This window comes from Microbulbifer variabilis, from assembly GCF_052468405.1.
Genome location: NZ_CP174343.1, coordinates 4,705,837 through 4,762,330 on the forward strand (window position 1 = coordinate 4,705,837; position 56,494 = coordinate 4,762,330).

57 protein-coding genes, 1 tRNA gene and 1 pseudogene (2 of these 59 running past the window's edge) are annotated in these 56,494 nt (G+C 50.2%); 16 read left to right on the forward strand and 43 right to left on the reverse strand.

What is annotated here, in order from left to right; genetic code table 11:
• The 7 genes in view from ACJJJB_RS21170 to ACJJJB_RS21200 are tightly spaced (at most 58 nt apart) and all read right to left on the reverse strand, a layout consistent with a single transcriptional unit that may run on beyond the window.
• On the reverse strand, window positions 1-230 hold the 5' portion of the coding sequence (locus ACJJJB_RS21170; RefSeq protein WP_445365450.1) for a RidA family protein. The gene continues 136 nt to the left of window position 1, outside the view; 230 of the gene's 366 nt are visible here — the first part of the coding sequence; its start codon is at window positions 228-230; the stop codon falls past the left edge of the window.
• Complete coding sequence (locus tag ACJJJB_RS21175) at window positions 223-1,137, reverse strand: Rossmann-fold NAD(P)-binding domain-containing protein (RefSeq protein ID WP_445365451.1); 915 nt, start codon at window positions 1,135-1,137, stop codon at window positions 223-225. Before ACJJJB_RS21175 ends, ACJJJB_RS21170 begins: the two co-directional genes overlap by 8 nt.
• The gene (locus tag ACJJJB_RS21180) at window positions 1,134-2,345 is read right to left on the reverse strand and encodes a hypothetical protein (protein WP_445365452.1); all 1,212 of its coding nucleotides are present in this window, start codon (window positions 2,343-2,345) and stop codon (window positions 1,134-1,136) included. Before ACJJJB_RS21180 ends, ACJJJB_RS21175 begins: the two co-directional genes overlap by 4 nt.
• Window positions 2,346-2,349: 4 nt before the next feature.
• Window positions 2,350-3,147, reverse strand: coding sequence for an SDR family NAD(P)-dependent oxidoreductase (locus ACJJJB_RS21185; protein WP_445365453.1), 798 nt, complete (start codon window positions 3,145-3,147; stop codon window positions 2,350-2,352).
• Window positions 3,140-3,829 carry an RraA family protein gene (locus tag ACJJJB_RS21190; RefSeq protein ID WP_445365454.1) on the reverse strand — a complete coding sequence of 230 codons (690 nt, stop codon included), beginning with the start codon at window positions 3,827-3,829 and terminating at the stop codon, window positions 3,140-3,142. The genes ACJJJB_RS21185 and ACJJJB_RS21190 overlap by 8 nt, the downstream gene beginning before the upstream one ends.
• Window positions 3,826-4,575: a glycosyltransferase family A protein gene (locus tag ACJJJB_RS21195; protein WP_445365455.1), complete on the reverse strand. Its 750-nt coding sequence runs from the start codon at window positions 4,573-4,575 to the stop codon at window positions 3,826-3,828. Before ACJJJB_RS21195 ends, ACJJJB_RS21190 begins: the two co-directional genes overlap by 4 nt.
• A 58-nt stretch (window positions 4,576-4,633) precedes the next feature.
• Complete coding sequence (locus ACJJJB_RS21200) at window positions 4,634-4,867, reverse strand: hypothetical protein (protein ID WP_445365456.1); 234 nt, start codon at window positions 4,865-4,867, stop codon at window positions 4,634-4,636.
• Window positions 4,868-5,289: 422 nt separating this feature from the next.
• Between ACJJJB_RS21200 and ACJJJB_RS21205 the strand changes: the two genes are divergently transcribed.
• Window positions 5,290-5,523, forward strand: coding sequence for a hypothetical protein (locus tag ACJJJB_RS21205; RefSeq protein WP_445365457.1), 234 nt, complete (start codon window positions 5,290-5,292; stop codon window positions 5,521-5,523).
• Here the strand turns inward: ACJJJB_RS21205 and ACJJJB_RS21210 are convergent, their stop codons facing one another.
• From ACJJJB_RS21210 to rpsU, 10 genes are all read right to left on the reverse strand, one after another.
• Window positions 5,524-5,952 carry a hypothetical protein gene (locus tag ACJJJB_RS21210; protein ID WP_445365458.1) on the reverse strand — a complete coding sequence of 143 codons (429 nt, stop codon included), beginning with the start codon at window positions 5,950-5,952 and terminating at the stop codon, window positions 5,524-5,526.
• The gene (locus ACJJJB_RS21215) at window positions 5,949-6,359 is read right to left on the reverse strand and encodes a type IV secretion system DNA-binding domain-containing protein (protein ID WP_445365459.1); all 411 of its coding nucleotides are present in this window, start codon (window positions 6,357-6,359) and stop codon (window positions 5,949-5,951) included. The genes ACJJJB_RS21210 and ACJJJB_RS21215 overlap by 4 nt, the downstream gene beginning before the upstream one ends.
• On the reverse strand, window positions 6,328-6,585 hold the full coding sequence (locus ACJJJB_RS21220; RefSeq protein WP_445365460.1) for a phage integrase central domain-containing protein: 258 nt from the start codon (window positions 6,583-6,585) through the stop codon (window positions 6,328-6,330). Before ACJJJB_RS21220 ends, ACJJJB_RS21215 begins: the two co-directional genes overlap by 32 nt.
• The gene (locus tag ACJJJB_RS21225; RefSeq protein WP_445365461.1) at window positions 6,573-6,959 is read right to left on the reverse strand and encodes an integrase arm-type DNA-binding domain-containing protein; all 387 of its coding nucleotides are present in this window, start codon (window positions 6,957-6,959) and stop codon (window positions 6,573-6,575) included. The genes ACJJJB_RS21220 and ACJJJB_RS21225 overlap by 13 nt, the downstream gene beginning before the upstream one ends.
• Before the next feature lie 202 nt (window positions 6,960-7,161).
• A tRNA-Ile gene (locus ACJJJB_RS21230) sits at window positions 7,162-7,238 on the reverse strand.
• 307 nt (window positions 7,239-7,545) lie between these two features.
• Window positions 7,546-7,965: a diacylglycerol kinase gene (locus ACJJJB_RS21235; RefSeq protein ID WP_020411534.1), complete on the reverse strand. Its 420-nt coding sequence runs from the start codon at window positions 7,963-7,965 to the stop codon at window positions 7,546-7,548.
• 91 nt (window positions 7,966-8,056) lie between these two features.
• Window positions 8,057-9,919 (reverse strand): RNA polymerase sigma factor RpoD, encoded by a 1,863-nt coding sequence (gene rpoD / locus ACJJJB_RS21240; protein WP_020411533.1) that lies wholly within the window; start codon window positions 9,917-9,919, stop codon window positions 8,057-8,059.
• A 195-nt stretch (window positions 9,920-10,114) separates the two neighbouring features.
• On the reverse strand, window positions 10,115-12,091 hold the full coding sequence (gene dnaG, locus ACJJJB_RS21245) for a DNA primase (protein ID WP_445365462.1): 1,977 nt from the start codon (window positions 12,089-12,091) through the stop codon (window positions 10,115-10,117).
• Between the two features lie 19 nt (window positions 12,092-12,110).
• Window positions 12,111-12,557 (reverse strand): GatB/YqeY domain-containing protein, encoded by a 447-nt coding sequence (locus ACJJJB_RS21250; RefSeq protein ID WP_020411531.1) that lies wholly within the window; start codon window positions 12,555-12,557, stop codon window positions 12,111-12,113.
• A 199-nt stretch (window positions 12,558-12,756) separates the two neighbouring features.
• Window positions 12,757-12,972 carry a 30S ribosomal protein S21 gene (gene rpsU, locus ACJJJB_RS21255; RefSeq protein ID WP_020411530.1) on the reverse strand — a complete coding sequence of 72 codons (216 nt, stop codon included), beginning with the start codon at window positions 12,970-12,972 and terminating at the stop codon, window positions 12,757-12,759.
• A 173-nt stretch (window positions 12,973-13,145) separates the two neighbouring features.
• Between rpsU and tsaD the strand changes: the two genes are divergently transcribed.
• The 3 genes from tsaD to folK are packed head-to-tail and all read left to right on the forward strand — an operon-like array spanning window position 13,146 to window position 15,109.
• Entirely contained in the window at window positions 13,146-14,180 is a 1,035-nt protein-coding gene (gene tsaD / locus ACJJJB_RS21260; RefSeq protein ID WP_020411529.1) for a tRNA (adenosine(37)-N6)-threonylcarbamoyltransferase complex transferase subunit TsaD, read from the forward strand.
• 45 nt (window positions 14,181-14,225) lie between these two features.
• Window positions 14,226-14,615, forward strand: coding sequence for a dihydroneopterin aldolase (folB, locus tag ACJJJB_RS21265; RefSeq protein ID WP_020411528.1), 390 nt, complete (start codon window positions 14,226-14,228; stop codon window positions 14,613-14,615).
• 2 nt (window positions 14,616-14,617) lie between these two features.
• Window positions 14,618-15,109 carry a 2-amino-4-hydroxy-6-hydroxymethyldihydropteridine diphosphokinase gene (gene folK, locus ACJJJB_RS21270; protein ID WP_282951784.1) on the forward strand — a complete coding sequence of 164 codons (492 nt, stop codon included), beginning with the start codon at window positions 14,618-14,620 and terminating at the stop codon, window positions 15,107-15,109.
• Window positions 15,110-15,179: 70 nt separating this feature from the next.
• Here folK and ACJJJB_RS21275 read toward each other — a convergent pair whose 3' ends face one another.
• A complete protein-coding gene (locus tag ACJJJB_RS21275) occupies window positions 15,180-16,292 on the reverse strand; it encodes an NADH:flavin oxidoreductase (RefSeq protein WP_282951783.1) in 1,113 nt (370 codons plus the stop codon).
• 415 nt (window positions 16,293-16,707) lie between these two features.
• Between ACJJJB_RS21275 and ACJJJB_RS21280 the strand changes: the two genes are divergently transcribed.
• Window positions 16,708-17,169: a winged helix-turn-helix transcriptional regulator gene (locus tag ACJJJB_RS21280; RefSeq protein WP_026304897.1), complete on the forward strand. Its 462-nt coding sequence runs from the start codon at window positions 16,708-16,710 to the stop codon at window positions 17,167-17,169.
• Window positions 17,170-17,190: 21 nt separating this feature from the next.
• Here the strand turns inward: ACJJJB_RS21280 and ACJJJB_RS21285 are convergent, their stop codons facing one another.
• The 5 genes from ACJJJB_RS21285 to ACJJJB_RS21305 form a co-directional block, all read right to left on the reverse strand.
• Window positions 17,191-18,249 carry a type 1 glutamine amidotransferase domain-containing protein gene (locus ACJJJB_RS21285; RefSeq protein ID WP_445365463.1) on the reverse strand — a complete coding sequence of 353 codons (1,059 nt, stop codon included), beginning with the start codon at window positions 18,247-18,249 and terminating at the stop codon, window positions 17,191-17,193.
• 211 nt (window positions 18,250-18,460) lie between these two features.
• A complete protein-coding gene (locus ACJJJB_RS21290) occupies window positions 18,461-19,708 on the reverse strand; it encodes a sensor histidine kinase (protein ID WP_353377070.1) in 1,248 nt (415 codons plus the stop codon).
• A complete protein-coding gene (locus ACJJJB_RS21295) occupies window positions 19,692-20,387 on the reverse strand; it encodes a response regulator transcription factor (protein ID WP_444945770.1) in 696 nt (231 codons plus the stop codon). Before ACJJJB_RS21295 ends, ACJJJB_RS21290 begins: the two co-directional genes overlap by 17 nt.
• 76 nt (window positions 20,388-20,463) lie before the next feature.
• A complete protein-coding gene (locus ACJJJB_RS21300) occupies window positions 20,464-21,183 on the reverse strand; it encodes a pteridine reductase (protein WP_342664441.1) in 720 nt (239 codons plus the stop codon).
• A gap of 1 nt (window position 21,184) precedes the next feature.
• Window positions 21,185-22,405 (reverse strand): multifunctional CCA addition/repair protein, encoded by a 1,221-nt coding sequence (locus ACJJJB_RS21305; protein ID WP_026304896.1) that lies wholly within the window; start codon window positions 22,403-22,405, stop codon window positions 21,185-21,187.
• A gap of 536 nt (window positions 22,406-22,941) precedes the next feature.
• On the opposite strand from ACJJJB_RS21305, the gene ACJJJB_RS21310 reads away from it, so the two are divergent.
• Entirely contained in the window at window positions 22,942-23,514 is a 573-nt protein-coding gene (locus ACJJJB_RS21310; protein ID WP_020411519.1) for a helix-turn-helix domain-containing protein, read from the forward strand.
• A 79-nt stretch (window positions 23,515-23,593) separates the two neighbouring features.
• Here the strand turns inward: ACJJJB_RS21310 and ACJJJB_RS21315 are convergent, their stop codons facing one another.
• The 3 genes from ACJJJB_RS21315 to ACJJJB_RS21325 all read right to left on the reverse strand — a co-directional run bounded on the left by ACJJJB_RS21315 (window position 23,594) and on the right by ACJJJB_RS21325 (window position 28,562).
• Complete coding sequence (locus tag ACJJJB_RS21315; RefSeq protein ID WP_020411518.1) at window positions 23,594-25,183, reverse strand: SpoVR family protein; 1,590 nt, start codon at window positions 25,181-25,183, stop codon at window positions 23,594-23,596.
• Window positions 25,177-26,460, reverse strand: coding sequence for a YeaH/YhbH family protein (locus ACJJJB_RS21320; protein ID WP_020411517.1), 1,284 nt, complete (start codon window positions 26,458-26,460; stop codon window positions 25,177-25,179). The genes ACJJJB_RS21315 and ACJJJB_RS21320 overlap by 7 nt, the downstream gene beginning before the upstream one ends.
• A 179-nt stretch (window positions 26,461-26,639) precedes the next feature.
• A complete protein-coding gene (locus tag ACJJJB_RS21325) occupies window positions 26,640-28,562 on the reverse strand; it encodes a PrkA family serine protein kinase (RefSeq protein WP_026304895.1) in 1,923 nt (640 codons plus the stop codon).
• A gap of 350 nt (window positions 28,563-28,912) precedes the next feature.
• Between ACJJJB_RS21325 and galE the strand changes: the two are divergent.
• Window positions 28,913-29,875, forward strand: a pseudogene (galE, locus tag ACJJJB_RS21330) (UDP-glucose 4-epimerase GalE).
• A 130-nt stretch (window positions 29,876-30,005) separates the two neighbouring features.
• Here galE and ACJJJB_RS21335 read toward each other — a convergent pair.
• The 5 genes from ACJJJB_RS21335 to ACJJJB_RS21355 all read right to left on the reverse strand — a co-directional run bounded on the left by ACJJJB_RS21335 (window position 30,006) and on the right by ACJJJB_RS21355 (window position 36,734).
• Window positions 30,006-30,818, reverse strand: coding sequence for a symmetrical bis(5'-nucleosyl)-tetraphosphatase (locus ACJJJB_RS21335; protein WP_282951777.1), 813 nt, complete (start codon window positions 30,816-30,818; stop codon window positions 30,006-30,008).
• An 11-nt stretch (window positions 30,819-30,829) separates the two neighbouring features.
• Window positions 30,830-31,648: a 16S rRNA (adenine(1518)-N(6)/adenine(1519)-N(6))-dimethyltransferase RsmA gene (gene rsmA / locus ACJJJB_RS21340; protein ID WP_353377117.1), complete on the reverse strand. Its 819-nt coding sequence runs from the start codon at window positions 31,646-31,648 to the stop codon at window positions 30,830-30,832.
• A gap of 81 nt (window positions 31,649-31,729) precedes the next feature.
• Window positions 31,730-32,707, reverse strand: a complete 978-nt coding sequence (gene pdxA / locus ACJJJB_RS21345; protein ID WP_353377067.1) for a 4-hydroxythreonine-4-phosphate dehydrogenase PdxA — start codon at window positions 32,705-32,707, stop codon at window positions 31,730-31,732.
• 74 nt (window positions 32,708-32,781) lie between these two features.
• Window positions 32,782-34,125 (reverse strand): peptidylprolyl isomerase, encoded by a 1,344-nt coding sequence (locus tag ACJJJB_RS21350; RefSeq protein ID WP_040628036.1) that lies wholly within the window; start codon window positions 34,123-34,125, stop codon window positions 32,782-32,784.
• The gene (locus tag ACJJJB_RS21355; protein ID WP_445365464.1) at window positions 34,125-36,734 is read right to left on the reverse strand and encodes an LPS-assembly protein LptD; all 2,610 of its coding nucleotides are present in this window, start codon (window positions 36,732-36,734) and stop codon (window positions 34,125-34,127) included. Before ACJJJB_RS21355 ends, ACJJJB_RS21350 begins: the two co-directional genes overlap by 1 nt.
• A 260-nt stretch (window positions 36,735-36,994) precedes the next feature.
• Between ACJJJB_RS21355 and ACJJJB_RS21360 the strand changes: the two genes are divergently transcribed.
• The 8 genes from ACJJJB_RS21360 (at window position 36,995) to trpC (ending at window position 44,533) form a co-directional block, all read left to right on the forward strand.
• The gene (locus tag ACJJJB_RS21360) at window positions 36,995-38,035 is read left to right on the forward strand and encodes an aminoglycoside phosphotransferase family protein (RefSeq protein WP_445365465.1); all 1,041 of its coding nucleotides are present in this window, start codon (window positions 36,995-36,997) and stop codon (window positions 38,033-38,035) included.
• Window positions 38,036-38,062: 27 nt separating this feature from the next.
• Complete coding sequence (locus tag ACJJJB_RS21365) at window positions 38,063-38,770, forward strand: nucleotidyltransferase family protein (protein WP_157533302.1); 708 nt, start codon at window positions 38,063-38,065, stop codon at window positions 38,768-38,770.
• A gap of 19 nt (window positions 38,771-38,789) precedes the next feature.
• Window positions 38,790-39,452, forward strand: coding sequence for a ribulose-phosphate 3-epimerase (rpe, locus tag ACJJJB_RS21370; protein ID WP_020411506.1), 663 nt, complete (start codon window positions 38,790-38,792; stop codon window positions 39,450-39,452).
• A gap of 232 nt (window positions 39,453-39,684) precedes the next feature.
• Window positions 39,685-41,196, forward strand: coding sequence for an anthranilate synthase component I (trpE, locus tag ACJJJB_RS21375; protein ID WP_445365466.1), 1,512 nt, complete (start codon window positions 39,685-39,687; stop codon window positions 41,194-41,196).
• A complete protein-coding gene (locus tag ACJJJB_RS21380) occupies window positions 41,183-42,046 on the forward strand; it encodes an ion transporter (RefSeq protein WP_445365467.1) in 864 nt (287 codons plus the stop codon). The genes trpE and ACJJJB_RS21380 overlap by 14 nt, the downstream gene beginning before the upstream one ends.
• On the forward strand, window positions 42,043-42,621 hold the full coding sequence (locus ACJJJB_RS21385; protein ID WP_020411503.1) for an anthranilate synthase component II: 579 nt from the start codon (window positions 42,043-42,045) through the stop codon (window positions 42,619-42,621). Before ACJJJB_RS21380 ends, ACJJJB_RS21385 begins: the two co-directional genes overlap by 4 nt.
• A gap of 71 nt (window positions 42,622-42,692) precedes the next feature.
• Entirely contained in the window at window positions 42,693-43,742 is a 1,050-nt protein-coding gene (gene trpD / locus ACJJJB_RS21390) for an anthranilate phosphoribosyltransferase (protein WP_020411502.1), read from the forward strand.
• On the forward strand, window positions 43,739-44,533 hold the full coding sequence (trpC, locus tag ACJJJB_RS21395; RefSeq protein WP_282951770.1) for an indole-3-glycerol phosphate synthase TrpC: 795 nt from the start codon (window positions 43,739-43,741) through the stop codon (window positions 44,531-44,533). Before trpD ends, trpC begins: the two co-directional genes overlap by 4 nt.
• 80 nt (window positions 44,534-44,613) lie before the next feature.
• On the opposite strand, the gene crp is transcribed toward trpC, so the two are convergent.
• Window positions 44,614-45,264, reverse strand: coding sequence for a cAMP-activated global transcriptional regulator CRP (gene crp, locus ACJJJB_RS21400; RefSeq protein WP_051089460.1), 651 nt, complete (start codon window positions 45,262-45,264; stop codon window positions 44,614-44,616).
• Between the two features lie 300 nt (window positions 45,265-45,564).
• On the opposite strand from crp, the gene ACJJJB_RS21405 reads away from it, so the two are divergent.
• Complete coding sequence (locus ACJJJB_RS21405) at window positions 45,565-45,972, forward strand: OsmC family protein (protein ID WP_020411499.1); 408 nt, start codon at window positions 45,565-45,567, stop codon at window positions 45,970-45,972.
• Window positions 45,973-46,076: 104 nt separating this feature from the next.
• Here the strand turns inward: ACJJJB_RS21405 and coq7 are convergent, their stop codons facing one another.
• The 11 genes from coq7 to ACJJJB_RS21460 form a co-directional block, all read right to left on the reverse strand.
• Window positions 46,077-46,721, reverse strand: coding sequence for a 2-polyprenyl-3-methyl-6-methoxy-1,4-benzoquinone monooxygenase (gene coq7 / locus ACJJJB_RS21410; protein WP_445365468.1), 645 nt, complete (start codon window positions 46,719-46,721; stop codon window positions 46,077-46,079).
• A gap of 54 nt (window positions 46,722-46,775) precedes the next feature.
• Entirely contained in the window at window positions 46,776-48,080 is a 1,305-nt protein-coding gene (gene purD, locus ACJJJB_RS21415; RefSeq protein ID WP_020411497.1) for a phosphoribosylamine--glycine ligase, read from the reverse strand.
• A gap of 192 nt (window positions 48,081-48,272) precedes the next feature.
• Complete coding sequence (gene purH / locus ACJJJB_RS21420) at window positions 48,273-49,844, reverse strand: bifunctional phosphoribosylaminoimidazolecarboxamide formyltransferase/IMP cyclohydrolase (RefSeq protein ID WP_445366296.1); 1,572 nt, start codon at window positions 49,842-49,844, stop codon at window positions 48,273-48,275.
• A gap of 143 nt (window positions 49,845-49,987) precedes the next feature.
• Entirely contained in the window at window positions 49,988-50,296 is a 309-nt protein-coding gene (gene fis / locus ACJJJB_RS21425) for a DNA-binding transcriptional regulator Fis (RefSeq protein WP_020411495.1), read from the reverse strand.
• Complete coding sequence (gene dusB, locus ACJJJB_RS21430) at window positions 50,293-51,285, reverse strand: tRNA dihydrouridine synthase DusB (protein WP_445365469.1); 993 nt, start codon at window positions 51,283-51,285, stop codon at window positions 50,293-50,295. The genes fis and dusB overlap by 4 nt, the downstream gene beginning before the upstream one ends.
• A 195-nt stretch (window positions 51,286-51,480) precedes the next feature.
• The gene (locus ACJJJB_RS21435) at window positions 51,481-52,758 is read right to left on the reverse strand and encodes a DUF3426 domain-containing protein (protein ID WP_444945769.1); all 1,278 of its coding nucleotides are present in this window, start codon (window positions 52,756-52,758) and stop codon (window positions 51,481-51,483) included.
• Between the two features lie 75 nt (window positions 52,759-52,833).
• On the reverse strand, window positions 52,834-53,715 hold the full coding sequence (gene prmA, locus ACJJJB_RS21440) for a 50S ribosomal protein L11 methyltransferase (protein ID WP_020411492.1): 882 nt from the start codon (window positions 53,713-53,715) through the stop codon (window positions 52,834-52,836).
• Window positions 53,716-53,846: 131 nt separating this feature from the next.
• On the reverse strand, window positions 53,847-55,187 hold the full coding sequence (gene accC / locus ACJJJB_RS21445; RefSeq protein ID WP_020411491.1) for an acetyl-CoA carboxylase biotin carboxylase subunit: 1,341 nt from the start codon (window positions 55,185-55,187) through the stop codon (window positions 53,847-53,849).
• 14 nt (window positions 55,188-55,201) lie between these two features.
• Window positions 55,202-55,669, reverse strand: coding sequence for an acetyl-CoA carboxylase biotin carboxyl carrier protein (gene accB / locus ACJJJB_RS21450; RefSeq protein WP_445365470.1), 468 nt, complete (start codon window positions 55,667-55,669; stop codon window positions 55,202-55,204).
• Window positions 55,670-55,693: 24 nt separating this feature from the next.
• On the reverse strand, window positions 55,694-56,149 hold the full coding sequence (gene aroQ, locus ACJJJB_RS21455; protein ID WP_020411489.1) for a type II 3-dehydroquinate dehydratase: 456 nt from the start codon (window positions 56,147-56,149) through the stop codon (window positions 55,694-55,696).
• A 258-nt stretch (window positions 56,150-56,407) separates the two neighbouring features.
• Window positions 56,408-56,494 carry the end of a protein-disulfide reductase DsbD family protein gene (locus tag ACJJJB_RS21460; protein ID WP_445365471.1) on the reverse strand. It continues 1,710 nt past the right edge of the window, so 87 of the gene's 1,797 nt are visible here — the last part of the coding sequence; the start codon falls outside the window, past its right edge; its stop codon occupies window positions 56,408-56,410.

Genomic DNA, 56,494 nt, shown 5'->3' on the forward strand with positions numbered 1-56,494 from the left:
TTAGTTAAAAAACACTGCACTCTAGCTATATTATTCTTGTACAAATTTCTAGAAAGTAAAATTTCATCAACGCCTTTAAAAATGTCAAGTGTTTGCTGCTCTATAGTCCCTTTTATTTCTCCGTTATCTAGTAGATTCCATGCTTTAACACCAGATAATAAAAAGGTTCCATTTTTGCAATCATCAATGGGGGAGTAGTGACCAAGTCCATTTAAAAATAAATTACTCATTTTCAATTTCCTTTAACAGTAGGTAAGCCAGCATTATGTCAGTACTTGCAGCTCCTAATGACGCAAAGACTATTCTCTTCTTCCTCGTGTCTACAATGCTTTTAACTTGAGTGAAGTCTTTAATTTTTGATAAGTGATCCTTAAAGATAAAATTATTTTTTTTTGCTGTTAATTGAGCTATCGAATCTGTAATTATGAAGTCTGACTTTTCATATACGTCAGAAGATAACTCATTGTTATTCATATACTTAGGTCCAATGTTTATTAAAAAGTAACTTTTCTTAAGGTGCTTATTAAATATTATTGGGGTCGTGCTATTTGTTGCGGTAATAATAATGTCTGCATTTGATATTGTTTCGCCAATTGAAGAGCGGTACGTTGTTGGAATTTTATCTTGGTATTGAGCCTTATCTCTTGGTAATTCTCGGTACTTATGTTTAAGGATGTTAATGCTCTGAATATCAAAGAAATCACAAAAAGTTTCAAGACATCTACTTCCTATTGCGCCTTCCCCAATAAGTGCTATATGCTCTATGCTTTTCCCAAGCATTAAATGGCAAATTGTGATTGCAATGGCCGCAACTCTCCATTCTCTAATATACTTTGAAGAAACAATTTTCTGTCTGTTCTTTTGATGGTGGTCACAAATATAAAAAATATCATTGCCCACTCTCTCGCCTTTTTTTGTTTTATGGTAACTTCTATACCCGGATATGTGGTAGAGGTCATTTAATATTTCACCAGATGTAAAAGAAAATTGACTGCTATGAGTTTCAGCGATGACCCTAGCGGGATTATTTTTTTGATGTTGTTCTTTATCACACAAGATCGATTTATATATTGAAACTAGTTTATTAATATCAATAACACTTTTTATTTGATTTTCACCAATTTCTATAATGCTCATGACTTCATGACCTTCAATAGCTTGCGGTAATAATCTATTACATATTTTGCATCTTGACTTAATGAGCATGCATAAATATCCATCGCAGGCAAATGAATATAAAAACGCAGTAATTCATAAATTTGTTCTAAAGTTCCTTTTACATTGACCTCGTTTAATTTGGCAGTATTTTTAGAAAAGAATATTTGTAAAAGTTCTTCGATCAATGCACCTCCGCGTTTTTTTCTCACATTTAAGGTTTCCCTTTGTTCTTTGCCTAAAAAAATGTCTAAAGTAGATGTGACTAGGTTCCCTTTAATCATGTTAAATAAAATTCTACTGTTATTTCCAAACCTTGAGTTGACCTCAATAAAATAATGTTTATCATCAATGCTACACTTCTTTGTTTGGAGTACCCAAAATCCCGGGCCAGCTGTACCTTTTAAGAACTCTGCGCCGATTTTGTAAAGTGCATCTTTTTCCAAAATTTCACAGGCAGTTGACCACGAGGCCTTAAAGTGCCTTGGTTTATAGTTTTTAAATCCAAAAGCGACCTCATTATTATTATCAATTAAATAGTGATACGAGTACTCTTCTGTTCCTTCTATGTAGCTTTGTAAAACTACAGTTCTATCCAAGTAACGTAGCCTTTTAACATATAGACTATATTCTTCTTCTGATTTGGCCTTCCAGACATAGGTTGATGAGTGAGAGTATCTAGCTTTGACAATAATAGGGTCTCCCAGTTTCTCTCTGGCTTCGTCCCACGTTAGGCCGTCGCTATACAAAATTGTTTTAGGAGCATTGATGTTATGACTTCCTGCAAGCTTAGGTGAAATGTATTTGTCCAAAAAGTTCAAAAGGATCGAGTATTCGGTGCAACATAGAGATATACCGTTATTTATAAACTTTACTTTGGCTTTTGAAAAAACATATATATCTATATCGTTCGATGGAAATAAAATTTTTATCTCGTTTTCCTGACATATTCTGATAATTGAATTGATATAATCATTGTCTTCTGCTTGTGTTCTTTCAGTGTGCTTTGAAAGCAACCAAGATGTTTTAGGCTGTTTGATACCTTTAAATGAATATATCTTGTTCGTCTCTACAAATTCCTCATGTTGCTCGTCAACAGTAAAATAGACCTTGTAATTATCATTTAGAAGTTGGCACGCTAATGCGTAAGAAGGAGGCAATTGACCGTTTGGTATCAAAACCTTAAGCATATAATTAAATTAATTTATTTGGGCCAGACAAAGACTGACCGCCATCGATTATTAAGTTCTGACCTGTTATATATGATGATTCTTTAGATGAGAGAAACATTACAGCTGAGCTAACATCAAATGGAGTCGCAGGCCTACCTAGTGGGACATTTTTTTCACAGTATTTTACAATCGAATCACTTGTTCGCCGACCTCCTCTTTTAACTCGAGGCGTATCTATTTGAGAGGGGGTAATCATGTTAATATTAATACCGAATTGAGCCATTTCGAGTGCGAGTTGCTTGACCATGCCAGTCAAAGCGGATTTGCTTGCACTATAAGTAATTGCTCTACCCCAACTTCCTTTAATCGCAGAAGAGGATGAAATAAATATTATTTTTCCAAATTTGTTCCGCTTCATATGGGGAATAGCGTATTTGCAAGAATAAAAAGAGCCCATTAGGATGGTCGAAATATCTGTATCCCAGTCTTTTGATGAGATATTTTCAGCATATTTAAACGGTACTCCAGCGGCAGCATTGTTGACTAAAATGTCAATTGTTCCAAACCTTTCAACTACCGTATTCATCGCTTTTTGAGTACTAGATTCCGAACCTGCATTGCAAATAAATACTTCATAATATCCCGAAAATATTCGTAGCTCGTTATTTAAATAGTCTATTGAATCTTCACTTTTTACTGTCATTCCAACACTAGCGCCAGCTTTCAATAATTGTTTAACAATCTCAGTTCCAGTGCCTCCACCTCCAGCTCCTGTTACAAATGCGACTTTCCCTTTAAAGTCATATGAAAGATTACTCAAATATAAACCCTCTATTCTCTAATTCTTCTTCAACACCTTCAAATCTTTCGAAGCAGGTGATGTTTCTTTCTTTTTTTTCGGTTTCCAGAATTTTGATTGCTCGTAAAGATATTTCCTCTACTCGTGAAGCTGGGATTATTATCACTCCATCATCGTCACCCATAACTACATCGCCGGGTGCCACAATTTGCCCTCCACAAACAATAGGAACGTTAACGGCGCCAAAGTCTTGCTCAAATGGATAGTGGTAGTTTCTTGGCGTGATGCCGATGCAAAATGTGTTAAAGTTTAATTTTTTAATTCCTGCGGAGTCTCTAACAAAGCCATCAATTACAACTCCTTCTAAACCTTTAAGCTTCATTTTTAAAGCTGTGCCATCACCAAAACAAGCAATTTCTTGATAACCCTCGGAAGCTAAAACTAATATATCCCCAGGCCTTGAAAGGTTTATTGCAGCTCTTCGTACAGTAAGGTCTTTGCCAAATACCGTAATTGCAGGTCCGCACAGAGTCATTCCTTCAGATAACGGCTTGATTTTGTGATCGACGCATACATTTTTTCCGAGTAAGTCAGCGACCAGCGCCGTGTAGCATTTTTTCAACAGCTCTAGGTGTTCCTGTTTAGGGCGAACAACACTTCTGATAATGCGACCTTGATTAACATTTTTATCCACGATACTCATGTTGAACTACTCCAATACCCTGATAATATTCTATTTTTATACGATTCATTTGGATCATGACTTTCTTTAAGCTCATTGATTATTTTGTCTCCAATTCCTGATAAGTTTTTACTATGCATTCGATAATAAAAAAGAGGCTCAGCAATGTGTTTTCCGTGATATCCCATCGTACAGACTTTCTTCCATTTGTGATGTTTCGTTCCAACTTTTATAGAATGATCAAATGGTAAGCATTTATACAAAACTTTAGTCAAGGTGAGTGCAGTTTCTGGGATGTAACTCAAATTGAAGACCTCATCCATGTTAAATTCGCGTGAGAATCCCCCACAAATAACTTCTTCTGATTTGTTTATTAAAAGGCTGTCTGAATATACAAAAGCCAATTTATGGCTTTCTTTATATTCATTTTTGAAGACCTTCAGCTGAGTATCTAAGAAGTGTGTCGTTAAGAAATCATCCGAATCCAAAATTACAGTAAACTCACCTTTAGCTTGTGTAATTGCGTCATTTAAACAGGCTAGTTTCCCTCTGTTTTTAGAGTTAAATAAAAAATAACTATTTCTAAAGCGATTTTTATATTTAGAAAAGGAAGATATAATTTCTGAAATAGAGTCATCGGTGCTACCGTCATCGACTACAATCAAGTCAAATGATTTAGACTGATTTTTCTGAGCAAAAATTGAGTATATAGCTCTATTTATGAACTCAGAGTAATTGTAATTAATGATAATAAATGAAACTGACATGTCACATCCTATGTTAAGTTCCCTCCTTAAGGGAAACAGGAGGGAACTAATGAATAACCTAACCAAGTTTGAAAGGTTTACCCCCTTTTCTAATTTTATGTTGAATAGCTGCTAGTAGCTGAATTTCATCAAAGTTCATTGTTCTAAGTATTTCAATATCATCAACATTCACCTTTCCAAACGACACACCCGTTTTTGCTTCAAGAGCTTTAATTGCATCAAGTGGGTTTTTTGAAAATTGATCGAAAATATCTTTATGAGCAGAGATTGCGTTTATCAAATCAGCAGCCATCTAAATCTCCATTTAATGTTTGTTGGTAATTGACAACCAGTATGTTTGTATGAAAAAACTACTGCCCGATACCAATATAGGTTGTTCTTCTTTAAAGTCAATTATTAGACGTGTTCTATGCTTTCCTGTAATTCTTTGTGTGTAACTTCACTCGACTATTGAGTGGTTACATCAGTTTCCATTAATCTTCAGCTAGTGAGCTTCTGATTGACGGAGACCAACTAGGCTGAACATTCTAGCTCTGTGAAGTTTTCTAACTTTAATTTTTCTTGTTTTTCGATTAGGTATTCAATTGCCAGAGTTTTCTTCCTATTAACGCTCATGCAGCGAGCTAATGATTTTAGCCGTGTAGACATATCTGGTGCTTGCCCATTGTCTGCTTGACCGCTTTGGGCATCTAGTTCTTGGCTATTGACGAACCAATGGCATTTATCCTTGTGGCGGCTGCCCGCCACATAGCTTGCAGCCCTACCCATGGCGGTTGTGTAGAACACGAAGGTATCCTCATCAATGGTGGCACCTTGGCTGCTATAGACAGTACAGGCATAGGCTTGTACCAGTTGCAGCCTGCCTTGCTGGTCGGAATAATCCGACTGATAAAGGCTGACGGTACGACCGCTATCGAGCTTGACGGTAAAACGAATATCACTTCCTAGCTATAATAGTTGGGTAATGCTGCCTTGATCGCCATTGGTGAAACCCCTTTTGTAGCCGTTCTTTGTAAAGCGTACCCGCTCACCCTTTGAGAACGCAAAATACAGGCTCTGATTAGATGCCACACATTCGGTTAAAATGTTCTCCTTGCCGAGCTTGCCTTTGTCTTGGTAGACCTTGCGCACCAAGTCATTTAAGGATTTTACGTCTCTCCAACGTTGCGCCATGATCATCGTATTCTTGTCGGGATTCGCCTCAGTATAAGCTTGTTTGTGCTTGACGAGTTGCTCACGAGCACTTTGGCTGTCTTGCTCGATATGCAGTAACCTTTTACCTTGAAGGGTATCCAGTGCTGCTTCTTCGCTGCTAAGCATATCGGCAAGTTCTGACCAACCCCTACGAACTTGGGTGTGATTGAGTATCTCAATCATGCCGCAGAACAACATCCGTGCCCCGTTTGACCAGATTGGCTCACGGGCTTCGGAGTTAACCACTCGGCAATGAGCTGTGCTCGGCTGGCGTTGTGGGCATCAACCTGAATGTTCCACGCCATTCCGCGACTATCCCATGGCGCGAGCAACACACAAGACTCTGGCTTATAAATTAAGGCAATAAACTCGCGTTTTTCATGGTAAATTAATGCTCGTTCACCTCTATCAATCATTTGGTCAATCAAGGGAGCAATGAACACCGTTTTCTCTGTGCTTTGGTTGCCGGCCAGGAGGATATTGCCGGACTCACTGACTTTGCTGATTTGAAGCTTAGGGTGCAATTTTAAACCTTTAGCTTTGTTACTCTGCTTGGCTTCACGCTTGGCGGCTTGTTTGGCATGAATCAAGGCCGTGCGCCCTTGATGAAGACGAGGGCCGCTGATGTGGTGATAGCTTTGCCACCGGCATAGCGAAGCGGAATACCTGGCTTGCAGTCTGCTTGGCGCGCTTGGCGGTTTCTATTGCGCCTCTGGCCTCAATGCGTTTTAGGGTGGTTAATAATTCTGGTGGGGTTATTTTTCCTATTGGCCTTCGCCCTAAATAGGGAAAAAGGTCACGCTCTAATAAACGCATTGTGCGGCGGCGATGGCTTTCGGATTTATCCCTATTTTGGTTGCAAACCAGTCGAGAGCTAAAGCTTCAAAAGTATTAGTGGCGGCAGTGTGGTTTTCTATTTCGCGGGTTTTTCGGTGGTCACTTGGGTCGATGCCGTCGAGTATTAGGTTTCGGGGTTCATCACATTTTAGCCGCGCTTTTTTAAAACTAATTTCAGGGTACACCCCCAAGGCAAGTAAACGCTCCCGCTTTGTATGGGGGTGGCGGTATTTGAGTCGCGAATGCCGGGCACCGCTCTTGGTTACAAGCAGAAATGTTCCTTTTCCGTCGCTGAGTTTGTAATCCTTTTCTTTCGCTTTTGCCTGCTTCACCTGATGCTCTGTCAGTGCCATAGCGCAATCCCTTTAATAGCGGGGGCTTGAGCAATTTTTGAGGGTATATTTTTTAATTAAATCCATTCATACCCCCACATGTACCCCCAGATACCCCAAGCTTTGGGGGTATATATAAGATTAATCTAGACGCAAGAATAACCTGGAAAACTAGGTGTGTCGCGGGGTGTGAGGCTTTTTGAGATTGGGGGAGATTTAAAGGTGGTGGGCCCTCCGGGACTCGAACCCAGGACCTGCCGATTATGAGTCGGATGCTCTAACCAACTGAGCTAAGGGCCCACACTTTGCTTGCGGGGATCGTTGCAAGCGGTTGGGGAAAGTACAAGATTTTTCCTTTCAAATCAATGCCTTTGTGGCAGAGATTTCCTCTCGGCAGCCTTTGCCTGCCAACGTGAACTTTATCGTTTATTTTTTATACGAAATACTTGGCGGTGTATTTTAGTGTCAATGGTAAGGCAGTTGGAATTTACAGCTTTCTATATTAGTACGACCGTATGATTTTAGGGTTTTAACTGGTACTGCCGTTTAGATGGGGCGGGAAGTTAAGCTTCCCGCTTTTCTCTTCGAGCTTTTACACAGATCGCGGTTAGATTGGCAGCTTGGGAATTACTATGCAGCCCCAGACAATCAGCCATGAAATAAGAGCCACGGCTACGGCGGCGGAGCCTGTGTCCTTGGCAATCTTGGCCAAAGGGTGTTTTTCTGGGCTTATGCGGTCCACGGTAGCCTCAATGGCGCTGTTGATTAGCTCAAGGGGCAGTACCACCAAGCTTACGGCGATTAGTATGGCGCGCTCTGCCGGTGTATCTCCGACCCAGATGGCGAGAGGGATAATGAAGATTACGAGGATGATTTCCATACGGAAGGCTTCCTCATTACGCCAGGCGGCGGCGAGGCCTTCGCTCGAATATCTGGCGGCGGCGATCAGTCGAGCAAGGCCTTTTTTGCCCGGCTTATTGGCGACTCCTTCAGACTTTTCCGGTTTGCTGGCGACTTCTTTTTGCATATTACTCTCCTGCCATCCGTAGACCCTTGAGGGTGGTCTTTATTGTGTCACATAAAAAAGCCCGGTCGAAACCGGGCTTTTTAGTTGGCGCTTACTCGTCGAGGAAGCTCCGCAGGTGCTCCGATCGGGACGGGTGTCGCAGCTTACGCAGGGCCTTGGCCTCAATCTGTCGGATACGCTCACGGGTTACATCGAACTGCTTACCCACCTCTTCCAGAGTGTGGTCAGTGTTCATGTCAATACCAAAGCGCATACGCAGTACCTTGGCTTCACGCGCGGTCAGGCCGGAGAGCACGGAGCGGGTGGCATCGTGCAGGCCGGTCTGGGTGGCGGTGTCCACCGGGGAGGACTGGTTCTGGTCTTCGATAAAGTCACCCAGGTGTGAGTCTTCGTCATCGCCGATGGGAGTCTCCATGGAGATGGGCTCTTTAGCGATCTTGAGGACTTTGCGTACCTTGTCTTCCGGCATTTCCATACGCTCGCCCAACTCTTCAGGAGTGGGTTCACGCCCCATTTCCTGCAGCATCTGGCGGCTGATACGGTTGAGCTTATTAATAGTCTCAATCATATGCACTGGAATACGGATGGTACGTGCCTGGTCAGCAATGGAGCGGGTGATCGCCTGACGAATCCACCAGGTGGCGTAGGTGGAGAACTTATAACCGCGACGGTATTCGAACTTATCCACAGCCTTCATCAGGCCGATGTTGCCCTCCTGAATCAGGTCCAGGAACTGAAGGCCGCGGTTGGTGTACTTTTTGGCGATAGAAATCACCAGGCGAAGGTTGGCTTCCACCATTTCCTTCTTGGCGCGGCGAGAGCGGGCTTCACCAATGGACATACGGCGGTTGATCTCTTTGATCTGGCCTACGTCCAGTCCGGAGCGTTCCTGGCACTGGGCCAGTTTACGCTGGGCGCGTACTATATCGTCCACTACATGGCGCAGGGCGTCGGAGTAGTCGCGCTTCTTTTTGATGATCGCCGGGATCCAATCCTCATTGGTCTCGTTACCGGGGAACTCTTTGATAAAGGTCTTACGCGGCATGCGTGCACGCTTGATGCACAGGTTCATAGTGATGCGCTCTTGTCTGCGCACACTGTCGAGAATATCGCGCACTTCGCCGTAGAGCGGATCGAACTGGCGCGGTGCCAGTTTGAAGTAGCGGAAGACTTCAGCCACGGCTTCGAGGGCTTCGCCTGCTTCCTTGGAGTCGCGTCCGTGGGCGGTAATGGCTTCGTCTGCAACTTTCTGAGCAGTGATTAGCGCATTCATGCGCTCTGCCAGTTCCTCTGGGTCGAGGCCACCGGCGTTTTCCTCTTCTTCCTCTGAGGTACTGTCGTCATCCTCGTCGTCGGCAGATTCGTCATCGCTATCGCTGGTCTCACGGGATTCCGCGGCTTGGCCAGCTTGAGCACCAGGTGGTACATCTTCGGCGGGGTCGAGCCAGCCGGAAATGACATCAGGAACACGGCGCTCTTCTTTTTCGATTAGCGCGTACTCATCAATGATCTGTTGTACTGCACCTGGCCAATAGGCGAGAGCGGCCATCAGCTCACGCAGGCCCTCTTCGATACGCTTGGCAATGGCGATTTCGCCCTCGCGCGTGAGCAGCTCAACGGTGCCCATTTCGCGCATATACATGCGTACCGGATCGGTGGTGCGGCCTACATCGGATTCTACGGCGGCCAGTGCGGCTGCTGCTTCGGCTGCGGCGATCTCGTCAGCGGAGCTGTCGCCTTCAGCCATCAACAACTCTTCGGCATCTGGTGCGCTTTCGAACACCTTGATACCCATGTCGTTGATCATGCCAATAATGTCTTCCACCTGATCGGGGTCGGAAATATCTTCCGGAAGGTGGTCGTTTACCTCCGCGTAAGTGAGATAGCCCTGCTCTTTACCGCGGGCGATCAGTTCCTTAATGCGGGAGGTCTGTTGCTGGGTTTTGTCGGTCATGCACAACCCTGAATTCTGGGGATGAAAATACGGGACAAAGACGCGGGATTATAGCGTATTTGCAATAGCAATAACCACTCTAGCTGTCAAGTAACGGCGTTAGTGCGTAGTTTAGGGTGCTGGGGTTCCCGTTCCCGCCCGGCGGGGTGTGTGAATATAGTGTTGAGCCCACAGTTTTCAAGGGGTTAATGCAGATTAATTGTCTTTTCTGCGCCAGTTGGCCAAAAGCGCCAGCTGTTCTTCCTGGCTGAGCTGGGTGCCACTTTTCAGTTGGGCGAGTAAATCACGCTTACGCTGCTTGTCAGCGGTTTGTTTCAGGCGCTGCAGGCAGTCGCTGAATTCAGTTTGTGGATCGTATTCCAGGTTGCTATTGCCTTGTGCTAACTGGCGAATACTGGAGACCAGCTGGGATGCGGCGAGCTGGGCCAGGGTATCGCAGGATTCGGCACCATGATGGGCGCGCCAATAGCCGAGTAGCTGATTGAGGTTATATTCGGGGCGGTTCCTGAGTAGTTCTACCAGCTGTGCAAAGAGTGCCAGATCGGGATCACTACTTGTCCGGAAGTGCTCCAGGTCCTTTATTTGTGCAGAAAGTTGTGGATGGTGCAGCAGAAGGGCAATAAGCATACGTTCCGGTGGCAGGCGGTATTGCCCGCTGCGTCGCAGGTTACCAGGTTCCTGTGGGGAGGCTTCCGCCAGATAGGGGGCGCGATCTCGTGGCCAGGGCTCTGGCGGAGTGCGATGCTGGGAGTCCTGATTGGGCTCTAGCGGCACCCTATGTTCTTGTTCGGCTGTTGTTTGTTGAGGTTGGCTGCGCTGTACCTGGGTGTTGCGGGCTTTCTCCGCTTGGATAACCTCCTGCAAAGTCTCTTTGTCGAGACCTGTGCGTGAGGCGAGTTGTTGGAACATCAGTTGGCGGTAAACACCTTCTGGTAGCAAATCCAGTAGAGGAGCGGCGAGTTTGGACAGGCGCGCGCGGCCGTCCATGGTTTGTAGGTTGAGATCCTCGCTGAGCAAATCAAAGAGAAAATCTTCCAGTGGCAGGGCCTGTTCCTCCATTAGCTGCTGAAAGCGCTCTCCGCCCAGCTGGCGCACCAGGGTGTCTGGGTCCTCACCTTCCGGCAGCAACAGGAAGTGAAGGCTGCGGCCATCCTGCATTTGTGGCAGAGCAGACTCCAGGGCACGTCGCGCGGCAGTGCGGCCGGCGCGGTCGCCGTCAAAGCAGAACAGCAGCTCTGTGGTGTGGCGGAAGGCGAGTTGGATATGGTCTTCGCCACAAGCGGTCCCCAGGGTGGCGACGGCGCAACGGATATCGAACTGGGCCAGGGCCACCACATCCATATAGCCCTCTACCACAATCAGGCGTTCAAGGTTGCGATTGGCCTGACGTGCTTCCCACAGGCCGTAGAGCTCACGGCTCTTGTGGAAAATAGGGGTTTCAGGGGAGTTCAGGTACTTGGGTTTCTCATCTCCCAGTACTCGTCCACCGAAGGCGATAGCGCGTCCGCGCTGGTCGCGGATTGGGAAAATAATACGATTGCGGAAACGATCATAATGGTGGCGCGAGTTGGGCTTAGTATTGCCATCGCTATCCTGGCGGCGAATGGCCAGGCCCGCCAGTTCCAGCTGGTCCGCTTTTTCTGGAGTATCGGCCAGTGCGTTGAGCAGGTTATCCCAGCCCGGGGGCGCCAGGCCTATACCGAAGTCGCGGGCAATCTCCCCTGAAAGGCCGCGGTTGCGTAGATAAGCCACGGCATTGCCGGCGGTAGGGTGGCTGCGAAGTTGCTCGCGGTAGTAATCTGCGACTTTCTCTGTGAGTTGGTAGAGGGACTGGCTCTCTTTTTGGCGTTTCTCTTGCCCTGGTGCGAGTTGCTCCCGGGGTACCTCAAGGCCGCGGGTTGCAGCGAGTTTTTCTACCGCCTCAGGGAAGGGGAGGCGGTCGTACTCCATGAGAAAGCCAATGGCGTTGCCGTTGGCGCCGCAACCAAAGCAGTAATAGAACTGCTTGTCTGGACTTACGGTAAAAGATGGAGTTTTCTCATCGTGAAAGGGGCAGCAGGCGGAGTAGTTTTTGCCGGTTTTGCGCAATTTAACCCGGCTGTCCACCAACTCGACAATATCTGCTCTGGCGAGCAGGTCGTCGATAAAATGTTGGGGGATCTTGCTGGGCATAGTGCTTCCCGTGTGAGGATTAGCCCAGTTGGGCTTTTACCAGCTTACTTACTGCGCCCATATCTGCACGGCCCTGTACCTGGGGTTTAACCTGGGCAATAACCTTGCCCATATCAGCCATGCTGCTGGCGCCTGTGTCTTGCACAGCGGAAGAGACGATTTCGTTGATTTCAGCCTCGGTCAGCTGCTTGGGCAGGAACTCCTGGATTACCTCGATCTCAGCCTGCTCCACTGCCGCCAGCTCGGCGCGGCCTGCCTTTTCGTACTGGGCGATGGAATCGCGACGCTGTTTGGTCATCTTGTCCAGCAGGGCGAGGATGCGGGCGTCATCAAGGTCGATGCGCTCGTCGACTTCAACACGTTTAACTTCGGCATTGATCAGGCGCAGGGTAGCCAGGCGCTCTTTGTCTCGCGCTTTCATTGCGTCTTTGGTGGCCTGGGTCAGGGTTTCCTTGAGAGTGCTCATAACGAGTGTTCCGGGATTGTTGGCAATGAATTTTGGTTTCGGGTGCTTAGAATAGCTTGTCTGCTGGTCGGGGGAAAATGCGTTAGCCCAAACGCAAAACGGCGCGCGAGTATGGCTCGCACGCCGTTCTTTATAGCTCCGCTACGAGCTGAGCCCGTCCGGCCGTCTCGCTGCGACAGGCTTATGCAGCCTGCGGCTCTTAGTAGAGACGCTGGAACTTGCGATTTTCGCGCTGAAGCTTTTTAGCGTGACGCTTAACAGCGGCAGCAGCTTTGCGCTTACGAACAGCGGTGGGCTTCTCGTAGAACTCGCGACGACGTACTTCAGACAGTACGCCTGCTTTTTCACAGGAGCGCTTGAAGCGGCGCAGGGCGATATCGAAAGGTTCGTTGTCTTTAATTCGTACAGAGGGCATTAGGATACCTGTTAAAATTCGTTTCTCTCGGCCATTCCGGCAATGCTCTCGCAGTTGCATCCGGTGGCCGGTTCACAGCGAGGGCGCAAATTCTAAACACTCCCCTACGGGATCGCAACCCCATTTTCAAGTATGATAACGGCCCCTCGAAGCAGTCACGAGTGTGAGATCAAGTGCGCGTCCTCGGTATAGAAACTTCCTGCGATGAAACTGGCGTAGCTATCTACGATTCAGAATCCGGCCTGCTAGGCCATGCCCTGTTCAGCCAAGTGGATCTGCATGCAGATTATGGTGGTGTGGTACCGGAGCTGGCGAGTCGCGATCATGTGCGCAAGCTGCTACCCCTGGTGCGCCAGGTAATGGCCAAGACCAATACCAAGCCCTCTGACCTGGATGGCGTAGCTTATACCGCGGGGCCTGGTTTGGTTGGTGCCCTAATGGTAGGTGCCTGTGCTGGCCGCTCCTTAGCATATGGTTGGGATGTTCCAGCGGTGGCGGTGCATCATATGGAAGGGCATCTATTAGCACCCATGTTGGAGGAAAACCCTCCGGCCTTTCCTTTTGTCGCCTTGCTGGTTTCCGGCGGACACACCCAGCTGGTGGAAGTGCGTGGTCTTGGTGACTACGAACTGATGGGGGAGTCCCTGGATGATGCCGCCGGTGAAGCCTTCGATAAGGCCGCTAAAATGCTCGACCTGGATTACCCAGGCGGCCCGCGTTTGGCTGCCCTGGCGGAGAAAGGTGACTCCAAACGCTTTACCTTCCCGCGCCCCATGACTGATCGGCCAGGGCTGGACTTCAGTTTTTCAGGTCTTAAAACCTTCACTCTGACTACCGTGCGCCAGCACGCCCTCGAAGATGGCTTGCCGGATGAGCAAACCTGCGCGGATATCGCTGCGGCCTTTCAAGAGGCCGTAGTGGATACCCTGGTGATTAAGTGTCGGCGCGCCATTAAGGCCTCCGGTTATAAAACCCTGGTGATTGCCGGTGGGGTTTCCGCAAATAAACAGCTGCGCGAGCGCCTGGAAACAAGTCTGAGCAAGGACGGTGCCAGTGTCTATTATCCGCGCCATGAATTTTGTACCGATAACGGCGCCATGATTGCCTATGCCGGTAGTTTGCGTTTAAAAGTCGGGGAGCAGACTGATTTAGCCGTGGATGTGCGCCCGCGCTGGCCTATGACAGAATTGCCCAAGACCGAACTTTAAAAATCCCAGGAGCAGCCTGGCAGTTAAAAAGAAAAGAGCCAATAAATGGATATTGTTTATATACGGGATTTAAAAGTGAATACCATTATTGGTATTTACGATTGGGAGCGGGAAGTGCGCCAGACCGTCAGCCTCGATCTGGAGATGGCTTTCGATATCAGTGAGGCGGCACGCACAGATAATATCGAGTACACACTTAACTATAAGGCGGTAGCCAAGCGCTTGATTGCCTTTATTGAAAGCAGTGAGTTCCTGTTGGTGGAGACCATGGCGGAGCAGGCTGCGGCAATTGTCAGGGAAGAGTTTTCAGTAAGCTGGCTGCGACTGCGTTTGTCCAAGCCGGGTGCGGTCAGGGGGTCCAGGGATGTGGGTGTCATTATTGAGCGTGGCGAAAGGCCAGCAAAAGGTGCAGCAGCGATGTCTGCGGGAGTGTAAACGTGGCTCAGGTGTATCTCAGCCTCGGCAGTAATATCAATCGCGCGCAACATATTCGCGCGGCTCTGGATGCCCTGGCCGGGCAGTTTGGCGAATTACAGGTGTCCCGGGTCTTCGAGAGTGAGGCGGTGGGTTTCCTGGGCGATAATTTTTACAACTTGGTAGTGGGGCTGCAAACTAACCTGCCGGTAGGGCAGCTGGCTCTTTGTTTGCGCGGTATCGAAGATGCCAATGGCCGCCTGCGCTCCGGACCCAAGTTCAGCGCGCGTACCCTGGATATTGATATTCTCACCTATGATCACCTGACCGGGATTGTCGACGGGGTAAAATTGCCACGGGGTGAGATTGTAAAAAACGCCTTTGTTTTGCAGCCTCTGGCAGAGATAGCACCGGAAGTACCGCACCCTGTTGAGCAAAAGACTTACCGGCAGCTTTGGGATGAGTACGATCAGGCTTCGCAGAAATTGTGGCCGGTAGAATTTATTTGGCCGTGATTCCAAAAAATTTTTAAAAAATGTAGATAAAAAAGCAGCCTTTAGAGGCTGCTTTTTTTGTCAGTAAAAATTAACTCAGGCTCATTAGCGCCTCTTTGGTAAACGGAGTGATTTCCTCCGCACGATCTTCACGTACCTTGGCGAACCAGTGTGGGTCCTGTAGTAGTGCACGGCCAACGGCAATCAGATCGAACTCCTGGTTGTCCATACGGCGGGTCAGTTCGCCTAGATCGGTAGGGTTGGCAGTACCGCCCATGCCCTGGTTGTTGCCGCCGATAAAATCATCGTCGAGGCCGACACTGCCGACGGAAATTACCGGTTTTCCAGTCAGCTCCTTGGTCCAGCCTGCCAGGTTGAGATCAGAGCCCTCGAACTCCGGCACCCAGAAGCGTCTTGAAGAAGCGTGGAAAATATCAACGCCAGCTTCAACCAGCGGTGTCAGGAAGCGTTTCAGTTCTTCCGGGTTTTGCGCCAACTTGGCTTCGTAATCCTGCTGCTTCCATTGGGAGTAGCGCAGCACTATGGCGAAATCTTCGCCTACGGCTTCACGTACCGCTTTGATAATTTCCACTGCAAAGCGGGTGCGATTTTCGATGGAGCCACCGTACTCGTCATCGCGTTGGTTGGTACCTTCCCAGAAAAACTGGTCGATCAGGTAGCCGTGGGCGCCGTGAATCTCTACACCGTCAAACCCAATTTCCTTGGCTGCTTTTGCCGCGTCCGCAAAAGCTTGTACAACTTCCTGGATGTCCTCTTTGCTCATCGCCTGGCCATTGGGCTTGCCAGGTTTGAATAGGCCTGAGGGGGAGTAGCCGGGTACTGATTTATCCGGGCCTATGCCCTCTTTGCGCACGGAACCTACGTGCCACAACTGTGGGATAATCTGGCCACCGGCAGCGTGTACTTCGTCTACCACTTTTTTCCAGCCGGCGAGAGCGGCTTCACCGTAGATTGCCGGTACATTCTCGTAGCCGTTTGCGGCTTTATGATTAACGAAGGTGCCTTCGGTAATAATTAGTCCCACTTCACCTTCAGCTCGGCGGCGGTAATAGCCGGCCACCTGGTCATTGGCTGAATAGCCCGGTGACATAGTGCGGGTCATGGGGGCCATTGCGACCCGGTTGCGCAGCTTTAGGGATTTATGCTCGAAAGGACGCAGTAGGTTGTCCAGGGAACCACTCATATTTCTCTCCTGAATGTCTCGATTCAACACTGGGACTCACTGGTCCCACTAGGTCACAATTAAAACGGTTGCGTTATAAGACCTTATTTTAAGGTTGAGTTCAATATCTGGTTTCGTATTGCAACTCTTTTGCCGGTATACTGGCTAGGGAGCCTCTGAACAACTCCGTAATGCCTCTGCGGGCCTTGAAGGCTGCAGATGTTAGGCGCAGCTCGCCGCGAATGGCCCTAGCCCTTGGCAAGAGCGGCAACGCAGCAGCTGTGGCCTTCAAGGCCCGCCCTTCGGGGCTTGCAGAGCGATTCACACTCCGCGTTGCGACTTCTTGAAAGGTCTAGACATTCCTGCGAAGCCGCGCCTTGATTGTGAACCGCTCTGCATGCCAGAGGTATCACGGAGTTATTCAGAGGCTCCCTATATGTCACGTAAACGCTTTGATGATCTTGATTGCTCCCTGGCTTGCGCCCTGAATGAGGTGGGGGACTGGTGGTCCCTGCTGATAATTAAGCAGGCGATGCTGGGTACCCGTCGTTTTGTGGACTTCCAAAGAAACCTGGGAATCGCCAAGAATATCCTTGTGGATCGGTTATCCCGTCTGGTGGATAACGAGGTGCTGGTGCGCTTTGATGCGGGTGAGCACGGCACACGCTACGAGTACCGCTTAACGGAAAAAGGTCGCGACCTGTTTACGGTGGTAATCGCCCTGCGCCAGTGGAATCTGCGCTGGAATGGCAATAAAGACGGCGTGCATCTGGTCGATAAAAACAGCGGCGAACCTATCCCTGAAATGGTTGTGCAGAATGCCCAAGGGCAAAAACTCAGTATTCGCGATGTATTATTTGTGGATGAAAATGGCCAGCCGCTAGAGCAGGCTGGCTAGCTGGCTTTTTGAGGGGCTCTATCAATCCTGGCTCTTGGACAGCAGTCTGATTATGTCCAGAGCCCTGCCCGGCTCCCAGCGCATAGCAGAGACAACGCCGTGCATGGCCAGTAGGCGCTGGTCTATTTCCCCTTTCTCTTGAAGTTTCTGTAATTTCTCTGCGGCCTCGGTAAAGCCGTGCTTCTCATAAGTGAGTAGTAATTTGACGGTCTGCTCCACCGGGGTGACTTGACGTGGAACTGGGGTATACCCCATCGCCCTTACCATACTCTCAGCCGCCAGCCAGGTGGACCAGGGGTTTTGTCCGGTAATAAGCTGGCCATCCACGCTGACTTGTTCCAGGTAAGTGGGCCCAGCCTGGAACACCGCGCCTTGCTTACGTAAGCGATCCTCCAGCAGGAATGGAAATCGTTGCTTGGCGTCGGGAATAAGAAAAAGCTCCTCTTCGTTAGTAAAAGCACTAATCTGCCGATCGGCGATCAAGGGCTCGCCATTATCCAGGGTGACATTGGCAAGGGCTGCTGGCCCGTGGCAAACCGCTCCGATAATTTTGCCGCTGCTATAGATTTCCCGCACCAGGGACTGGATATGGGGATTGTCGGGGAAATCGAACATGGTGCCTTTACCGCCGACAAAAAATACTGCCCGATAATCCTCTGCCGATACCTGATCGATAGGAATACTGTTGTTGACCTTTTGTTGTGCCTCCGGGTCATTGAGAAAGGCATAGTCGAAAGGCCCAAGGTCATCTTTATCGATCACCGCAGGCGGTTTGCCGCCTCTGGGACTGGCAATATCGACAATAAATCCGTTGGCCGAAAAGATGTAATAGGGGCGTGCCAGTTCCGTTAACTCATAACCAGTGGCCTTGCCACTATCTCCCATCGTTTCAGTACTGGTGACAACAGCTAAGATTTTTCCTCGGCTTTCCCTGGGTAATTGTTGTAAATACGGTAGATCACTGACCGTCGTAGTGGAAAAGTCCTGCTCTTGGGGTGGAATTAGGCCCTTAATCCAAATAATAAAACCAAAAAATACCGACAAAGTCAGTGCCAGGGAAATAACAATTTTCTTCAACATATTAATCTCCAAAATTGCGGTAGCAGACGGAAAATCTTCTAGTGAGTTCGTAGGAGAATAAGGGGTGGAAGGTGAAATTCAGGTGAGATTGTAGTTGCTAAATAGGAAGAAATAATAAACTGCACTCGGGATCGTATAAGGCATGGGTGCCAATTCACTGTTCGTCTCGAGCGCAGTATGTTTTTGCGGTAAAAATCTGGACCTTAGAAAACTACTGTGTAAAAGACAGAGCACACTGATAAATATTTTTTCGACATTTGACGGCGATGGTCCAATTTAAGGCTTCACAGATTCTCTTGGCCAGGAAAAGGCCTTGACCTATACCGTCACTGCCCTCCCTCTTTTGGCCGGGCAAGAGGGAGGTTTCTAAATCTAATTGGTTGTCTGTGGCGTTCTCAAAAAAGAGTGTGTTCCCCTTATAGGTAATAACCAATTTAGGGTTGGAAGCGTGCTGTAATGCATTGCTGATTAAGTTATCGACTAGCAGACTTACCAGGTGTCGATTGGCCAGGACTCTGACTTTGTGCCCTAACTTTAAATCAACATGAAACTGCTTTTGTACAATTACCTGGTGTTGAACTAAAAGACGCTCCTCCAGTAAAGCACGCAATGGGATATCTTCCGACTGTAGAGATTCTGAGCGGGCGAGGGCCAATAGTGTCTTAACAGTTTTTTCCATACCGGCAACAGTTTCTAATAGCTCATTTTTCTCAGCTTTAGTCATTTCCCGATTTTGACTGAGAGCCAGTGTGCTTTTCAGAATGGTTAGCCCGGTGCGCAACTCATGGCTTGTATCCCGGGTAAACTCAGTTTCCCTGCGCAATGTCAGCTTGAGCTGGTTAAGTGTATCTTGCAACGTACTTGCGAGATAACCGATTTCATCTTGTTCATTGTTATAGGGCAGGGAAATTTGAGAATCGCAGTTTCTCTGCCGCTTAACTGCTTTAGCGAGGGTTACTACAGGTGCGATGGTTTTACGGGAAATACGAAAAGCACAATAGAGGGCTAAGAGTAGGGTCAAGATACAGGCGCTTGCAAAGAGCCAGAGAAGTTGCGAGGATTGCCGCGTAACAGTGAGTAATTCACTGACTTCAGCTACGAGAACGGCGGAATCGTTGCCCGGAAAATGTACTCTGCGCAGATGGAAGTGATGTTCCGTATCACTAAACCATTCTGCCTTTTCTGCATGACTTGGTAGGGCAGTGCGCAGTTCAGTAGGAATTACTTTGCTTTCAGTGTATAGCGTTAAATAGGGTAGGCGTGGCTCTGGGATTGTTTTAGCCTGTTTTGCCTGCTGTTCGAGGTAGCGGACTTCCCCGACCAATAAGTTATCGAGTAAATGGTCTTCAATTACATAGGCCACCATCATACAGATGGCAAAAAACACCAAACATAGCAGCAGGGTAAAACTGCCAAAAATAGCGAAGACCTTCCTCTGTAAATTACTGGTTTCGCGCATTGGGAATTTCCAACTGATAACCGAGATTGGTGATAGTTTTCAACATGGGAACCAGGAAAGGCTTATCCAATGTTTGGCGAAGACTATAAATGTGGGATTTTAAGGCGTCTGTTTCTGGGGGTTCGTCACCCCAAATATGGTGGATGATTGCCGAGCGGCTTACTGGTGCTGGCGACGCCTGGGCGAGCATAGTGAGAATGCGAAAACCGATAGTTGTCAGGGGCAGAGGTTGTTTATCCCGGTAGGCGGTTTGCTGGCGCTGGTTTATCTGTAAATCACCCACCTTGATTTCTTCACTGGTATGCAGCTGGTGTCTACGTGCCAGGGCGCGGCATCTCAGTATCAGTTCCCTTGGTTCGAAGGGCTTACATAAGTAGTCATCGGCACCGATACCAAATCCGCGTTCTTTATCTGCGAGAGCATCGCGGGCAGTTAACATCAGAATTGGCATGTTAACTGGCGCTTGTGCCTTGATCTTTTCACAGACCTCCAAGCCGTCTATATCCGGCAGGCCCAGGTCGAGAATGATCAGGTCGAAGATTTGTTCCAGGGCCAGCTGTAAACCCTGGCGACCCCGATGGGCGTAATCTATCTGCCAGCCCTCAGCATGTAGGAATTCGGCAATCTGGCGGGCGATAGTGAGGTTATCTTCAATCAACAATATCTTCAGTGAGGGCACCGGCAAACCTCTTGTGGCAGAGTAAGTTGCCAAACATTCTGACAGAGTGTCGGTGAAATTGAAGTGAAGCCCCGCTCTAGATGTTGAGGTTGCGGCCGCCGTCAACAGCAATAATCTGGCCGTTGATATAGGGGGCGTCACAGACCAGGAAGCGCACGGTTTTGGCGATATCGCTGGGGTCACCGGTTCGGGCCAAAGGAATACGCTGGGTGATCTGTGCTTTCTTGGCTTCGTTAGTTGCCTCTTGCTCTGGCCAAAGAATGGCACCGGGGGCGACTGCATTGACCCGGACCTGGGGAGACAGCTCCAGAGCGAGGCTTTTTGTCAGCATTACCAGCCCAGCCTTGGCGGCGCAGTAAATAGTGTGCTCGGGCATCGGGCGCTCGGCGTGGATATCCGCCATATTAACAACGCAGCCCTGTTGTTGGCTGAGTGTTTCTTTCAGGGCCTGAATGAGAAAGAAGGGGACTTTGAGGTTGCTGCCTACCAGCCGATCCCAGTCCTCCTCGGTCGCCTTTCCCACAGGTGTGGGGTGAAATGCTGAGGCATTGTTGACCAGAACATCGATACCGCCCCAGGCCTCTTGTGCGCGCTGGGCCAGATTGGAACAGGCTTCGGCGCTATTCAATTCACTGTGCAACGCTATGGCAGAGTTGGGGCGAAGTCGGTTCAGCTCGTTTGCCAGGGCCTTGGCTGCATCAGCCGAGTTGCGATAGTGAATAACAACCCTGTGATCTCTATGCAGCTCTTTGGTAATAGCACGGCCCAAGCGTGCGGCAGCACCGGTAATCAACACATTACGCAATGTAATTATCCTTTATTTTGGCGATTGCCTTGATGCGCTCCCGGTCCAGTGCCTGCCCCAGCTTCGCACCCTGGTAGCCCTGTTTAATCAACTCCTCGGCAGTTACCGCCGATGCTGCTTCGCGAGCGGCACGTAAAAAGTCCACTTGTGGATAATCTCTATTCTCCAGCCCCTCACGACCCCGGGCATCTGCCTCGCAGGCGCGTAGAAAGTTTTCAAATCGCTCGGGACGTCGCAAGGCATCCAGACTGCGGATCATTTTCATAATGGTCTGTGGGCGCAATTCGAAGGCCCTGTGGCAATGCAGGTGGTATTCACAGACCCCGATAGCCAGTGCAGTCAGGTCTTTCGGGGTACGCCAGCGCTCACAGACGGCCTTTACCAGGGGCACGCCGGCGGATTCGTGGCCGTGGTGGCTAGGGAGAATCTCTTCGGGAGTTAACCCCTTGCCTAAGTCGTGCAGTAAGACTGCGAATCGTACTGGTAGCTCGGCAGGGGCGTTGTTAAGTGCCAGTAAAACATGCTCACCAGTATCCACTTCAGGGTGATGCTCTGGTGGTTGGGGGACACCGAACAGGTTCTCCAGCTCAGGAAGCAGGATGGACAGGGCGCCGCACTCCCTCAGTACCTGAATGAAGACATCGGGGTCGGGCTCGGTAAGGGCGCGGCTTACTTCCTTCCAGATTCGCTCCGCTACCAGATATTCAACCTCTCCAGCCTCGACCATTTGGCGCATAAGCGCCATTGTCTCCGATGCAACAGTAAATCCAAGGTGGTGGTAGCGCGCCGCAAAACGGGCTACACGCAGGATGCGCAACGGATCTTCGGCGAATGCTGTGGATACATGGCGAAGTAGCCGTGCTTCTAGATCGGCTTGCCCACCGTAAGGATCAATCAGGGCACCATCCTCTGATTCAGCGATCGCGTTGATAGTAAGGTCGCGGCGTTGCAGGTCCTCTTCAAGAGTAATACTGGCATCCGTATTTACGGAGAAGCCACCGTAGCCGCGTCCGCTCTTACGCTCTGTTCGCGCGAGTGCATACTCCTCGCCGGTCTCCGGGTGTAGAAAAACGGGGAAATCTTTTCCTACAGGATGGAATCCAAGATTCAACATCTGTTCTGGACTACCCCCAACTACCACCCAGTCGTGCTCGGTTACAGGGCGTTTAAGTAATTTGTCGCGTACTGCGCCACCAACGAGATAGGTCTTCAATAGAATCGCTCCAAGGCTGGAGAAACCGGTTTCCCGGTGAAGAGTTGCACTGCCATAAATCCATTGGTTCCGGCACTGCCCATTAAACAGGATATTGGGCAGGAATTTCAGGGAAGGTAGGAGTGAGATTTTGGCAAGATAAAAAAAAGGCCCCGAAAAAACAAGGGGGCCCAGGGTCTTAGGGTATTCGCTTAGCAAACATCTAATTGCCAAAAGTGGGGTATCTGACTTACCGGCCACCCCACTGGAGAGGATCAGGCGACACGTCAGGTGTCGCGTAATCTATGGCCATTCTATGAGACCTGTCATACCTGTCAACTATATCTTTTAGTATTTTTTGAGGGGGTTGTTTCGCTGTTCGTTAATAAATTACATGGACCGAATTTCGGGCTGGTTTTGCAGCATTAAACAGCATAATTTAAAGGGGCGGTTCTATTGGGCAGGATAATTTCGCGCCTGACTTCGGGGGATGGGGTCTGGGCGTGAGAGGCTGATCTGAGCATCAAGGACTGCAGTTGTTGGGGAGAAAAAATAATATGAGCGAACTACATGTGCTAACCACCGGCGAAGCAGCCAGGTATTGCGGCGTCAACTTCCGTACGGTGATTCGCTGGATAGAGCGCGGGCAACTCAAGGCTTACAAACTTCCAGGTCGCGGTGACCATCGTATTTGTGTGGAGGATTTCGTTGGTTTCCTACGTGATAACTCCATGCCTGTTCCAAACGATCTAGCAGTGCCCAGCCGTAAGGTACTGTTGGTAACTACAGACCCCGAACTGACCTCGTCGGGAATCCAAGCCTTAAAGAATATAGGCTGTGAGATCGAAGTTGCAGGTGATAGCTTCTCTGCTGGTATTTTGTTAGCTGATGCCAAACCCACTCTGTTAGTGATTGATGCGAGTTTGGTCGGCGATGGCGGCTTCCAGGTTCTGGATTATTTGAGAAGCCGCAGTGAGTACGCTAACCTGCGTATTCTGGTTGTGCCCTCTGACGATGATCTGGATAAGGCTCGTTGGTTGGATGCGGGGGCCGATGCCTTGTTGGCAAATCGCGAGGAGCGAGGAGAGCTGGCGGCTAAAGCGAAGTTGTTACTGGAAGCTGACGACTAAAGTATATCAAGCTGCGACTGGCTTAGTTTCCCACCCCTTCTGTGCGGGACCTGCCTATAGGCAGTCCCGTGCTGAACGCTTAAATAGGTTTCGGGATTAACATAGACTCCTCTTCTCCCTCCTGGCGGTCGCGACCTTGCTCGGGGCAGTGAAAGCTGGCCATAACCTCATCACCATTCAGGCTGTTGAGGTGTACATCAAAACCCCAGAGTCTGTGTAAGTGCTTGAGCACTTCAGTAGTTTCCTTACCCAGAGGGCGGCGCTGGTACTGGGTGTGATGTAAGGTCAATGAGCGATCGCCGCGAGTGTCTACTGAGAAAACCTGGATATTGGGCTCTCGGTTACCCAGATTGTATTGGCCTGCGAGATTCTCCCTTAGTTGTCGATAGCCGCTATCGTCATGAATTGCGCTGACAACGATTTCATTCTCCTTGTCGTTGTCGCTGATACAGAAGAGCTTCATATCGCGCATTACTTTCGGAGAGAGGAACTGCAAGATAAAACTCTCATCCTTGAAATCTCGCATGGCAAATTGCAATGTTTCCCGCCAGTTACTTCCTGCGATATCGGGGAACCAACGACGATCCTCATCAGTAGGGTTTTCACAGATTCGCCTCAGGTCACTGAAAATACTGAACCCCAGAGTGTAAGGATTTATTCCACTGTAGTGGGGGCTATCAAAGCCAGGTTGGTAAATTACGTTGGTGTGGCTTTGCAAAAATTCCATCATAAAGCCTTCGGTCACCCTACCTCGCCGATATAGCTCTGTTAGCAGAGTGTAATGCCAAAAAGTAGCCCATCCCTCATTCATTACCTGGGTCTGGCGCTGTGGATAAAAATACTGGGCTAACTTGCGGACAATACGCACCAGCTCTCGCTGCCAGTTTTCTAAAAGTGGTGCATTTTTTTCAATAAAGTAAAGGATGTTTTCCTGAGGCTCTTCTGGAAAGCGTTTTTCCTGGGTTTCCTCGGTGCCTTCTCCAAGTTTGGGGATAGTCCGCCATAGATCATTGAGTTGCCGTTGCCGGTATTCTTCGCGCTCTTGCTGCTGGCGCTCCTCTTCAATTGCAGAGATGGGATAAGGCCTCTTGTAACGATCTACGCCATAATTCATTAAGGCATGACAGGAGTCGAGTACTGCCTCTACCTCATCAAGGCCATAGCGCTCTTCACAACGGGAGATATAGTTCTTGGCAAAAATTAAGTAATCAATGATACTGCCGGCATCTGTCCAAGAGCGAAATAGGTAATTGCCTTTGAAGAAAGAATTGTGCCCGTAGGAGGCATGGGCAATAACCAATGCTTGCATCGTCATGGTGTTTTCTTCCATGAGATAAGCAATGCAGGGGTTGGAATTGATAACAATTTCGTAGGCTAACCCCATAAGGCCGCGCTGGTAATTATTTTCGACGCTGATGAATTGTTTGCCAAAAGACCAGTGGTGATACCCCACTGGCATCCCTACCGATGAATAGGCATCCATCATTTGCTCAGAGCTGATCACTTCGATCTGATTGGGGTAGGTATCCAGACCAAACTCTTCCGCTAGCTCGCTAATGGCGCAGTCATACTCCTGGATCAGTTCAAAGGTCCATTCAGAAGAAGTGGAAATAGGGCCAGAAGAATCAGATTTTTGTGAGTCGCTGCCGCTGGCAAATGTTTCTAGCATCGAGCGGTTACCTTTTGGCTAAACAACTGTCGAAAGACCGGATAGATATCCTGGACATCCACAATTTGTTCCATGGCAAAATGATTTGGGAATAGTGCGCGAACACTTTCATATTCTTCCCAGAGGGCCTGGTGATCTCGTGGGGTAATCTCTACATAAGAGTAATATTGAACATGAGGCATGATGTCATCAATCAGGATTCTATGGCAGGTACTGGAGTCGTCATTCCAGTTGTCACCATCAGAAGCCTGGGCACCATAAATATTCCATTCGCTAGCCGGATAGCGTTCGCGCATGATTCTTCGCATTAATTTTAACGCACTGGAAACTATAGTTCCGCCAGTCTCCCGTGAATAAAAAAACTCCTCTTCATCCACTTCTTTGGCACTGGTGTGATGGCGGATAAATACGACTTCGGTATATTCATAACTGCGCTGAAGAAAAAGATAAAGTAATAGGAAGAAGCGCTTTGCCATATCCTTAGTTGCTTGATTCATCGAGCCAGAAACATCCATCAAGCAGAACATGACAGCCCTAGAGCGCGGCTTGGGCTGGCGAATTAGTAAGTTGTATTTAAGGTCAAAATCATCAAGGAACGGCACACGACTGATACGCTGGCGCAACTCGATGATTTCATTTTTAATTGCCTCTATCTTTCGTTGATCACGCAAGGCGGAATCTTTCCGTTCCTCCATATCCAAGGAGTGCTCCAGCTCACGTAGTACCCGCCTTTTATTACTGGTAAGAGCGATACGGCGTGCATGAGCAGCCCTCAGGGAGCGAATGACATTGAGCCGGCCGGGTGTGCCTTCATTGCTGATGCCGGCACGAACTATCTGGAAGGACTCATTACCGGCCAGTCGGCGCTTGATCATATTGGGCAGCTGTAGCCCTTCAAACATAAAATCGAGGAACTCTTCTTGAGATATCTGGAAAACAAACTCATCTACGCCCTCACCACTATCACTGGCACCACCTCCGCCACCATCACCACCTCTTTGGCTTTGGCGAGGGATTCGGTCACCAGTAGTGAACTCTTTATTACCTGGAAGTACCCGTTCAATATGCCCACCGGCACCGTGAGAGAATAGTGGTTCGCTGATATCCCTGGTCGGGATACTAATGCGTTCGCCCTTGTCCATGTCCATGATGGAGCGGCTATTCATGGCGTCTCCGACAGCTTTCTTTATATGGGCTTTGTAGCGCCTCAAGAAACGTTGACGATTAACCGTGCTTTTCTTCTTTCCATTCAGGCGACGGTCGATGATATAGCTCATATTTCTGCCTTTGGGCGGATAAACTCACCGGTCAATTGGCCTGGAATTTGTTCAGAAATATCCTAGTGGACTCGCTTAGTTCTGGGTAACTGTCGGATATTTTGTTAAGGCCAGCTGGCTTGGTTCCCCGTGTAAAGGTGAGCTTTCCTTGGGGAAAGCCCTCCCACTGTGCTTTGAGGTCACTGCGATTTACGGACACGCAGATACCATTCAGACAATAAGCGTACTTGCTTCTCGGTATATCCGCGCTCGACCATTCGAGCAACAAAATCCGCATGCTTACGCTTGTCATCTGCAGAAGCTTTAGTATTGAAGGAAATTACTGGCAGGAGATCCTCGGTATTGGAGAACATCTTCTTCTCAATAACTGCACGTAATTTCTCATAGGATCTCCAGTCAGGATTTTTTCCCTGATTATTCGCCCTTGCGCGCAATACAAAGTTGACTATTTCGTTACGGAAATCCTTAGGGTTAGATATTCCGGCGGGTTTTTCCGTTTTCTCCAACTCCTCATTGAGCGCGCCTCGGTCGAGTATCTCGCCAGTCTCAGGGTCGCGGTATTCCTGATCCTGAATCCAGAAGTCAGCATAGGTGACATAGCGATCAAACAAGTTTTGGCCATATTCTGCGTAGGATTCCAAGTAGGCAGTTTGTATCTCTTTTCCAATAAACTCGACATATCTTGGAGCTAGGTACTCCTTGATGAATCCAAGATATGTTTCCTGGATTTCTGGAGGGAATTGCTCTTGTTCAATTTGCTGCTCCAATACATAGAGTAAGTGAACAGGGTTGGCTGCAACTTCCGTTGCATCAAAGTTGAAGACCTTGGAGAGAATTTTGAACGCAAAGCGTGTAGATAGGCCGTTCATCCCCTCATCAACGCCAGCGTTGTCCCGATATTCCTGAATAGTCTTTGCCTTAGGGTCGGTGTCCTTTAGGTTTTCTCCATCGTAAATCCGCATTTTGGAGTAAAGACTAGAGTTCTCAGGATTTTTGATTCGGGACAGCACGGAAAATTGTGCCAGCATTCTCAGAGTATCCGGCGCACAAGGCGCTTTAGAGAGAGAGCTGTTTTCCAATAGTTTTTGGTAAATTTTGATTTCTTCCTGGACTCTCACACAGTAAGGCACTTTGACAATATAAATTCGATCTAGAAAAGCTTCATTATTGCGGTTATTTCGAAATGATTGCCATTCGGACTCATTGGAATGTGCCAGGATTGTGCCATTGAAAGGTATAGAGCCGAGTCCCTCGGTGCTGTTGTAATTGCCCTCCTGGGTGGCGGTTAGCAAGGGGTGAAGCACCTTGATTGGCGCCTTGAACATTTCAACAAATTCCATCAATCCCTGGTTGGCGCGACAGAGGCTGCCTGAGAAGCTATAAGCATCGGGATCATTTTGTGGAAAATCTTCGAGCTTGCGAATATCTATTTTGCCAACCAGAGAGGATATGTCTTGGTTGTTTTCGTCTCCGGGCTCTGTTTTGGATATTGCGACTTGATCCAGGATAGAAGGTCGAATTTTTACTACCCGAAATTTACTGATATCTCCCTTGAACTCATGCAACCGTTTAACAGCCCATGGGGACATAATGGTATTGACATATCGCCTGGCGATACCATAGTCCTCTTCCAGGATTCGACCGTCTTCGCTAGGTGAGAATAAACTCAAAGGTGATTCAAATACAGGTGATCCCTTGATTGCGTAAATTGGCACCTGTTCCATTAGGGCCTTTAAGCGTTCAGCTAGTGACGATTTACCTCCTCCTACAGGTCCAAGCAAATAAAGAATTTGTTTTTTCTCTTCCAGGCCCTGGGCTGCATGTCGAAAGAAAGAAACAATCTGCTCTATGGCTTCTTCCATACCATAAAATTCGCTGAATGCTTTGTATCGCTTGATGACTTTATTACAGAAAATTCGAGATAAGCGTGGGTCGCGAGAGGTATCTATTAATTCTGCCTCACCAATTGCCATTAACATTCGCTCTGCAGGAGATGCATAGGCGCTGCGATCAGTTTTACATAACTCCAGATACTCCTGGATGCTGAGTTCCTCATCTTGGATTGACTCATACCTTTCCAGGTAGTGGTTGAAAATTGTCACGGTATTTACCTCCCTGTAGCCTAGTGGGCAGAGCTCAGCGTCCTGCTTATCAATTAGAGTCAGTGCACTGGTTGTTTCTAAGGTTGCACCGCTTGTACACATATGGTGATCAATATGTGAAGCGGCATAGCAATCGCCTTGTCTGAGATAAGCTCGGCAAAAGCGCAATTGATTGTTGCCGTTACTATCCTTGTTCTTCCCTGGGGTATACGGAACTGACCCCAGCTATTCCAGCATAGCTTTCAGTCTCATCACGGCACGGTATTGTTATCTAGATGGGTTGAATATAACGGCAGTTTTAAGTTTTATTCGTACTCTTTTAGAAGTGGGTAAAGCTCGAAGGAAGTAAAATGGCGATTCTAGTGACTGGTGGTGCCGGCTACATTGGCAGTCACACATGCATAGAGTTACTTGGTGCTGGCTTTTGGCCAGTTGTTGTGGATAACCTATCGAATAGCAGCCGGGAAGTGCTGAATCGTGTCGAGATGATTTCTGGGCAAAAGGTGCTATTTGATGACTTTGATATTGGCGATCAAGAGGAGCTTCGGAAAGTCTTTTCAGAATGTGAGATTGAAGCTCTAATTCATTTTGCTGGTATGAAGGTAGTAGGAGGTTCTGTCGAGCAGCCGCTACGTTATTGTCAGAATAATGTAGCAGGTATCCAGGCTCTTATAGAAGTGATGGAGGAATTTGACGTATTTCGAATGATCTTCAGTTCTTCTACAACTGTCTACGAGGAACCTGACACGGTGCCGATTAAAGAAGATTTTAAAACTGGAGCTACTAATCCCTATGGTGCCAGCAAGCTCGTCAAGGAGGGCATACTGCGAAATATCTGTGTCGTTCCTGGGAGCTACTGGAAAGTAAGTTTGTTATGCTACTTTAACCCTATTGGTGCACATAAAAGTGAAAGAATAGGTGAGGATCCTCGAGGAATCCCCAATAATCTTTTGCCGTATGTATCTCAAGTTGCTGTTGGACGCGGTCCTTACCTACTGGTTTTTGGTGATGATTATGAAACTGTAGATGGGACAGGTGTTCGGGATTATATACTGATCTAGCTCTGGGACATTTAGCAGCCCTAGAACTACTTAGAAAGCCCACAACAGACCAGGGTTGCTTTATCCATAACTTGGATACTGGCCAGGGAAGTTTTGTGTTGGAAGTCGTAAAGGCATTTGAAAAACCAGTGGTAGAGAAATTCCTTATGAAATTGTACCGCGTAGACCTGGGGATATTGTGGAATGCTATGCGGATACTGAGCTGGCTGAAAAGCGGAATATGACCTGATACAAATGGTTGAAGATGCATAGCGTTGGCAATCACAAAACCCGGGGGGATATAGCTCGTAATATCGACTCCCTGTAGAAAACCCTAACTGCTTGGTCTAACTTAACAGTTGAGGTTTGCTAATTTGCAGTAAAGTCGTAAGTATTTAATTTTTTATAGGCTGCAATCTAGGCAGAAGAACTCCTCATCATCCAACCGCATTGCCGTAAGGTAACCACCCCAAACGCATCCCGTATCTAGTGCATAGATATTTTTAGTATCGGCACGCCCCTCCAGAGCTGCCCAGTGGCCAAAGATAATTTTTTCATTCTTACTTTTTCTGTTCGGAAAGCTAAACCAGGGCTTGTAATCGGCATGCGCGGCTTGAGGTCCTCGTTTGGTCACTAAATCTAAGGTGCCATCTGCTTTACAAAAACGCATTCGTGTAAAGTAGTTGGTTATGGAACGTAACCTTTCGATACCGATAAGATGGTCATTCCAGCAATGTGGTTCATTACCATACATCCCATAAAAATAAGCTTTTGCCATAGCTTCATCAGACAGGGCATGCTCAACTTCGCGAGCAAGCGCCGCTGCCTTGGTTACACTCCAAATGGGAGGAATCCCTGCATGAACCATGGTGTACCCCTTTTTGTGTACTAGAAGGGGAAGACCTTGAAGCCAGTTTAGTAGCTGGTCTGAGCCTTTGGCTTTCAGGATTTTAGCTAAGTCATGCTCTTTTTCAGAAAGATGTTTGGCTCCATGGGCCAGAGCTAAAAGGTGTAAGTCGTGGTTGCCTAGAACGGCGGTTACCTGATGACGGTACTCATACAAAAAGCGCAAAGTGCCAAGACTGTCGTCCCCACGATGAACAAGATCTCCAGCAAGCCACAATTTGTCACGATCAAAGCGGAAGTGGATTTTCTTTAGTAGCCGTTGTAATGGCTCAAAGCAACCCTGAATATCTCCAATGGCGTAAGTAGCCAAATTTTCGTCCCCTAAATTGGCTTGTTATTTTTTTGTTTTTCAAGCTGTGTACAGAAATTTGCTAATCGGACAAATTCTTCAACACCGAGGGTTTCAGGGCGACGGCTGGCATCTACCGGGAACGAGTTTACATCCAGTTCTGGATATAGCGGTTTTAAAGCATTGCGCAGTGTCTTGCGACGTTGCTGAAAAGCTACATTGACAATTCGCTCCAGCAGCTTCTCATCCTCGGCAATGAACGGAAGTTTTTCATGAGGAGTAAGGCGTACGATTGCAGATTCTACTTTAGGTGCTGGTTGGAATGATTGGGGGGGCACTGGAAAAAGTCCCTGAACACGGCAGTGATATTGCACCATGACACTCAGACGGCCAAAGGATTTGTTACCCGGAGTGGCGCTGAGGCGGTCGACGACTTCCTTTTGCAGCATAAAGTGCATATCCCGCACTTTACCTTTGAAGCTGAGTAAGTGGAAAAGTAATGGCGTAGAAATGTTATAGGGCAAATTGCCAACTATGCGTAAAGGTGAATCTGCTGCAAATTCTCCAAAGTCAAATTTGAGGGCATCCTGCTCAATAATTTTAAACTGGAGATAATTCCTAAACTTAAACTGCAGTAAGGGTATTAAGTCCCGGTCTAGTTCAACTGCAGTTAGGGAAGGGCATCGTTGGAGGAGAAGCTCTGTAATCGCACCTTGCCCGGGACCAATTTCTACGAGTTTGTCGGATTCTTTTGGGGCTACGGCGCGTACAATACGTTCAATGATATTTTCATCGACTAAAAAATTTTGGCCAAAACGTTTACGGGCTTTGTGCTGGAAAAAACTGTCCATTAAATAATCTATACTTGAAGCTTTTTTGGGTTGATATATACGACAAAAGGGAGAGCCACTTTGCAAATACTGCGAGGTAGCTCACCGAGTAGCCAATTCAATAGCTTGCGCCAAAGCTGCCTCCAAACTACCACTGTCGGCATCGCCAGTACCAGCAAGATTCAGCGCGGTACCGTGGTCTACTGATGTACGGATAAAAGGCAGCCCAAGGGTAATATTTACAGCTTTACCGAACCCCTTGAATTTTAACACCGGCAGCCCCTGATCGTGATACATGGCCAATACTGCGTCACAGTGAGTTAATTGCGGGGGTGTAAAGAGTGTATCGGCAGGTAAGGGGCCAAGGAGCTGGATGCCCTCTGCTCGCAAGCTATTCAGAGCTGGTTCTATCACCTCTATTTCTTCCATACCGAGGTGACCGCCTTCCCCTGCATGCGGGTTTAAGCCGCATACCCCGATGCGAGGAGATTCGATCCGGAACTCATTGGTCAGGCTTTTGTGTAGAATTTGAATGACCTGTGTGAGGCGCTCTCCTGTGATAGCTTTACTGACATCTTTTAGAGGGAGATGTGTAGTCACCAATGCCACGCGCAGCTTTTCAGCTGCTAGCATCATTACGACTTGCTCAATACCCGCTTGCTCAGCAAAAAATTCGGTATGCCCACTAAATGGGATGCCTGCATCGTTGATCACTCCTTTGTGTACGGGGCCGGTTACTAAGGCATTAAATTGTCCTCTCAAGCATCCTTTAGCTGCAGCCTCCAGAGTGCTCAAAACATAGGGAGCATTGGTAGTACTCAATTGACCTGGCTTGGCACTGCTGGCCATTTGGATTTCTTGAATATATAGGCAGCCGGGTGGAGTAGCCGATGCTGCTGAATCAGGAGAGAAGGGTAGTAATGTCAGTGGGAGACTGAGAATGCTGGCGGCCTGGTATAGTAGTTCTGGATCTGCAATAGCTACTATTTGTGAGCTGCTGCCCTGCTGTGCCACTTTAACTGCTAATTCTGGGCCTATACCTGCGGGTTCCCCTGGGGTTAGTGCAATTTTGGTGGTCATTTGGTGGGCCAATTCCTTGATCAATAAAAAACCGGGCGCTTAGGCCCGGTTTTGGGATTCTAAAAGGATGAGTGCTACTGTTGCTCTTTTTCGGTCGAGTCTTTGTTTCCATCCTGCAGCTTAATTTCAACATAAGCCTGATCGCGAATTTCACGGCGCCAATTTTGAAGTTCTTCTTCGTAGCGACGGTTACGTAACAAGTTGGCAGCTTGATTGCGTATATATTGATCAGTCATATCTTGCTTGCGCCGGTCCTCAACTTTCAGGATATGCCAGCCAAATTGGCTGCGAAACGGCAGACTGATTTCGCCAATATTAGTGGTGTCCATTGCCTGGGTAAATTCTGGTACAAATTGACCAGGCATAGACCAGCCTAGATCCCCTCCGGCGAGCATTGAGCCTATATCTTCAGAGTTTTCCCGGGCTAATTTATCAAAATTATCATTGGCCATGGCTTCCTCGCGCATGGCGATCAGTTTGTTATAGGCCTCGTCATCGGTGAGGATGGCGGATGGCTTCAACAGAATATGACGAACCTTAGTCTGTTCCACCAGCTGTTCGTTAGCACCTTTCTGGGCGTGAATCTTGAGTAAATGGAAGCCGGCATCGCTGCGGAAAGGCTCTGTTACATCTCCTACTTTCAGGCCGTTGAGCGCATCTGCAAACAGGGTCGGCAGTTCCACTGTCTTACGCCAGCCTAGATCACCACCGGCTAGAGCATTTTGCCCAGCGGAGTTGGCGATAGCCAAGCGACGGAAATCAGTACCCTCACGTGCTTGCTCAGCAAGCTCTTCTGCCTTTTCGCGAGCTTGGGTCACCTCACTGGATGGTGCGCTGGAGCTTATGGGAATCAGGATGTGACCGAGCTCAAACTGCGGTGACTTCCAGAACTCTCCTTCTTTGGAGCGAAGGAAGTTGTCGATATCCTGATCTGTGATTTGGATTCTACGGTTGACACTGCCTTGTTCCACGCGGCGAATCATCAACTCTTGGCGGACTTGCTGGCGAAAGCTCTTTATGGTCATACCATCTGCACGAAGGCGCTGGCGGAATTCTTCCGGGCTGACACTGGCATTCTGTTGAACTCGTGCGATGGCTTGATCAAGTTCAGACTCAGAGATAGTGACGCCTGCGCGCGAAGCCATTTGCAGCTGTAGTCTTTCGACAATCAGCTGCTCAAGTACTTGGCGGCGTAAAACTTCAATAGGGGGCGCCTGGACCTGCTGTGCCTGGATCTGGCTGGCAATAGTATTCAAACGCTGGGCCAGCTCACTGGCCATCACAACATCCTCATCAACAACGGCGACTACTCGGTCCAGGGTTTGCACTTGTGCTGTAACAGTACCGGCGATCAGTGCGCAGGCAGCCAGAACGGATGACAGACTCAATTTAGTCACAAATTTCTGCATTATTCTCATCACGGTTTCAGCTTTTCTCTCTGATCAAAGTTAGCAATCCCCTTGGTTAGCAGCTGGGTTACAGTAGCCCCGAACCCGGCCAAGCCTTTCAATTGTACTTCCAGGAAGATGCCTTCCTCATACTCCAGGTCTTCAGGTGCCACTACACCGGCTAAATCATTATCCAGGGTGCGGCTCCATACCAAGCGTGCACGATAGCAGCAATCGTCATATTCGATGCCTGCCAAGTATTGCAGTTCCCTGTCCAATGTTAAATCGTAGGAAGCGCTAGCCATTATAGAGGTATGGGTGCTGATAGGCAGGACCGCGGAGCTGTTAAGTTGTCGAGTGGATGAATCGTCATCATTACTCTCCTCATCTGGGAAGAGCAGCGTATCATCTCGCTCATAGTAATAGCTTAGATTGAAGATTCGAGCACTATCGTCAAAGTACCTGAGGCTGAAATTGCCTCGGTTTACATTGTGTTCAGTGTCATCGTAAACAAACTCACTTCCAATTCGGAGGGACTGTATTGGGCGGCTTTCTAGCCGGGCGGCGAGTTCAGAGCGGGGAGTGTTTTCTACTAATTCTGTTAACCCAATTTGTGTGTCGCTGGAGTAATAGGCTTGGCCAATACTGGCAGAAAAAAGGTCGCGCCCGCTAATTGGATCAATAAAGCGAGTGGTGAGTCCTAGGGCGATTCGACTTGCATCGTCAATCCGGTCATTGCCAGTAAAGCGGCTGCTGCGGAATAGTTGGTCATAACTGAAGGTAAACAGTGACGTATCGTAGAGTAGATTGTTACTTAGTGGATTGACAGAAACTTCATAGTCAAAAACTTCATCTTTACTGATATCGAAAAAATCATCTTGATTAGCGTTGCTGCTGATCAACGTAAACAAGCGGGGTTCAAGTGTGTGGATAAAATCTCGATTAAAAATAAAAGTATCCCGCTCGAAATATAAGCCTGTATCCAAAGTGAACTGGGCGGCGGCAGCATCGGGTGTATCGTTGGCTCCTTCCGGCAAGAAGAGATCACTGACTTGGTAGCCCAAGTAACGACCGGCGACACCCGGTTTGAAATAGCCCCATAGCCACTCTTTATCCCAAAAGAGCTCGTAATCCAGGCGTAACCTATCTGCATTGATAAAATTGTTAGTACGTTCGGTCACACTTAGGGGATCGTCAGTATCAGCAATAAATCTGATTGTTTGGGTATCCTGATGTCTCCAGATTGTGGCTTCATTTTGCATGGAGAGCAGCCAGTCCCCCCAGCGATAGTTACCGTCTACATCCAAGCGTGGCAGCTGGGCGAAGGTATCAAAGCGGTCATTTTGCAGGACTTGATAGTCCTGGGCACGCAAAGTCACTATCCAGTTTTCTGAGTTCAAACTACCCTGGGCTGTTTGGGAAACCTGGGTTTCAGCATTAATCCCCAGATTGGCTGTACTTAAATCGCGGAAATAGTCTGGATCGCTGACCTTGGTGAAATCAATATTTGTACGCCAAAGGCTACCGCTATAGCCGCCCTGTTGCTCGAGATTGAATAACCAGCGGTCCTCGCCTTTGTAAGGCAGTACCAGGTCTTCGGGGAAGCCCCTGTTGATCAGCTTGCGGGATAGGTCATCGTTGCCACCTTTATCTTTTGGCAAATCTGCAACACGGATTTCGCTGTTGAATAAAGGGCTCAGGTGTCGGAACTCTGCCTCCAGGCCATTACCCCGATACTGGATATAACGCGGGGTAATTGTGGCATCCATTTGTGGCGCGATATTCCAATAGTAGGGAATAGCGAGGTCCCAGCCGTTCTTATCACTGTTGCTCAAAGAGGGAAAGAGGAAGCCCGACATACGGGCATCTCCCACTGGAAAGCGGAAATAGGGAGCGTAGAACACCGGAACGTCCATGATTTCCAGGCGGACATTTCGAGCTGTACCCTGGCTTTCTACCTCATCGATATTGATTTCACCGCCAATCAGCCGCCAAAACTCCTTTCCCGGCTCACAGCGGGTATAAGTGCCGTCTGTTAGGGTGAGTTCACCACTGGTCTGGCGTGCTGCGTAGGCCGCGTCGCCATGGATGTATTCATCGTGAATAACGTAAGAGGCATCTTCAATCGATGCTGCCTCACTGTCAGTGTGTACCTCAGCCGAAGCCCCACGGATCAATAAATTCGGCTCACGCAGCTCTACGGCTCCGCTTAGGTAGGCGGTATGGTTTTGCTGATTGAGGTCAACCCGGTCGGCAAATAATTGGCGATATCCCTGGGTGATATGCACATTACCGCTTAATTCTGCGGTGCCATCATCAAGTACCTGTGATCTTTCGGCGGTGGCACGCAGAGGGGCATTCTCGGGAGGAAGATCTGCATCAGGATAGTTTCTCGGAGGGGGAATAAAGGCCCCTGAACATATAGCCGGTATCCTGGCCCTCTCTTCGGGGGTAAGCTCTGAGCGGGGTAGCCAATCGAGGTACAAATAAGGATTGTAGTTTGGGTCTTCGTAAGCATTACCCTGGTTGGCGTGTGCCCACAGGGGGGTTGCGGCAATTAAGCCGATTGCGAAAGTACGGGTGTGTGAATAATTAGCAATCGCGAGTGCTAGGCGACGCCACCGGGGGACTTCATGCATCAATCGATAGGTTCCGGCTATTCTTAAATGTTTCTTTATCGGTAGATGCGTGCGACAGCTATCGAGCCGGGGCGCGCAAAAATCTTCGCTCGATTCTACTTGAATGTAGAAATAGTTAATAGCCACAGCGCTGGTACACGTGTAAGAGGAATTGTGCAGACGCTGCTGGACGCGACACTGAGTGGGGTTACAATGCGGTCTTATACCTGGGGAATCAGCCCGGTAATTACAAGCCACAGGTGAAGAATTGAAGGTGTGTTGTGACTGATGACTCGCGATTTGAGGAGCTTAGCCGCTGGGTGGGGCAGGTTTTGGAAATGCACTCATCTGCGGAGCTGCTCAAGCTTGCCGGCGATGCAGGATTTCGACGCTATTTTCGCACAGACACCAAGCCGAGTTTGATTGCAGTTGACTCTCCACCGGAGTACACCAAGCCAGGCCACTTTGTGGCCATTGCTGATTATCTGCGTCGCAACGGTATCCATACGCCGATGGTGGTCTCGGCAGATACGACCAATGGCTATCTTCTCTTGGAGGATCTTGGCGATACCCAGTTATTTGGTGTACTAAATAACGATAGTGTCGAGGGCCTCTATGCCGAGGTGATGAGTGAGTTGTTGTGTCTGCAACAGATACCCAGAGACGAAACACTTTTTCCCAATTATGACGCAGAATTGCTTCTGACAGAGATGCGTATTATGCCTGAGTGGTTGGCGGGTAAGCTGCTAGGCCATCAGCTTTCAGCAAAGGAAATGGAGCTGATTGAAGATACCTTCCAATTGCTATTGGATAATGCAGCCAACCAGCCACATACCCTGGTTCATCGTGATTACCACAGCCGGAATCTGATGATACGGAAAGGAGAGAGGCCGGGGATTGTGGATTTCCAGGATGCGGTTTGGGGCCCTATCACTTACGACCTGGTTTCGCTGTTACGGGATTGCTATATACGCTGGCCCCGGGAACGGGTTGAACGCTGGGTATTCGCTTACGCAGCTACTGCAGAAGCCGCCGGAGTGATGGAACCTGTGGACCCTGAAAGGTTCTTACGATGGTTCGACTGGATGGGGCTGCAGCGTCATATTAAAGTACTTGGCCTGTTTCCACGCTTGTCGCTTCGCGATGGCAAACAGGGGTACCTGAGTAATCTCTCCCTGGTTATTCGTTATGTACTGGAAACAGCTGGTCGCTATTCTGAACTGAAGCCCTTTGGCGATTGGTTTGCCGACCAGTTATTGCCGTTGATCGAACAGCAGCCCTGGTATAGTGACTACCGAAGTGCTGGGAACTCGCTCAGGTAAGCTGTAAAAATTGTATAGATTAATTTGATGACCCACCCAAAAGAGACCTCTCCAACTACCGCCATGGTCCTGGCTGCAGGCTTCGGGCGCCGTATGCGCCCGCTGACTGACCAGACGCCAAAGCCCTTACTACCTGTAGCAGGAAAACCGCTGATTGAGCACGCCCTGGAGCGCCTTCAAAGTATTGGTATCCAGCGGGTGGTTATTAATCTTGGTTATCTTGGCCATAAGATTAGGAGCTGCCTTGGTAGTGGTGAACGTTGGGGAATGGATATCCAGTATTCGGTTGAGCATGAAGAGAGGCCGCTCGAAACTGCCGGCGGTATTATCAATGCTATGTCACTCTTGGGTGAGGCCCCTTTCCTGGTGGTCAATGGGGATGTCTGGTGTGACTTCGATCTTTCCCAATGGATAACCCACCCTTTACCCAAGAGTTGCCCCGGGCGGTTATTGATGGTGCCCAACCCCCCCCATAATCCTGAAGGTGACTTTGGGATTGAGGATGGGTTGCTATCAGGAACTGCCAAGCCCCGCTATACCTTTGCCGGAATTAGCTGGTTGCGCCCGGAAATACTTACTCACTATCCAAAGATGCGTGAGTGTTTTGGCCTCGGGGAGGTGTTCACTTTTAACGAAGACAAATTACAGGCGGAGTTATATCAGGGGGACTGGTGCGATGTGGGGACTCCTGAGCGCCTGGATCGATTGCACCGCCGCTTAACCGCGGAAAACTGATTTACTTAAGGATATTGAGATGTCTGATTACAAAATTGCTCCATCCATTCTCTCCGCCGATTTCGCGCGATTGGGAGAAGAGGTGGACAATGTGTTGGCGGCCGGTGCCGACTGGGTGCACTTCGATGTGATGGACAACCATTATGTGCCCAATCTGACCATAGGTCCGATGGTATGCCAAGCACTGCGTAAGCACGGTGTCCAGGCGCCTATTGATGTACATCTTATGGTTGAGCCCGTGGACGATATGATTCGCATGTTCGCGGATACGGGCGCAACCTATATCACATTTCACCCCGAGGCCTCCCGCCACCCAGACCGCTCTCTGCAGTTAATTCGCAGTTTGGGATGTAAGGCGGGCTTGGTATTTAACCCGGCTACCAGCCTTGATGCCGCCAAATATGTGATGGATAAGCTGGATATGATCCTTTTGATGTCAGTTAATCCGGGCTTTGGTGGCCAGAAATTTATTCCGGCCACCCTGGAAAAGCTGCGTGAGGCACGACAATTGATCGATGCTAGTGGCTATGATATACGCCTGGAAATCGATGGCGGAGTTAACCGGGATAATATTGCAGAAATTGCCGCCGCAGGTGCAGATACTTTCGTAGCGGGCTCTGCCATTTTCAATACATCGGACTACGCTGAGGTGATCGGCGCTATGCGCAAGAGCCTGCCTTGATAAAAACCTGGCGGGTAACCCCTTGCCCGCCGCATACGGGATTTGTAAACTTGTGCGCCTGCACTGAGGGAATTTCCGTGAATCACACTATCCCCACAACAACCAGCTGGCGATGGCGCCACTGATCCGCTAAGGCCAATTTGGTAGCTGCTACCATTCCGGCCACCTTTCCTGTGGGCGCTATCTATACTCTGGCGCCAACCTAAAAAACGCAAAATAGACCGGAGTCTCTATGACCCCAAGCGAATACGCCCAACTTGTGTCTGCGGGCTACAACCGCATACCGCTGGTGCGCCGAGTGCTGGCTGATATTGAAACACCTTTGTCCACTTACCTGAAACTTGCAGCTGGGCGTTACAGTTACCTGCTTGAGTCGGTGCAGGGGGGAGAGAAGTGGGGACGATATTCTATTATCGGTTTGCCAGCACGTACCGTCCTACGAGTGAGTGGTAACGAAGTAACTATTGAGCGGGATGGCGAAGTAGTAGAAAGCCACGCCTCGGAAGACCCCCTGACGTTTGTAGAAGAATTCCAACAGTGCTATCGGGTGCCGGAGCTACCTGACCTACCGCGTTTCAATGGCGGTCTTGTTGGTTACTTTGGTTACGATTGCGTGCGCTATATAGAGCCCCGTCTGGCGCACAGTATGCCAGTAGATACTCTGGGTAACCCGGATATTCTATTGATGGTCAGTGATGAGCTGGTAGTTTTCGATAACCTCGCCGGTGCAGTTATTTTTATTGTGCATGCAGATCCAATGCAAAAAGATGCATATGAACATGCCCAGAAACGTCTCGACCAACTTGTTACTCGTCTGGCGGAGCCTTTACCAAATACGGTACCCCTGGACCTGGATGGTAAAGGCATAGAGGAAAGTGCATTTCACTCTCATTTTGGAGAAGAAAATTTCAAGCAGGCCGTAAGACGGGTCAAGGAATATGTACTGGCTGGGGATGTTATGCAGGTGGTGCCGTCGCAGCGCCTGTCTGCCCCGTTCGATGCACCGCCGCTGAACTTTTATCGCGCCTTGCGCAGCCTGAACCCCTCTCCTTATATGTATTTTCTGGACCTTGGCGACCATCAGGTGGTGGGCTCGAGCCCCGAAATCCTGGTGCATCTGGAAGAGGGGGAGATGACAGTACGGCCACTGGCTGGAACCCGCCGCCGGGGGGCCTCAGAAGAGGAGGACCGGGCTTTGGAGCGGGAATTGCTGGCCGATCCTAAGGAGCGGGCGGAGCACCTGATGCTTATTGACCTTGGCCGTAATGATGTGGGCAGGGTGGCGGCAACCGGCAGTGTGCAGGTGACCGAGCAGATGGTTGTAGAGCGCTACTCCCATGTAATGCATATCACTTCTAATGTAACAGGCCAACTGAGGGATGGTCTCTCAGGTATGGATGCGCTACGCGCGGCCCTACCGGCCGGCACTTTGTCCGGGGCGCCGAAGATTCGGGCTATGGAGATCATTGATGAATTGGAGCCTGAAAAGCGGGGTATCTACGGTGGTGCGGTAGGCTATTTGGCATGGAATGGCAATATGGATACCGCTATTGCTATCCGCACAGCGGTAATCAAGGATGGTCAGTTATTTATCCAGGCCGGCGCCGGTCTGGTCGCTGATTCCGATCCCCAGTCAGAATGGGATGAAACCATGAATAAAGCCCGCGCGCTTTTCCGAGCGGCGGGCATGGCTTTGGCCAGTAGTAGTAAAGATGTAAAGACCGAGAACAATGAGCGAAGTTAGTATTCCCCAAAAACCTAACCTGGCGTTACGTTGCCAGAAAATTGTCGAAGCCCCGCTGTTTAATCAGGTGATCATCGGCATGATCCTGCTAAACGGTATTGCAGTGGGATTAGAAACCTCAAATTGGGTAGTGGAACGCTTTGGTGCACTATTGGGGGGTATTAACCAGATGGTACTTGGCGCTTTCATTCTGGAGGCGCTGATAAAAATTGCTGCCCATGGCTCGCGTCCCTGGCGTTACTTCTCCAGTGGCTGGAACTGCTTTGACTTCACTATTATTGCTCTCAGCTTAATACCGGCGGCCGGGCCGCTAGCTACCCTGGCGCGTCTGGTGCGGGTATTGAGAGTATTGCGCCTGGTCTCGGCCTTCCCTGAATTGCGCACTCTGGTGGATACCTTGTTGCGCAGTCTGCCAAGTATGTTGCACATAGCATTGCTGATGGGGATTATTTTTTATATTTATGGAGTGGCGGGTTATTTCCTGTTTCACGATGTGGATCCGACCCATTGGCGTAGCCTGCCGATTGCGCTGCTGAGTCTATTCCGCATTGTGACTTTTGAGGATTGGACCGACATTATGTATACGGCCATGGATGCGATGCCTTGGGCCTGGGTCTACTTTATCAGCTTCGTGGTAATGGGTGCTTTCGTAATGATCAACCTGTTTATCGGAGTGGTACTTAATAACCTGGAAGAGGCCAAACTGCGGCGTATGGATGAGCTGTGCCTACCACCAAGCCAAACTGAAATCCTGCGCGAATTGCGCGCTACCCAGGCATCGCTAGCGCGTCTGCAAAAGCGCATGGAAGCGACTACTAATGTTTCTGAGGCTAAGGGAGCCGGACAATGATTTTAATGATCGACAATTACGACTCCTTTACCTGGAATGTGGTGCAGTACCTGGAGGAGTTGGGTGCAGAAGTCGTGGTTAAGCGTAACGATGAAGTCACTCTGGAGGAAATCGAGCAGATGGCCCCTGAGAAAATTGTTATTTCACCGGGGCCCTGCACACCCAACGAAGCGGGAATATCCCTTGAGGCGATCAGGCACTTTGCTGGACGCACTCCTATCCTGGGAATTTGCCTGGGCCACCAGAGTATTGGTCAGGTTTTTGGTGGCAGGGTAGTGCGTGCGGGTCAGGTTATGCATGGAAAAACCTCGCCTATAGTGCACAACAATCTGGGGGTGTTTCACGGTCTGTCCAACCCCTTCGAGGCGACGCGCTATCACTCCCTGGTTGTGGAAAAAAGCAGTCTTCCTGAGTGCCTTGAGGTTACAGCCTGGACCGAGACAGAAGCCGGAGAGATTGATGAGATTATGGGGCTTCGCCACCGCGAGTTGGCGATAGAGGGTGTGCAATTTCACCCTGAGTCAATTCTCACCATGCATGGCCACGATATGTTAAGGAATTTTATTGAGTCCTGATATCTAAGGGCAAATGTCGCGGGGCCTTGGTCCCGATTGAATAAATTAGCGAGCAGGGCAAAGGGGACACCATGAATATCCAACAAGCCATAGCGAAACTGGTGGATGGAGAGCACCTCACCCGTGCGGAAATGCGCGAAACTGTGGGCCAGATAATGCGAGGCGAGACTCAGGAGGCACAAATAGGTGCGTTACTGATAGCCCTGCGCATTCGCGGTGAAACTGTTGATGAGATTGTCGGCGCAGTGGAAACCATGCGTGAGTTGGCAACAAAAGTAAACCTGAACCTGGACAATACGGTGGATATTGTCGGTACCGGCGGTGATGGTGCAAATCTCTTTAATGTATCCAGTGCCAGTAGTTTTGTGGCAGCAGCAGCGGGGGCCAAAGTAGCCAAACACGGCAATCGCTCGGTGTCCTCCAGCAGCGGTTCGGCAGATCTGCTGGAGCGGGCTGGAGTTTATTTGGAATTAAGCCCTGAGCAAATGGCGCGTTGCGTTGAGACTATTGGGATTGGTTTTATGTTTGCCCCTAGTTTCCACAGCGCTGTACGTCATGTCGGGCCTGCACGCAAAGCACTGGGTTTGCGTACTATTTTTAATTTGCTCGGCCCTTTGACTAACCCTGCAGGAGTCACCCGCAAGGTGATAGGTGTTTATGAAAAACGCTATTGCCGTTTGCTGGCAGAAGTTTTGCAGCGGCTGGGCTCCGAGCATGTACTGGTATTACATAGTGAAGATGGTCTGGATGAGGCCAGTATTGCTGCAGATACTCATGCGGTGGAACTTAAAGATGGCACCATTAATGAGTTTACCCTTACCCCTGAGGATTTCTCTATTGAGCGCCGCGATCTGAGTGGCCTGATCGTATCGGGTTCGCAGGAGTCTTTGGCGCTAATTCGCGATGCCTTGGGTAAGCGCGAAACCGAAGCAGGGCAGAAAGCTGCCGATATTATTGCCCTCAACGCCGGTCTCGCCATTTATGTGAGTGGTGTAGCCGGTAGTGCAGAACAGGGAATTGCCATGGCGCAGGATGCCATCGACAGTGGCCTGGCTGCGGAAAAAATGAATGATCTGGCCGCTTTTACCAGCGCCTTTCGCCCCGAGGAAGTAAAGTCGTGAGTACGCCAACAATTTTAAAAACCATAATTGAGCGCAAATGGCAGGAAGTGGCTGAGCGCAAATCTCAGTGCGGTCTGGAGACAATGCGGCTGAGAGCACAGGACCAGCCGCCGGTGCGGGGGTTTGTTGATGCTTTAGAGCGCAAAATTAATGGGGGCGAAGCTGCAGTGATTGCCGAGATCAAAAAGGCATCGCCCAGTAAAGGTGTTATCCGCGAGGATTTCCTACCGGCGGAAATAGCGACCAGCTATGAAAAAGGCGGGGCTGCCTGTTTGTCGGTGCTTACCGATATCGATTTTTTCCAGGGGGCAGACAGCTATTTACAGCAGGCGCGTAATGCAGTGCGCCTGCCGGTGTTGCGTAAAGATTTTACTGTGGACCCTTTTCAAGTCTACGAGGCCCGGGCAATCGGTGCCGACTGTATACTATTAATTGCCGCTTGCCTGGATGACCAGCAGATGCAGGACTTGAACAGTTTGGCCCTGGAATTGGGCTTGGATGTATTGGTGGAAGTGCACAATCGTTTGGAGCTGGAACGTGCGCTGGTGCTGCCAAATCGCTTGATTGGTATTAATAATCGCAACCTGCATACGTTTGAAGTTCAGCTGGAAAACACGTTTAAATTGCTCGATCTGATTCCAGAGAATCGGATTGTGGTCACTGAAAGTGGAATTCACACCACTGACGATGTTGCGGCCATGCGCGGCCACAATGTCAATACATTCCTGGTTGGGGAGGCATTTATGCGTGAGCAGGAACCCGGGCGCAAATTGATGGAAATGTTTAACTGAAGTGTAAGAACGAATTGTGATTACACTCACATAAAAAAGGGCGATCTTTGGATCGCCCTTTTTTATTAAGATGAGTAAGATTAACGTGTGCCGTAAACCACCATGGTTTTTCCTTTTACGGATACTAAACCTTGCTCTTCCAGGGTTTTTAGTACACGCCCAACCATTTCGCGGGAACAGCCTACAATCCGGCCGATTTCCTGGCGAGTAATTTTAATTTGCATCCCCTCTGGGTGAGTCATCGCATCTGGTTCATTGCACAGATCCAATAGGGTGCGTGCGACACGTCCAGTGACGTCTAGGAAGGCCAAATCGCCCACTTTGCGTGTGGTGTTGCGCAAGCGGCCGGCCATTTGAGTTGCCAGTGCGAAAAGGAATTCTGGGTGTTGGCGGGTGAGCTCCTGAAACTTGGTATAGGAGATTTCTGCTACCTCACATTCAGTCTTGGTGCGGACCCAAGCACTGCGGGTATCCTGATCGAACAGGCCCATTTCTCCGAAAAAGTCTCCATCATTCAGATAGGCGACGATCATTTCACGGCCTTCATCGTCCTCAATCAGAACAGTAACAGAACCGCGCATAATGAAATAAAGGGATTCACAGCGGTCGCCTGCATAGATAATCGTACTTTTGGCCGGGTAGCGACGCCGGTGGCAGTGGGCCAGAAAGTCTTCAATATTGCCGATAGTCATGGGGTCTTCGATAGCAACCGTCACGGATTTATTCCTCATTTTTTGTCTCGTGCCCTATCCCGGCTTTAGCAGCTGAGCACTATTGAATTATCGCGCGAAAAAAGAGTCCCCAACAGAGGCAGGCCACAGCAAAGTTCCGCATTGTGACCTGTGACACCCTGGCGCCGGTGGGATTGGACTCCAGAGCCGATCGGACGTTCACCGACGAGCTTTGAAATTGCACTGAAATACATTCCGCGCGGAGGCGTGGCTAACACTATACCGGAAATAGTAAGTCGTCGGGATAAACTTGTACGGTATGCTAAGCTTCGCGACTGGAATTTTTGTGGGAGTATGGCGATGCAGGGCAAGGTAACCTGGGTTAACGATTTAACCTTTGTCGGCGAGGCTGGCAGCGGTAATTCGATAGTCATGGAAGGTGGACGCACAAACAACGGCGTTCGCCCCATGGAAATGATTCTGCTCGGTGTTGGTGGTTGTGCCGCTTACGATGTGGTTTCTATATTACAAAAAGCCCGCCAGAACATTATTTCCTGTCATTGTGAGCTCAATGGAGTACGCCCTGATACGACACCGTCGCCATTTGAGCGGATCGAAATGGAATTTGTGGTGCGTGGCCGCGGTTTAAAAGAATCCCATGTAGCGCGGGCGGTGGAGCTGTCTGCGGAAAAATATTGCTCAGCTTCTATTATGCTGCGAAGCGCGGGTGTGGAAATAGTACATAGCTATCGAGTTGAAGAGGAATAAGGGGTGTTTTTAATCGGTCTGGGCATGGCAGGCTGGTGACTGCTGCCACCCAATATCCAGCCGGTGAATTCACTGGGTTTTTACTAGTACCCAGTGAATGCTCATTAGATTTTGTAACTGGCAGAAGTCATTACTTTGGCTACCAGTGACATTGCGCCCTTAACCGGAGCCGGGAATCGTTTGCCCCCCGCTGCCAGGGCTGCATGGGCGTGCTCATCCTCATCAATCAGCATTTGTTCCACAACCGCACGACTTTTTTTGTCCTGGGGTGGGAGTTGCTGCAAATGATTTCGCAAGTGTTTGCAAACCCGTTCTTCTGTTGCGGCGACAAACCCGAGGCTAATGCGGTCGCTAATTTTGCCAGCGGCGGCACCCAAGCCAAAAGACAGTCCGTACCAGAGGGGGTTAAGTAAACTGGGACGACTGTCCAGCTCCCTCAGCCGCTGCTCACACCAGGCCAAGTGATCAATTTCCTCATCGGCAGCGCGTTCCATCTCACCTCGTACCTCAGGTAGCTTGGCCGTGAGGGCCTGCCCTTGGTACAGGGCTTGGGCACATACTTCACCGCTGTGGTTGACACGCATCAGGCCGACAGAGTGACGGCGCTCGGTATCGCTGAACTCGGCCTCGGGCTCTTCTTTGGCTGGGGAGGGGCGTGTATGACAGGGTTCTCCCGGGCTCAAGGTGCGCAGTGCTCTATCAGCCTGAATGAGCAGGCGGTCCAGGCCGCTCAGGTTGCGTTCACTCATGTTCTACTGCTCCTCTATTACGGCAACTGCTGAGGCAGTCGCCGTAAGTGGCTTTTACTGCTTGTCACTAACAGTGGCTTCTTCTCTTTCGACAGCGCGGTAGCCGATATCTTTCCGGAAGAACACGCCGTCCCAGTAGATAGTCCGAGCTGATTCATAGGCATTTTCCTGGGCTTCGGCGACAGTATCTCCCAATGCTGTCGCGCACAGCACCCGGCCACCATTGGTGACTACGCGCTCACCATCCAGTGCGGTACCGGCGTGGAAGACCTTGGCGTTGTCACTGTCTGCTTTGTCCAGGCCGCTGATGGCATCGCCTTTGCGGTAGCTGCCGGGATATCCGTGCGCGGCAAGGACCACACCCAGGGCAGGGCGGGGGTCCCACTCAGCAGTGACGGTATCCAATTTATTGTCCAGAGCGGCCATGCACAGGTCGACCAGGTCCGACTTCAGGCGAATCATAATTGGCTGGGTTTCCGGGTCGCCAAAGCGGCAGTTGTACTCGATTACCTTCGGAGTACCGTCGCTATCGATCATCAGGCCGGCGTAAAGGAAACCGGTGTAAGGCGTACCCTCAGAAGCAAGACCTTTAACAGTGGGTTCGATTACTTCTTGCATAATGCGCTGGTAAATGGTGTCGGTCACTACCGGTGCCGGGGAGTAGGCACCCATACCGCCCGTATTGGGGCCGGTATCGCCATCGCCAACGCGCTTGTGATCCTGGCTGGTGGCCATCGGCAGGATATTTTCTCCGTCCACCATCACGATAAAGCTCGCTTCCTCACCCTGGAGGAACTCCTCGATAACCACGCGGCAGCCGGCTTCACCAAAGGCGTTTCCAGACAGCATATCGCGTACAGCGAGCTCAGCCTGCTCTTCGGTTTCGGCAACGATCACCCCCTTGCCTGCAGCCAAGCCGTCGGCTTTAACTACGATGGGCGCGCCGCGCTCGCGAATGTAGGCAACCGCCGGCTCCACTTCGGTGAAATTGCGGTAGGCAGCGGTGGGGATTTTGTGGCGCTCGAGAAAGTCCTTGGTAAAGGCTTTGGAGCCCTCCAGTTGGGAAGCGCCTTTACTGGGGCCAAAAATGGCGAGGCCACGGGCATTAAAGAAATCGACAACACCCTCTACCAGCGGCGCTTCCGGGCCGACAATCGTTAGTTCTACGCCGTTTTCCTCGGCGAAATCTGCCAGGGCGGCGAAGTTATCCACACCGATTGCGATATTTTCCAGCTTGGGTTCGCGGGCAGTGCCGGCGTTGCCCGGGGCAACATAGACGGTACCGACATTTGGGTTTTGCGCTGCTTTCCACGCCAGGGCGTGCTCGCGGCCACCTGATCCGATAACCAATACGTTCATTCTTAAATCCCCCCTAAGTCGACCGATCCGGTCCATTGCACAGGTTATAGGTGTGCTAGTTTAACGTGGAATTGATTCTGGGGCCTGAGTCTCGCCCCTGGATTCAAATGATTTGTGCAGGCTGGTAAGTATCGATACTTACCAGCCCGTTGATCATAGCCCGCAACAGTAAGCATTTGCGGGCGCACAATCTTAGTGGCGGAAGTGGCGCATACCGGTAAATACCATGGCCATATTGTGCTCGTCCGCTGCGGCGATCACTTCTTCATCGCGCATGGAACCGCCGGGCTGGATGACCGCCTGGATTCCCACAGCGGCAGCATTATCGATGCCGTCGCGGAAGGGGAAGAAGGCATCGGAAGCCATAACGGACCCTGCAACGGCGAGACCGGCGTGCTCGGCCTTGATCGCGGCGATGCGTGCGGAGTTTACGCGGCTCATCTGGCCCGCGCCCACACCCACGGTGCGACCGTCCTTGCCGTATACGATGGCATTGGATTTTACGAATTTGGCCACTTTCCAGGTAAACAGCAGATCGCGGATTTCTTCTTCAGTGGGCTGGCGCTTGGAGACTACTTTCAGGTCGGCAGCGGTGATCAGGCCGTCGTCGCGGTCCTGAACCAGCAGGCCGCCATTAACGCGCTTGTAGTCCAGTGCCGGGGTGCGCTCGCTGCTCCACTGGCCGCATACCAGCAGGCGCAGGTTCTTCTTCTCGGCAATGGCCTGTTTGGCCTCTTCGGAGACTGACGGTGCGATAATGACTTCAACAAACTGTCGCTCGACGATCGCGCGGGCAGTGGCGCCATCGAGTTCCCGGTTGAAGGCGATGATACCGCCAAAGGCGGATTCGCTGTCGGTAGCGAAAGCCAGGTCGTAGGCCTTGTGAATATCTTCAGCAATCGCCACACCGCAGGGATTGGCGTGTTTGACGATCACGCAAGCGGGGTGTTCGAAGGACTTCACGCACTCCAGCGCGGCATCGGTATCGGCGATATTGTTGTAGGACAGCTCTTTGCCCTGCAGCTGGGTGGCAGTGGAAATACTGGCCTCAGCTGGGTTGGCTTCGGTATAGAAAGCGGATTTCTGGTGCGGGTTCTCACCGTAGCGCAGGTCCAGCTTCTTGATGAATTGGCTGTTGTAGGTACACGGGAACAACTGCTTTTCTTCGCCTTTAATGGCGCCCAGGTAATTGGCAATAGCGCCGTCATAGCCCGCCGTGTGCTCAAAGGCTTTTACCGCCAGGTCAAAGCGGCTGGCGTGGCTCAAGGTGCCATCGTTAGCTTTCATTTCTTCGATGATGTGGCCGTAATCGCTGGCATTGACCACGATAGTGACATCTTTGTGGTTCTTGGCGGCAGCGCGAACCATGGTGGGGCCGCCGATATCGATATTCTCGATAGCGTCTTCGAGGGAACAGTCGGGCTTGGCAACGGTTTGAGCGAAGGGGTAGAGGTTAACCACCACCATATCGATCGGGGTGATACCGTGCTCGCCCATGATGGCATCATCGGTACCACGGCGCCCCAGAATGCCGCCGTGTACTTTCGGGTGCAGAGTTTTGACACGGCCGTCCATCATTTCAGGGAAACCGGTGTAGTCGGAAACTTCTACCACGGGAATACCCGCTTCCTTGAGCTGGCGGTGGGTTCCGCCGGTGGAAAGAATCTCAACCCCCATTGCGGAGAGCTGTTGAGCGAACTCTACAATGCCACTCTTGTCAGAGACACTAATTAGAGCGCGGCGGATGGAAACCTTGTCTGTCATTGCACTTGATCCAACTGGTTTTCGAAAAGGATGTTTAAAGGGTTTTAGCGGTTGTCCACTGTGGCAACAAAAACGCTGCCGGGAAAATAGCGAAGGGGGATGAGTTACCTCATCCCCCTTCAATATTTCGCTCGGTGGGAAGCTTACAGCAGGCCGTAGCGCTTCAGCTTCTTGCGCAGGGTGCCACGGTTGAGACCCAGTAATTGCGCGGCGCGGGTCTGGTTGTGGCGGGTGTATTTCATCACCACTTCGAGCATGGGCGCTTCGATCTCCGACAGCACCATGTCGTAGACATCGGTTACCATCTGGCCATCCAGGTGGCGGAAGTAGTTCTCCATTGCGTGCTCGACGGCATCGCGCAGGGACTGCTGCTGTGGCTGTGCCAGTTGAGTCTGCCCCCTGGAGGATACTTCTTCATTGCCAGTATCCGGAATCAATACTTCGTTATTCATGCCGCTTGTGCCCCTCTCGTTATTCGGCGTTCAAACCACTCGTGAACGCTGGCATGTTGTACTTCTGCACTCTCTATTTGGAAAAAGGTCTTGCGGAAGGACTCGCTATCCGCGAGCGTCTTCAAGTACCAGCCCACATGTTTGCGGGCGATACGGACCCCCATCACCTCACCGTAGAATCGGTGTAGTTCGCCCAAATGGGCGAGCAAAATATTCCTGACTTCATCCAATGTCGGTCCGGGTAGCCGCTCGCCAGTGGCGAGATAGTGGGCTATTTCCCGAAAAATCCATGGTCGTCCCTGTGCTGCACGGCCAATCATGACCGCTGATGCGCCAGTGTAATCGAGCACTTCTTGGGTTCTCTCGGCACTGGTGATGTCGCCATTGGCAAAAACCGGGATCTTCACCCTGGATACAATTTCGGCAATGGTATCGAATTCAGCCCGTCCGTGGTAGCCACAGGCACGAGTACGACCGTGTACCGCTAGAGCGGCAATCCCGGAATCCTCGGCCATCTTGGCTACAGTGACGCCATTGCGGGAATCCGGACACCAGCCGGTGCGGATCTTAAGGGTCACTGGGACGGAAACAGACTGGACTACAGCTTCAAGAATATCTGCAACCAGCTTTTCATCCCGCAGTAGGGCGGAGCCCGCTGCTTTTTTACACACCTTTTTTGCCGGGCAGCCCATATTGATATCGATAATCTGTGCGCCGCGACGCACGTTCTCCCGGGCGGCTTCCGCCATCATTTCGGGGTCACCACCGGCGATCTGTACCGATATCGGTGCCGTTTCTCCACCGTGGTCCAGGCGCAAGCGAGACTTGCGACTGTTCCATAAGCGTGTGTCCGAGGTCACCATTTCCGATACCACCAAACCAGCGCCGAGTTTTCGGCACAGCTGGCGGAAAGGGCGGTCGGTGACACCGGCCATGGGCGCCAGAATTACCGGGTTGTCGATAATATAGGGGCCAATGGCAGTAGACACGGTAGCTCCATTTGGGCTGTAAGAAGGACATCTCGGGCCCCGGCAAAAGAGCCGCCTATGATAGCGGCTGGCCCGATAATGGCAAAGCGAAAAAGCGGGCAATTTGATCGAACTCTATCCGTTTAGCCTGCAGAGTGTGCAATTTATGTGGCTTTTTGTGCCAGTTAACCTCTTTTGTTGGCGCACAATTATTTTTTACGGAGTGATTTTCATCTCATAATTTACTGCTTCAGCGCCTGGATCTACCACCTCAATAGCAATGTGTACAGGGCTGTCCTGAGGCATCAACCTGCGACCGGCCAGCTCCCCCTGCAAATATTCCAGGGGAGAAAATCGGCGGCTTGCGACATTACGATTTTTGAGGTCACTGAAATTCAATAGCAAGTTAGGGAAAGGCTGACCGTAATCAGCGGTATTGACCAGTACTGCATCCACTATCAGTGCGCCTTCCAACTGAGGATGGCTGCGCACCATCAGGTTGGTGGCTTGGATGGCGTTAAGGTCTCGGAGCTGGGGCAGCTTGCAACCGAGCAGTGGACATGCGGAAGCATAGATATTGCGCCAGGGTTGTTTTTTGCTGAGGGTGTCAAACTTGAAGTAGGCAATCTGGGCCAGCAATGTGGTGGTCAGCAGCGGTAGTAGCACCCACCAGACCCAAGATGGCATAACTTTCTTTTGTGGTGTCACTCCCCAGGACATCTCCAGGGGGGCGGGCTGGATAGCGGATATCAATTGTTCCCGCTCGGGCTCTATTTCTGTGTCCGCATCGAGCTCCTCACCGGAAGCAAAAAAAGGTTCACGACGTCCATCTGGGGCACTGTTTTGGGTAACCGGGTTTTCTTGTACGGAGTCATCAGGAATTGTTGTTGGTCCAGGATCGAATGTATCCGCCCTCTCTGCTTGAGATTCGAGGGGGTGGTCCCATGGGTCGCGGTCCCTGAAATGATCGTTGTACGAAGATATATTGGAATTATTGTCGTTATTACTTACCGAGCGGTGATCGAAATCGGAGACATCATCCCAATCCGGCTTGAGGAAGGACTCTAGATCCTCTTCGGGCTCCTCATGAGCAGCCTCGTCCTGCAGTTCCTGCCACTCATTGTCGCCGAAGGCGTCACCGATCAGTGAATCGGAGTTCGGCTTCCTATCAGCGTTTTGGGCATTATCTGCTTCTATCGCTTGGGGACTCTTGTCTGCCTTTCCTGCTGGAGTGGTCTCCTGCTCCTCGGGCGGGGACGGCTCATCGTCATCCAGTTCGATATCGTCGTGGATTAAGAAGTCGTCATCTTCCAGCAGAGCTTCTAGGTCGTTGCGGGTATTGGTGTTCTCGTCATTAAAGACGATGTTTTCGTCAGCGCGAAAAACCTGCAGGCAGGAGCCGCAACGCACTGCGCCGCGGGCGGCGCGCAATTGCTGGTCATTGATGTGGAAAGAGGTGCTGCAGTGGGGACAGCGGGTTACCAGTTGAGACATTCGACTATGGCGTAGTTTATTTTGCAGTCAAGTTTATCAGCCTGCTCGGCCCCCGCGTAGTGGTGGTTAGCCTATTTAACAGATACGGGTTCCACTCAAGCGCACCCAGCCTTCATGCACTCCGTCTTCATCAAATTCGACGTTTTGTGTATAGGCGGCTTTTACTTGCTCTGCTTGGGATATAAGAATGCCGGAAAGACAGATGCGCCCGCCGACTCTGGTTAATTTGATCAGCTCGGCGGCGAGTTCTACAAGAGGACCTGCGAGGATATTTGCCAGCATTACATCCACGTTTTCCTGTGGCATTTGCTCGGGTAAGTACACAGGAAAACGCTGCGGATCGATACCGTTGCGTTTGGCGTTATCGCGGCTTGCGATCAGGGCCTGGGGGTCAATATCTGTGCCCATTGCCCGTTCAGCACCCAGCAGCAAGGTGCCGATGCCAAGGATGCCGGAACCGCAGCCAAAGTCGATAATGCTTTTGCCCTGTAAAGGCTCCTGAGCCAACCATTGTAAGCAGAGGTAAGTGGTGGGGTGGGTGCCAGTGCCGAAGGCGAGGCCGGGGTCGAGTAGCAGATTAACCGACTCGGGGTGGGGTGGCTCACACCAACTGGGGCAAATCCATAAGTTGTCGCCGCACTGAATCGGCTTGTAGTGCGTCATCCACTCCCGCTCCCAGTCCTTATCTTCCAGTTGCTCCCAGCGAACGTTGGGAAGCAGCTCGCATAGATAAGAGGCTGCCTTGGCTTCGGTGACGGTAGTGTCGATTTCGGCGTCGAACAGACCGGTAACACGGGTCTGGTCCCATAAGGGTACTTCGCCCAGGCCGGGTTCAAGAATAGGCTGGTCTGCGTTGTCCTGCAGGGTGACGGAGACGGCACCGGCAAATAGCAGTGCGTTTTCAATTTTTTCCGCTTGTGCGCGATTGGTATCGACACGGAGTTGTAGCCAGGGCATAGAGGTTCCGTAATGAGTAACTGCTGTGGTGGGTGGTAAGTCCACCCGATCCCTGCGACGGATCGCCGTCCATGGCGCTTGGGTTCGTCGTCTGACGCAATTCTCTCCGACTTTATCCCTGCTGGCGAGGGTTAGAGTCCCAGCTTTTTCTCCAGATAATGAATATTGACCCCGCCTTTGGCAAAGGCCTCATCCCGAACCAATTCTTCCTGCAGTGGGATATTGGTTTTAATGCCATCAATGACCAACTCGGAGAGAGCTACTCGCATGCGCGCGAGAGCGGTATCCCGATCCTCCGCGTAGGTGATTACCTTGGCGATCATCGAGTCGTAATTGGGCGGCACCGAATAACCAGAGTAAAGGTGAGAATCCACACGTACGCCGAGGCCGCCGGGCATATGGAAATTATTCACTTTACCGGGGCTAGGGAAGAAGGTTTGTGGGTCCTCTGCGTTGATTCGGCATTCGAAGGCATGGCCGCGAATTACTATATCTTCCTGCTTCAGGGAGAGTTTCTCTCCGGCGCAGACGCGAATCTGTTCTTTGATCAAGTCGATGCCAGTAACCATTTCGGTGACTGGATGCTCCACCTGGATACGGGTGTTCATTTCAATAAAGTAGAAACGTTCGTTCTCGTAGAGAAACTCGAAGGTGCCAGCACCGCGATAGCCGATATCGATACAAGCCTGCACACAGGAATCCAGCACCTGTTTGCGTACGGCATCGGGGATGCCAGGGGCTGGAGCTTCCTCCAAAACCTTTTGATGGCGGCGCTGCAGTGAGCAATCCCGGTCACCCAGATGTATGGCATTCCCCTGGCCGTCGGACATTACCTGAATTTCCACATGACGCGGATTTTGCAGGAATTTCTCCATATATACAGTGCCGTCGCCAAAAGCAGCCTGAGCTTCGGATTTGGTGACAGCAATGGCATTGACCAGATTATCCGGGCTCTCTACCACACGCATGCCGCGACCACCGCCGCCCGCAGCAGCCTTAATGATGACGGGGTAACCGATATTCTGTGCGATCTCGAGGCAGCGCTCGCTGTTGTCTGGTAGCGGACCATCAGAGCCGGGCACCGTGGGGACCCCCGCTTTTTTCATTGCGGCAATTGCGGATACTTTATCGCCCATCAGGCGAATAACATCTGGATCCGGGCCGATAAAGGTAAAACCGCTCTTCTGCACCTGCTCGGCGAAGTCGGCGTTTTCGGCCAGGAAGCCGTAACCTGGGTGCACGGCCACCGCATCGGTAATTTCCATGGCGGAAATTAGGGCTGGTATATTCAGGTAGCTCTGCGGGGATGGGTTGGGGCCTATACAGACAGATTCATCTGCTAGGCGCACATGCTTCAAGTTGCGGTCCACCAGGGAGTGCACCGCCACAGTGGCGATGCCCATCTCTTTACAGGCGCGCAAAACCCGCAGGGCAATTTCGCCGCGATTGGCGATCAGGATCTTGTCGAACATTGTGCCTACCCCGCTCAGACGATGGTCACGAGCGGCTGGTCAAACTCTACCGGTTGGCCATCATCCAGCAGTATGGATTCGATAGTGCCGGCTTTGTCAGCTTCGATCTGGTTCATCATCTTCATCGCCTCAACGATGCAAACTACATCGCCGATTTTCACTTGCTGGCCGACTTTCACGAAAGGTTCGGCACCGGGGCTGGGTGCCGCATAATAGGTGCCTACCATGGGGGATTTCACCGCATGACCGCTAACAGCGGGCTTGGATTCCTTTTCAGCTGGCGCAGTAGCTGCGCTTGGGGCGGGGGCTGCCGGTGCAGGAGCCGGTACAGCAGGGGCGCTGTACATCGGCATGACCTGCTGGTTCGCACCGCTCACTCCTCGACTTATGCGCACAGATTCTTCGCCTTCCTTGATCTCCAGCTCGCCGATATCCGATTCCTCGAGCAGTTCAATTAATTTTTTAATTTTGCGGATATCCATAGTTCATTCACTCGCAGGTTTGATTCATTGGTTTCGAGGCGCCATTCCCAGTTGGTGTATGGCTGCCTGTATTGCCAGCGTGTAGCTGTGTGGGCCGAAGCCGCACACCACACCGCGGGCTATGTCGGATAAGTAAGAGTGGTGCCTGAATTTTTCCCTTGCGTGGGGATTGGACAGGTGTAATTCGATAAACGGTATGGCAACGGCGGCTAGGGCATCTCGCAGAGCGACACTGGTGTGGGTAAACGCCGCAGGGTTGATCACTATGAAATCAACGCCAGTGGAAGACGCCAAATGAATGCGGTCGATCAGGGCAGATTCGCTATTGCTTTGCATGGTCTCCAGCTCGTGCCCGGCATCCTCGCACTGGCGCTCAGCTGCTTCATCAATTTCCGCGAGGGTGCTGGCACCATAGATGTGCGGCTCACGAATGCCGAGCAGGTTGAGGTTGGGGCCGTGCAAGAGTAGGAGTCTAGCCATAATCTGCCTTGAGAATTGTTGCCGAAAAGCCACGAAATGTGGTCTAAAGTTGGCTATCTTGCGGGCAAACTCGAATTTTGGCCTATTTGCCCGAGTGCATTAGGCGAGTGTGCCGCAAAAGTGACTCCCTGTCCATGCCTGTTGAGCAGTTTATCGAAGTTAGCGGCAGTTCGGCGATATTGGGCTAAAAATTAGCGCAAAATATCCAGGTTGTGGCCTTTTTACCCCAGCGAATGGCTACAAAGGCGGAAGTTTCCTCTATGGGATAGATGATGTGCTTAGCCCGCCCTCTGCAGCGGCCTCGAGCTCCATGAGCAACTCCTCACGGGAGAGGATCTGAGGCAG

Excerpts from the sequence above, each read along its gene's own strand:
- ACJJJB_RS21175 (WP_445365451.1), bottom strand. The coding sequence starts at position 1,137 with ATGAGCATTATAGAAATTGGTGAAAATCAAATAAAAAGTGTTATTGAT.
- ACJJJB_RS21180 (WP_445365452.1), bottom strand. The coding sequence starts at position 2,345 with ATGCTTAAGGTTTTGATACCAAACGGTCAATTGCCTCCTTCTTACGCA.
- ACJJJB_RS21190 (WP_445365454.1), bottom strand. The coding sequence starts at position 3,829 with ATGAGTATCGTGGATAAAAATGTTAATCAAGGTCGCATTATCAGAAGT.
- ACJJJB_RS21195 (WP_445365455.1), bottom strand. The coding sequence starts at position 4,575 with ATGTCAGTTTCATTTATTATCATTAATTACAATTACTCTGAGTTCATA.
- ACJJJB_RS21200 (WP_445365456.1), bottom strand. The coding sequence starts at position 4,867 with ATGGCTGCTGATTTGATAAACGCAATCTCTGCTCATAAAGATATTTTC.
- ACJJJB_RS21205 (WP_445365457.1), top strand. The coding sequence starts at position 5,290 with ATGGCATTTATCCTTGTGGCGGCTGCCCGCCACATAGCTTGCAGCCCT.
- ACJJJB_RS21210 (WP_445365458.1), bottom strand. The coding sequence starts at position 5,952 with ATGATTGAGATACTCAATCACACCCAAGTTCGTAGGGGTTGGTCAGAA.
- ACJJJB_RS21220 (WP_445365460.1), bottom strand. The coding sequence starts at position 6,585 with ATGCGTTTATTAGAGCGTGACCTTTTTCCCTATTTAGGGCGAAGGCCA.
- ACJJJB_RS21225 (WP_445365461.1), bottom strand. The coding sequence starts at position 6,959 with ATGGCACTGACAGAGCATCAGGTGAAGCAGGCAAAAGCGAAAGAAAAG.
- ACJJJB_RS21235 (WP_020411534.1), bottom strand. The coding sequence starts at position 7,965 with ATGCAAAAAGAAGTCGCCAGCAAACCGGAAAAGTCTGAAGGAGTCGCC.
- rpoD (WP_020411533.1), bottom strand. The coding sequence starts at position 9,919 with ATGACCGACAAAACCCAGCAACAGACCTCCCGCATTAAGGAACTGATC.
- dnaG (WP_445365462.1), bottom strand. The coding sequence starts at position 12,091 with ATGCCCAGCAAGATCCCCCAACATTTTATCGACGACCTGCTCGCCAGA.
- ACJJJB_RS21250 (WP_020411531.1), bottom strand. The coding sequence starts at position 12,557 with ATGAGCACTCTCAAGGAAACCCTGACCCAGGCCACCAAAGACGCAATG.
- rpsU (WP_020411530.1), bottom strand. The coding sequence starts at position 12,972 with ATGCCCTCTGTACGAATTAAAGACAACGAACCTTTCGATATCGCCCTG.
- folB (WP_020411528.1), top strand. The coding sequence starts at position 14,226 with ATGGATATTGTTTATATACGGGATTTAAAAGTGAATACCATTATTGGT.
- ACJJJB_RS21275 (WP_282951783.1), bottom strand. The coding sequence starts at position 16,292 with ATGAGTGGTTCCCTGGACAACCTACTGCGTCCTTTCGAGCATAAATCC.
- ACJJJB_RS21280 (WP_026304897.1), top strand. The coding sequence starts at position 16,708 with ATGTCACGTAAACGCTTTGATGATCTTGATTGCTCCCTGGCTTGCGCC.
- ACJJJB_RS21285 (WP_445365463.1), bottom strand. The coding sequence starts at position 18,249 with ATGTTGAAGAAAATTGTTATTTCCCTGGCACTGACTTTGTCGGTATTT.
- ACJJJB_RS21290 (WP_353377070.1), bottom strand. The coding sequence starts at position 19,708 with ATGCGCGAAACCAGTAATTTACAGAGGAAGGTCTTCGCTATTTTTGGC.
- ACJJJB_RS21310 (WP_020411519.1), top strand. The coding sequence starts at position 22,942 with ATGAGCGAACTACATGTGCTAACCACCGGCGAAGCAGCCAGGTATTGC.
- ACJJJB_RS21315 (WP_020411518.1), bottom strand. The coding sequence starts at position 25,183 with ATGCTAGAAACATTTGCCAGCGGCAGCGACTCACAAAAATCTGATTCT.
- ACJJJB_RS21320 (WP_020411517.1), bottom strand. The coding sequence starts at position 26,460 with ATGAGCTATATCATCGACCGTCGCCTGAATGGAAAGAAGAAAAGCACG.
- rsmA (WP_353377117.1), bottom strand. The coding sequence starts at position 31,648 with ATGGACAGTTTTTTCCAGCACAAAGCCCGTAAACGTTTTGGCCAAAAT.
- pdxA (WP_353377067.1), bottom strand. The coding sequence starts at position 32,707 with ATGACCACCAAAATTGCACTAACCCCAGGGGAACCCGCAGGTATAGGC.
- ACJJJB_RS21350 (WP_040628036.1), bottom strand. The coding sequence starts at position 34,125 with ATGAGAATAATGCAGAAATTTGTGACTAAATTGAGTCTGTCATCCGTT.
- ACJJJB_RS21355 (WP_445365464.1), bottom strand. The coding sequence starts at position 36,734 with ATGCATGAAGTCCCCCGGTGGCGTCGCCTAGCACTCGCGATTGCTAAT.
- ACJJJB_RS21365 (WP_157533302.1), top strand. The coding sequence starts at position 38,063 with ATGACCCACCCAAAAGAGACCTCTCCAACTACCGCCATGGTCCTGGCT.
- rpe (WP_020411506.1), top strand. The coding sequence starts at position 38,790 with ATGTCTGATTACAAAATTGCTCCATCCATTCTCTCCGCCGATTTCGCG.
- trpE (WP_445365466.1), top strand. The coding sequence starts at position 39,685 with ATGACCCCAAGCGAATACGCCCAACTTGTGTCTGCGGGCTACAACCGC.
- ACJJJB_RS21380 (WP_445365467.1), top strand. The coding sequence starts at position 41,183 with ATGAGCGAAGTTAGTATTCCCCAAAAACCTAACCTGGCGTTACGTTGC.
- ACJJJB_RS21385 (WP_020411503.1), top strand. The coding sequence starts at position 42,043 with ATGATTTTAATGATCGACAATTACGACTCCTTTACCTGGAATGTGGTG.
- trpD (WP_020411502.1), top strand. The coding sequence starts at position 42,693 with ATGAATATCCAACAAGCCATAGCGAAACTGGTGGATGGAGAGCACCTC.
- crp (WP_051089460.1), bottom strand. The coding sequence starts at position 45,264 with ATGAGGAATAAATCCGTGACGGTTGCTATCGAAGACCCCATGACTATC.
- ACJJJB_RS21405 (WP_020411499.1), top strand. The coding sequence starts at position 45,565 with ATGCAGGGCAAGGTAACCTGGGTTAACGATTTAACCTTTGTCGGCGAG.
- coq7 (WP_445365468.1), bottom strand. The coding sequence starts at position 46,721 with ATGAGTGAACGCAACCTGAGCGGCCTGGACCGCCTGCTCATTCAGGCT.
- purD (WP_020411497.1), bottom strand. The coding sequence starts at position 48,080 with ATGAACGTATTGGTTATCGGATCAGGTGGCCGCGAGCACGCCCTGGCG.
- purH (WP_445366296.1), bottom strand. The coding sequence starts at position 49,844 with ATGACAGACAAGGTTTCCATCCGCCGCGCTCTAATTAGTGTCTCTGAC.
- fis (WP_020411495.1), bottom strand. The coding sequence starts at position 50,296 with ATGAATAACGAAGTATTGATTCCGGATACTGGCAATGAAGAAGTATCC.
- ACJJJB_RS21435 (WP_444945769.1), bottom strand. The coding sequence starts at position 52,758 with ATGTCTCAACTGGTAACCCGCTGTCCCCACTGCAGCACCTCTTTCCAC.
- prmA (WP_020411492.1), bottom strand. The coding sequence starts at position 53,715 with ATGCCCTGGCTACAACTCCGTGTCGATACCAATCGCGCACAAGCGGAA.
- accC (WP_020411491.1), bottom strand. The coding sequence starts at position 55,187 with ATGTTCGACAAGATCCTGATCGCCAATCGCGGCGAAATTGCCCTGCGG.
- accB (WP_445365470.1), bottom strand. The coding sequence starts at position 55,669 with ATGGATATCCGCAAAATTAAAAAATTAATTGAACTGCTCGAGGAATCG.
- aroQ (WP_020411489.1), bottom strand. The coding sequence starts at position 56,149 with ATGGCTAGACTCCTACTCTTGCACGGCCCCAACCTCAACCTGCTCGGC.